Here is a 57,671-nt window from a genome sequence, read left to right as displayed (position 1 = left end):
TGACCTGACAAAAGGACAGTATTTATATCTTGTACGAATTTGTGAAAATCCAGGTATTATACAAGAAAAGCTAGCAGAGATGATTAAAGTAGATCGAACAACAGTGGCTCGTGCGATAAAAAAACTAGAGATGAATCACTTTATTGAAAAGAAAGAGGACGACTATAACAAAAAAATAAAAAAACTCTTTCCAACAGAAAAAGGCAAAGCGATTTTTCCAATTATTAAAAGAGAAAATGATCATTCTAATCGAGTGGCATTAGCAGGATTTTCAGAAAATGAAGCGGCAACAATTTTGTTGCTTCTACAACGAGTTCGGAAAAATGTAGAAGTAGATTGGGAGTTTGTGAAAAAGGGCAATAAGAGAGAGTATTAATAGAAGGGGTTGTAATAAAATGTCTGTAAAAATCATCAAGTGTAAAATGGAAGATGTTCATGTACTCCAAGAAATAAGTATTGAAACGTTCAATGATACATTTAGCAATCAAAATTCACCTGAAAATATGAAGACCTATTTGGATCGAGCATTTACTATTGAACAACTAGAGTCTGAATTAGCGAATCGTTCTTCACAATTTTATTTTATTTTGTATGATAAAGAAGTTGCGGGCTATTTAAAAGTAAATGTAGACGATTCTCAATCAGAAACAATGGGGGATGACTTCCTTGAAATTGAGCGAATTTATATAAGAAATAAGTTTCAAAGAAAAGGGCTTGGAAAATACTTAATTGATAAAGCGATAGACATTGCCGGAGAACAAAACAAGAAAAACATTTGGCTAGGCGTTTGGGAGAAGAATGACAATGCCATTTGTTTTTATGAAAAAATAGGTTTTGTCCAAACGGGCGCGCATTCATTTTATATGGGTGATGAAGAACAAATGGATATCATTATGACAAAAAAACTTAAGTAAAGGAGGGCTATAATGTATATTCCTAAATACTATAAAGTTACGAATGTTCGTGAAATTGAAGATTTTATTCAAGCAAATTCTTTCGCTACACTTGTGACAACAAAACAAGGAACACCTATTGCTACACACCTACCAGTAATGTTGCATAAAAAAGGTGATGATGCATACTTAACTGGACATATGGCATATGGCAATCCGCAATGGAGAACTTTTGAAACTTGTGGAGATGTACTCGTTATGTTTCAGGGAGCGCATGCGTATATTTCTTCATCCTGGTATACACACGAAAATGTGCCAACTTGGAATTATCAGGCTGTTCATATTTATGGACAAGCAACTATTTTAGAAAAAGACGTATTAGTCGACGATTTAACAATGCTATTAGAAAAGTATGAAAAGCATAGAGAGAAACCTGTACTCTGGGATACAATTTCTCCAGAGCTGTTAGAAACTGAAATGAAAGGTATCGTTGGGTTTAAAATAAAGGTAGATAAGATACAGGCCGCCTATAAATTAAGCCAGAATCGAAATGAAGTAGATTATGGACACATTGTGTCCCAATTAAAAAATGAAGAAACCCCCAATTCACAACAAATGGCACAACTAATGGAACAGAGATGTAAAAAGCAATAATAGTGAATGCTTTATTTGCCCAGATGGTGATAAATATATGTTATTATTAGAAAAATAAAATAGTTTTAAAGGAGATTTATAGGTGGAAAATTTACAAACGATTGAGCAATTTGAAGAACTAAAAAAAGGGGAGCGTACACTATTTGTTTTTTCAGCAGATTGGTGTGGGGATTGCCGATTCATCGATCCGATAATGCCTGAAATAGAAGAAAAATATAGTCATTATCATTTTGTTAAGATTGACCGTGATCAATTTATCGACCAATGTATCGAATTAAATGTATTTGGCATTCCGAGCTTTGTAGCTTTCAATCAAGGCAATGAAGTGGGCCGCTTTGTTAGTAAGGACCGTAAAACAAAGCAAGAGATTGAAGCTTTTATTGAGGGCTTATCTGTATAATAAGAGCACTCCGACTTAATGTACCAAATAGTATGTCTGCAATAATTGTGTTCGTGATTACATTATTATTTTTTATCTAAAAACACTCCTCACAGAGTTCTCTAGTCATGCAGATTACTACGCAGGAACGTGGTAAATTAATTTTTACTTCAGGCGTTTTTAGCACATTGGTATAGGCTTTACTAGTTGATTGTAGTGAAGGGTTGCTCGACTCCTGCGGGACAAGCGTGAGACTTAAGACCCCGCACGCAGCGCAGCGGAGGAGGCTTAAGCCACGCCCGCGGAAAGCGAGCAACTCGTAACGGAAATCAACATGCACATAGTATAAGGCATAACCCACTATCTTTTTGAATGTAAGAAATCATTTGATTACAGTAAAACACCTCCTAAACGTTAGGAGGTGTTTATTTTGTGCCTATTTAAGATTGTCGTACCAAGGGTTTAAGTGAATCAGTACTTCTTCTACATTTTGATGCTGCGCCATTATCGTTTTCTTAATTTTGCGGATAATATCATGACCTTCTTGAATAGTTAGTTCGCCAGGTACACTGACACGAAGATCTACCAATACATAATGACCATGCTCTCGAGCACGGAGACGATCAATACGTTTTACCTCTGGTATTGTTCGTATTAACATTTCGAAATTATCCAGTGTTTCTCGGCTGACACTTTTCTCCATTAGGGTGTCGATTGCCTCTAATAACATACCATATGCCAGTTTAAACACTAAAATCGTTACTATGATACCAGCGATTGGATCCCCATATGTAAGGATGGAAATATGGAAATGTTCCCCAACAAGTGCCAGCCCAATACCCAGAACAGCAGCAATTGAAGCGTAGACATCTGCCAAATGGTCATAGGCAGTCGCAATTAAACCTTTACTGTTTGTTCTTTTGCCAATTTTAATCGTATAGAAGTATAAAATAAGCTTCCAAACGAGTGAAATAATGGCGGTAATAAAAGCAATTAAGCTTGCTTTTTCTGGTTCCTGAAAAAAAGCTTTGATTGATTCATACGCAATATAAAATGCAGCGATGATTAAAATAATCCCGACAATTGCTGAACTGATGACTTCCGCTTTACCATGTCCGTACGGATGATCTTCGTCAGCAGGGCGTTTGGAAATACGCATCGATGTTAAAGCGGCACCACTTGCGATAACATCACCTGCATTATGATAGCCATCTGCTAGCAACACAGGACTATGGAAAAGCGTACCCACTACAATTTTTAAAATGGTTAACACGATGTTGCTTATTAAACTTATCCAACCCGCTACAATTGAAGCGTTGGAATTTGTGCTTTGATTCATAAATGTATACCTCCGATAAAAATCTTTCCTAGAAGCAACAAAAACCTTTGACTTGTTTTAAGTCAAAGGTTTCTTATAAAAAAATATTTGCTTTTGTGGATTAGAAAATTGAATCATATTGCTCACTCCTATATAGGCGTTCACTGAGTGTACCACATTCTATTCACCGGTTCAATAATCGTATGAATCTTTACAGGTTTTTTTGATAGCCCACACTAGAAAGTCAAATTATTTCGATTTCCGGTACCATAAAATAACGGGAATAAGCATAAATGCTATAAGTCCACCTGTTAAAGATAATACTGCGTAATTAGAATTAGCTACTATAACTCCAGAAAGAGCGCCACCAGTAGCTCCTGCTAGTGCAACAAACACGTCAATCGTTCCTTGAGTTTTAGCGCGTGTCGAAGGTTCAGTAGCATCAACAATTTGAGCAGTCCCACTAATTAAGCCGAAATTCCATCCTAATCCTAATAGTGAAAGTGCTAGTATAAGCATTACCATCGAATCACTTGGTGCAAAGGCGGCGACTAACCCAGCAAGCAATAAAGTCACGCCAGCAGCGATACTCATAGCTGTTCGGCCAATCTTATCAACAAGAATACCTGTTACAAGCGAAGGTAGATACATGGAGCCAACATGAAAGCCTATCACGATGCCTACAGCACTTAAATGATGTCCATGATGTTGCATATGAATGGGCGTCATGGTCATAACTGCGACCATCACGATTTGCGTAAGAATCATAACAACTGCGCCTACTATAACCCCATTTTTATTTATGACAGAATTAACCTGACTGATAGCTCCATCAGCTTCTTGATGTTTATGTACTTCTATTGATTTGGCCAGCAGTAATGGATCCGGACGAAGCATAATAAAAAGTATGAAACCAGCCGTTATAAATGCAACGGCAGATAATAAAAAAGGACCAGCTAATGAAGGTATGCCAATTGAAAGGGCAAATTTCCCCATGACTTCTACTAAATTCGGTCCTGCTACGGCACCAAATGTTGTCATAACCATCGTAGTACTAATAGCTTTTGCTCGTTGTTTTTTGTCAGCTAGATCAGTCCCTGCATAACGAGCCTGTAAATTTGTAGCAGTTCCTGCACCGTAGACGAGTAGGGACGCGAACAATAAGATAACACTATTGAGTAAAGCAGCTACAACAACCCCAATTGCTCCTAGACCACCGGTAAGAAAACCTACAGTTAAACCGATTCGACGTCCATAGCGTTGTGAAAGCTTGCCAACAAAATATGCGGCAATAGCAGAACCTAATGTAAAGAGGGCGGAAGGTAAACCCGCAATGGCCTCTGTCCCAAGCATCTGTTGAGCTAACAGGGCACCTACTGTAATCCCCGCTGCAAGCCCTGCACCACCAAAAATTTGTGATAAACTCACCACAAGTAACACTCTTTTATAGATCATTTTTAGTTTTTCGGGAGAATGAATATAATGTCCGATTGAATTATTTGTATTATCCAATTATATGTAGCACCATCTTTCTTGCATTTTGATAAGACTATTTACCAAGCTTAACATAATCATGCAATTGTAGAAATATTACAAGTTGTAAAGTATTCGTTGTGTCGCCCTAGGTTATGTAAGAAGAATAAGAATCATATTGCTCTTCAATACTTTTTTGGGGATGGCTTTTACATATATGTGTTTATTGGGATATAATCAATATATTCAATTGTGGTAGTATTATCCATATGCCACGGCGTACTTTACTAAAATAAATAACATCTAGTACCTATCTAAAAAAAACTAACTCAAGCTGAAAGGACGAAGCATTATGAAACAAATTATTGCGCTTGGGGGAGGCGGATTTTCGATGGAGCCTGAAAATCCATTATTGGATCAATACATTTTAAAACAAGCTAGAAAAACAACGCCAAAAATTTGTTTTCTAGCAACGGCAAGTGGTGATTCGGAAAATTATATTGCTCGTTTTTATCAATTCTTTGAAAAACAGAATTGTCAGCCATCCCATTTATCATTATTTAACCCTCCTACAAGAGATTTAGAAAGTTTCTTATTAGAAAAAGATATTATTTATGTTGGTGGAGGGAATACAAAGAATTTAATGATTTTATGGCAAGAGTGGGGGATCGATACGATATTGAAAAAAGCTTGGGAACAAGGAATCATATTAGCTGGTATCAGTGCGGGTTCCATTTGTTGGTTCGAAGAAGGGGTTACAGACTCTTATGGAGATGGATTAGAACCATTAAAATGTTTAGGTTTACTCAAAGGGAGTAATTGCCCCCATTACGATGGTGAATCAGACAGAAGACCTGCCTATCAACAACTGATTGCCACTAATCGAATTACACCTGGTGTTGCAACCGATGACGGTGTTGCTCTTCATTTTATTGACCAAAAAATTAGTCATATTGTTAGTTCAAGAGCAAATGCTAAAGCTTATAAAGTTGATTATGATAAGAACATAAAGGAAATAGAATTAGCGACGAAATATTTAGGTTCTTAAATAGGAGAAAAAGATGAAAAGTAAGAAACGACTCGTATTGATAGTAATTCTACTATTAATAATTGTTATAACGAATTTACTTACGCAAAAAGAGGAAGGTGAAATAACAAAACTTCCGATAGAAAAAATAGCAAAGCTTCCTATTATTAATTCTAACGGCAACTATATTCGTTACGAAAATTTTGATACGTTAAAGCAACATTCAGAACTGATCATTATTGCCAAAGCGACAGCGGAATTTGAACATCGCGAACATATGAATACATTTCATGAAACGCCTGAAGATAAATATCAACCTAATTTTTTAATTGATGGCATCACTAAAACGAACATACATATTAAAAAAATCCTTCAACAACCCGAAGATGCGCATTTTAATGAAGGTGATATGCTAAGTGTAATTGAACCAATCACCATTTTAGAAGATGTCGATAACGTAAAGAAAATCAAGACGATAAGTAATTATCAAGCCATTGGCATGGAGGATACCATACTTTTCTTAACAAAGAATTCATTTGGTGATTACGGTGTCATCAATATGAATAATGGTCATTATAGTGTAACGACATCTGAGGAGCTTGCTACAACAAGAAAGCTATCTGCAAGCGAGGCAAGAGAACAAACTGAAGATTTTAAGCTACATCAAAAAATAAAAGAGACGATTTTAAAAACATATCATACGGAAATCAATGAGGTACAAAATCCATCATAATTTTGCAATAGGAATTTCATGGTATAGATAAAAGGATGTGGCACATGCTTAAAAAATTAATCAAAGTAATTTTTGTAGTCATTTTATTATTGTTTTTCTATTACGAGTATAAATATTTTACATTTGATTTTATGTATAAAGGAGACTTGAAGGACGGCAAGCCGGTTGTCTCACCAAATGGGGATTATTCAGCGCAAATCTATTATGAAAATTACGGTGGTGCTGCAGGAGGCGTTAATTTGATTGTCAATATAATCAATCAAAAATCGAATAAAGAACAAACGATTTACTTTAGTGATGCAAAAGGCAATGTTATTTTAAACTGGAAAGACCCCAATGTCCTGTCTGTTACGAACTATGACCAATTTGAAAATCGCAATGTGGATTTAATCGTTGGCAAAGAAATATACGATGAAAACGGCGGCGCATGTCAACATTATAAGATTAAAAAACAATATGTTTGTAAAGACAAAGACTCTATATAATTTGCAGTTATGGAAAGGGAGATGCTAATGTAAGCATCTCTTTATTAATTGGCGCATGTGAATATGTGTAGTTAGACGGGGGATATGGAAATGCCACTAATAGAAATCACTGAAATACCAATTGAAATCAAAGAGTATCTTCACACAATAAATGCAATAAAGTATCCTCGACAAGGCCACAGCTCTGATGTGGCAATTATTGAAAGTAATCAGGGCGTTTTTGCATTGAAAAGAACAAAGGGAAAATTATTTTGCTCTTGGTTAGAGAGAGAAGTAACGGTATTAAACTGTTTAGCAAAGCAAACAACACTACCCGTTCCAACAGTGAAGAAATTTGTTGAACAACAAAACCAAAATTGGGCACTGCTTGAATGTGTAGAAGGGGAAACATTAAGGACGGCTTTATGTACGGAAACAAATAAAGAGAAGCGGCAAGAAATGCTCTTTCATTTTGGTGCAATCCTGTTCCAAATCCATGCTACCCCTTGTCCGAAAGAGCTACAATATGAACGAAAATGGCTCGACCATATGTTAGATCAAGCTGAATACAACTTCAAAAATTATAAAGTAGACGGCAATCAGCGATTATTAGAAAAGATTAAACTAACGCAACCTGAAGACTATCAACAAACATTGATTCATGGGGATTTTACAATTGATAATGTGCTAGTCTCAAACGGAGTCATTACCGGTGTGATTGATTGGGGAAGTGGAGCTTGTGGCGATCCAAGATATGACGTATCACTGGCAATACGCCCAAAACCGAATGCTTTTGAAAATACTATCGATAAAGAAATTTTCTTTGAAGGATACGGCGCACAGACTATAGATGAAAACGTCTATAATTATTATGTAAAGGGCTTATATGAATTTTTTTAATAGCAAGCTTTGGCTATCGAATTCGTTTTGCAGTTTTGGATAGTAGGGAGCATTTTAAACTAAATAATGTTTTAGAAAGTTTATTAAATGTAATCTACGCAAGAAAGTTCAATCCTTTTTTTAGAAGGTTCCTAGAAACCTATTATTGTTCTGAATAGAAGAATACATTAGTATAAACTACTTTTGGAATAGTCGAGGTGAAAAAAATGGAACAAGATTCTTCTTTTTTAAAAGGGCTAACTGGTGAGGTTATAACAATCAAAGAACTACTTTACGAGGAGGCAAGACAAGAATGGAATCGTGCTATTGATAAATATCCATTGGTAATTGTCTATTGCGAAATGAAACAGGATGTTATAAATGCTATACGGTGGGCACGAAAACATTGTATAAGCATTCGCATTCGATCAGGTGGGCATCATTACGAAGGATATTCTATAGGTGATTTCGTTTTAGTTATTGATATTAGTCGATTAAAAGCATTGAATATTAATAAAAGGAATCATATTTTAAAAATCGAAGCAGGGGCAAAAAATACGGAAGTATATGATTTTATTGGTACGCAGGGCTATAGTTTTCCAGGTGGAACATGCCCCACTGTTGGTGTATCGGGATTTACGCTTGGTGGTGGTTGGGGATTTTCTAGCCGACTTTACGGATTAGGCTGTGATAGTTTATTAGAATTAGAGTTAGTTAATTACGAAGGAAAATTGATAAAAGCCAATAAACATTATAACGCAGACCTTTTTTGGGCGTGTCGAGGTGCAGGCGGTGGCAATTTTGGTGTAGTAGTGAACATGACATTTCAATTACCCCAGCCAGTGCAGACTACTATCACGTACTTTAAGTTCTTTTATATTGACACAACACAGGAAAAACAAGTAAATGTGATGGATATATGGCAAAAATGGTTGCCAGATTTAGATAAACGGATGACGTTAGTCGCTAGTTTTTATAATGCAGAGGGAGAAGGATTAGGTATATTTGCAACAGGATTTTTTTATGGTCCATCGGAAAAGGCTGAAAAAATCTTACAACCTTTTTCGGAGATAGTGGGGTACCGGCTAGAGATAGAAGAACTATCTTTTCTTGAAGCGATTAAAAAGGTAGAAGAAACGTATCCTTCATATGAAAAATTCAAGTCAACAGGTAGGTTTGTTCAAAGGCATTATTCACAAGATGAGCTTAATGCCGCTGCAGCTCTCCTCGAAAGACCGCCAAAAGGTTCGATTTATGTAGCACTTTCTTTGTATGCATTAGGGGGAGAAATTAGTCATATTGACCAAAAAGAAACCGCCTTTTTCTATAGGCAGGCTAAATATATCATGGGTATTCAGTCTGTGTGGTTAGAAGATGCCTATGCCAAAGAAAATGATTTATGGATTCGTAAACATTTCGCATTTATTAAAACAATTACAGAAGGTTCTTATATAAATTTTCCTATAAGTAATCTTGCTAATTATGAAAAAGAATACTTTGGAGGTAATGCGCAAAGGCTGTTGCGTGTAAATAAAAAGTATGATCCGTTGAATATATTTACTTTTCCTCAAGGATTGGAATAACAAATTTAAGTAATCTAATATTTTAAAGGAGTATATACGACGACGCTATCACATAGGGTAACGATTTACCAGGTAGTGGAGTGATTGACAAAAGACGTTGACATTATTTACTTGTCATCGTTTTTTTTTTTTTTGCACGTTAACAAAAAAGTTTTAGTCGTCCCTAACACGGGTATAGACATTTTGTTGTTTGACAAAAGTAACAACCTGTTGTTAAAATCAAGTTGTTACTTTTGGTAATGCAGTATAATTCTATAAATAAAGTATTTTATTTGAAAATGCGAAGAGACGTAAATAGGTCTCTATTAATTAAGGGGGAAGGGAAAATGAACAACTTGAAAACGATCGGTCTCACTGCCGGTTTAGCCGTTTCATTACTATTAACGGGATGTGGAAGTGACGACAGCAAACAAAACAATGGAGATTCTACAGGCAATAAAACGAACATTGGCGAACAAGTGGATTATCAGATTATAGGGATTGAACCAGGAGCTGGGTTAACTGATTTATCGGAAAAAACTTTAGCAGAATATGAAAACTTGAAAGGTTGGGAACTTGTTGAAAGTTCTACCCCAGGGATGTTAGGTTCATTAGAGCAAGCTATTCGAAATGAAGAACCGATTATTATTACTGGTTGGACACCTCATTGGATGTTTTCATCGTATGATTTAAAATTTCTAGATGATCCTCAAGGAACATTAGGTGGAACGGAAAATATTAATACACTTGTGCGTAAAGATTTAGAAAAAGATATGCCGGATGCGTATACCATTCTCGATCGTTTTTATTGGGAACCAGAAGATATGGAAGCTGTCATGTATGAGGCACAGACTACTTCTTTTGAAGATGCCGCAGACAAATGGATAAAAGAAAATGAAGACAAAGTTAGCGAATGGACAAAAGGTGTGAAAGAAGTAAAAGGAACGGACATTGAACTTGCTTCTACGCCATGGGATTCAGAGCGAGCTTCAAGTAGTGTATTAAAGGCAGTATTTGAACAAATGGGATATACGGTGACAATTACACCCGTAGACCCTGCTATAATGTTTCAGGCAATCGCGACAGGGGTAGCAGATGCAACTGTTGCTGCTTGGATGCCATCCACACATGGTTCTTTTTATGAAAAATATAAGAACGATTTAGTTGATTTAGGGGAAAATTTAAAAGGTACAAAAAATGGATTTGTTGTTCCTGAATATATGGATATCGATTCAATTGAGGATTTACAGCCTAAGAAATAACCTATTAGCAAAAAGGAATTTCCTTCATTTAGAGGGGAATTCCTTTTATTTTAGTGCTTACAGAATTAGCATTACCAATCAATAATCTGATATAATGGAAAAAATATGGTATTTTATTATTTGTACTACGAATAGTTTTTAAAAATATTTGCGCATCAATGCTTTGAAAATAATAAACTTAGGTGGAGAGCAATGGATAAATGGAAAAGATTGAAATCTGACTATATTCATAAAAGTCCATTCGGCAATATTCGAAAAGATTGTTGCCAGCTTCCGAATGGTCTATTCATTGATGATTACGTTGTCCATGAATATGCGAATTGGGTAAATGCAATTGTTATTACCCAAGACAATCAGCTAGTGCTTGTCGAACAATATCGTTATGCTGGAGAATGTTTTTTCTTAGAAGTACCCGCGGGTAAAATAGAAGATAATGAATCGGCTGAAGAAGGGTTACTGAGAGAAGTAAAAGAAGAGACGGGGTACACATCGTTAAAAAAACCTATTTTTTTAGGTGAATTGATGGTAAACCCTGCAACACAAACGAATAAAATAAAAACATTTCTCATTTTGGAAGCATTTCAAGCATATGAACAAAGCCTAGATGATACTGAAGAGATAACCGTTAAATTATATGATTTTAATGATTTTGGGAAACAGATTATGAGCAAGACAATTCAAACACAGCTATTTACAGCTCATGCATATTTTATGGCAAAATATTATATTGAAGAAAATGTAAGGAGCTAACAAATGACATTATATTCTGTACTAGTAGCAGATAGTGAATTACAAACAATTGATTGTACAGGAATTAAAGAAATGACAATTAGGGAATTGAAAATATTATATCCCATTACTAATGATACACCCATACAACATTGGCATTCGATGGATGATGATGTACGTATTATTCATGCGCCAGATGAAGCCGCTTTTGCACAGTTGGTTATATTCGAATGGCAAGAGCCACCTTATGATTTAGAGCTTTATCATAAAAAACCATATGTATATGGCATTGGCGGTAATTGGGGTCCCCAATTTTTAGATGATTTTTTAATCTATTTGAAGCAACATATTAAACCAGAGCACAACGTTGAGTTAATACGTTTTTGGGCTGGAGAAGCCGAGCGAAGACTAAAAAGACGAAGTATACATATTGAAGAAATTGAATTGCATCACCTTGAAAAGTTAGAGAAAGAACAATATATACGTGTCGCTTTGATTTAGAAATTATGCACAAGTAAATAACGTTCATTGGAAAATAGGGATCAGAAAGCGTAGTGATTTAAATGATACGAACGGCTGTCGGAGCCATTGTCTTTCATGGAAATAAATTTTTAATTGTCCAAAAAACCTCAATCAATACTTTAAAAGGTAGACAGAATATTAATGGAGAGTGGGATTTTATAAAAGGAGGGGTAGAAGAAAGAGATATGGATATAAACGCTGCCCTCTTACGTGAATTACAAGAAGAAACGGGTTCGAAAATGTATGAAATTGTCCAAGCATTCCCAAATAAGATTTGCTTTGATTTTTCTGCTGAAAGAAAAGTACAGATCGGCTACACGTCACAAGAGACAACGATGTTCCTTGTAGAGTTTTTAGGTGATATCCAATCACTTAGTCCAAATGATAGTGAAATAAGTACAATCAAATGGGTTGATAAAGACGATGTAGTTGGAAGACTGACACATCAAGATACGAAGGATTATTTTATAAAGTATATTATGTGAAGAAAAGAAATAATCCCTGCTTTCAATCGAAAGGAGGGATTTGCTCGTAGGCAGATGTGCCAAAATCACTTTACAGTTAATTTGTTGGTTCTGCTGTTTCAATTTTAATCGTAGTACTTGGAGTAGCATCTTCATGAGAAAAAGTTATTGTATAATCAATTTTTTTATTCGTATCGATTTTGCGTATAGATGTTGTTACGGCACCATTACCAACATAGGTTAAATTGCTGCTATCGTCGATTTCATATGTTTTTACACCTTCTATGTCATTGACAGCAAAGCAAATTTCTCGACTGATGTTATCGTAAATAAAAGCCAAATTGCTACTATTATTATTTTCTTTATCGTAAAAAGAAATAACCGCCTTTAGCTTAGGTAGGGCATTATCTTTAACGAGGACAACATCAGAAATTTCATAGTTGAGGTAGCCGTTGTCTTTTCGGAACGTTGCAATGGCAAGTTCTTTCGTATAGTCATTGTCAAGAGCTGGTTGATGCTTTAATAAGGGCTCTGGATATGGAAAATTATTTTGTTCTTCTTCTGAACAGCCAGCTAAGCATATAATAACTAATAACAAGAACGTAAAAAATAAAGAATGTTTCACACGCTTCTTCCCTTCTGCTCAAGTTTTAGGACAGCGATGTGGAGAGAAAATGGACATGAAAAGTGAGCTACACGTCGCGTCGTTTGAAAATATCGTTCAATCCATTATTTGTATTTTGCTAAGTCGTCTTATCATTGTAATTAAAGTTTGCAAAGGTTTCCTAAAAAATGAAGTTCTGCATTTGCATTGTACCATAAATAGGAAGATTTTTTAATTACTATATAAAAGGCTATGTTAGTTTTACTGACAAGTTTGGGCTAAAATATGAGCTGAAGAATATCGGTCATCCGAAAGCACTTCGTACAGTAGGTAGGATATTTAGGGAAATGGTAGAGAAGCGTGACAAGTTACTAAAAGAAGAATTAGAGGTTTATGGGCAAAAAGAACAGGGAAATGTTTGCTCATTATGTAACGGTAATTTAAAATACTGTGATAATTTTGATACGTATTTTTGCCCTCCATGTAATTGTTGGACTGAACCAAAATACCATGATCCTCATTGCCCATATTGTCGGAATCGACCAGAAACACCAATGCCTCGTTAATGTAAATAAGAACAAGAATAATTGTTATATGGAATGTCAATCAAAAGGGGAAGATAGATTTGGTTTTTTTTAATAAAGAAGATGTTTATATTGGATACTCAATGGAGGAATTATCAAAAGTTAGAGCAGCCTTAATTAGAGAAGGAATCAAATATAGCTATAAAGTAGTGGACCCTTCAGGACAAGGGCTGGGATTTGGTACGAAAAGAGGAAACTATGGCAGTTTCGGCCTGAATAGCAATTACGAAAAGCAATATATTGTTTCGGTTAAGAAAAAAGATGCGGAGAGCGCAAAATATTTTGTTGATAATGCTTTGCGTTCATAATTTTATATGTTACTAAGGTGTAGTGGAAGAACTAAGTGTTATATGGAAGAAACGGAGTAGAATCAATTGGGCTATTATGAATATAAGGTTAAATGGTGTGTAGTTTGTGATCAAGGCTGGGTAGAAATAGTGAAAGAGGAATTGAATAGTAAATTGTTACTGCAATGTTCTGAATGCTTCTCACAATGGGAGGGCATGAATGAATTATTAAATGGCCTTTTTAAGGAAGAGGAAGTTATCGTCATAGAGCCTAATTATGATGATATAGAAAAACAAGGTTGGCAAATGTACATTATGGAATCTTAAACACAAGGTTCCTTTCTATAACTGTGACATAAAAATAGTTATAAGAAGTAAAATATTAATTATCAATAAAAGTAAAACTGTAAATACCACAGCAGGTAAGCCTTAAGAGCCAATTTTTCTTAAGGCTTTTACTGTACCATTTTCCATTTATTTTTAACTAGCAATTGCTTTTATCCAAGATTTCCTATGTTCAAAATATCTTCGAAAAGCTTCTTCTGCGGTAATTAGCCCCATTTCAAATTGTAATAAATCTTTTTTTAAATCAATTTCTATGTGCTCTAATTTTAGTTGTTGTTGAGGTAAGGTGATACGTTGTTGGAAATAGGGTAATGTGTCAAAAAGCATGTCCGCAATTTGTGCGAAAATTAGGATTAGTGCCCATATTTGTCCATTACCATTTGCTCTTAGCCAAGCTCCAATCGCTGAAATGGAGGCAAAAGCTACGATAACTTTTAACCAGAGAGTAATGCGCATGGCTCTTTTACTTTTCGTTTTAACTTCCTCAATTAACTTTTTCATTTCATCCCAAGTTTCTTGATACATTTTAATAATGTCTATATTGGTTAGCTTTTTCTCCGACACGAAAAATACCCCTTTTTAGCTAAGATGTGCTAAATGAAAGTAATTATGCATTTCGAGCAGAAAAATTTTAAAATACTTTTTTGCTATATTATAAATAAATTTTTTAAAGCATGTCCCCCTAAATGACAGACCGACGTATATATTGTGCAGAAAGGGGGTGTTACAATGGCAAAGACACAATTTTTAGGTGCAACACTACGCTTAAAGTATAAGGCAGGACATAATGAAAAAAATGAGCCGAAGTTTGCAATCAAAACTTACCGTCATGTAAACGATACGCATACGGCAACGGCATTACTAACGGTAGCAAGAGCGATTGCGAGTCTTTCATCACAGCCACTGGACAGTATAATGAAGCAAGAGACAACAGAATTATCATAATTACAGAAAAAGAAAGGGGTCGATAAAGATGGCAAAAGTATTGGAATTACTATTTGAAACTGAGACAGGAAAAACGGCTTCCATTGCAATTGATGCACCGAAGCCAAATGTTACATCTTCTGATATTCAACAAGCGATGCAAACCATTATTACGAGTAATGTATTTGGTGGACAAGCTGGCGCTTTCGTAGGCATAAAGGGTGCACGAATTATTGATCGTCAAGTTTCACACTTTGAAGTGGGTATGAATTAATGTATGTAATGGTCTTTGCGCAAAATCGCAAAGACCATTTAAATGTTGAAAGGAGGGGCAAGTATGGAGCAATGGCTAATGATGTTATCCGATATAGGCTTTCCTATCCTTATCTCATTTTATTTATTGCATAGAGTGGAAGAAAAATTAGATGCGATTCATGATGTCCTCGTCTCACTTAAATGAAAATGATTTCACAAAGATGTACGAAAGCTGTCACGACAAGTAGTTGTCAACGCTTACATCATTGGATAAGATGAGGGTAATGTTGGTAGGGAGTGTGTTGAGATGAAAAATAAAGGTTTTGTGTTGTTGATATTATTGGCGTTAGTGACAGTACTGAGTGCATGTGGTAATGTGAAATTTAAAGCGGATTATAATTATGGAATTCAGGATTTTGAGCATGTTAATCAACGCGGGGAAAATGTTTCACTTGAAAGTTTAAAAGGTAAGCCGTGGTTAGGCATGTATATTTTCACCAATTGTACGTCCGTTTGTCCGCCAATGACCTTTAATATGGCTCAAGTCCAAGAAAAATTAAAGAACAAAGGGATAGAGGATTATAACATCGTTGCATTTTCAGTGGATCCTGAAGTTGATACACCGGAAGTGCTAGCGGATTATTTAGCACGATACACAGTGCCTGATGAATCAAAATGGAATCTCCTGACGGGCTATTCCCAATCATATATTGAGGACTTTGCTGTTAAATCAACAAAACTACTCGTTAAAGATGATCCGAATTCCAATCAAGTCATCCATGGTGTTCAATTTTTCTTAGTCGATAAAGATGGTATCCTAGTCAAACAATATGATGGTTATGCGCAGGATGCAACTGACGTACCAATTGATACAATTGTTGCGGATTTAGAAACCTATATCGATGAAAACTTATAAGGATAAAGCTAGTGCTCTACTAATAGAACACTAGCTTTTTTGTTTAGATAAGGTTTAAAGGGGAATTTGCATTTTAATGACTGTACCCCAGCCTTTTTTACTTAAAATAGTGAGACCTCCATGATCACCAAAGGCAACGAGCAATCGTTTATGGGTGTTACTTAAACCAATATGGTTGTATTGTTCGTTTTGTTGAAGTTGATTTCGTACCTTTTGCAGCTGTTGACGTTCCATTCCTTGTCCATTATCGATGACCACTAATGTCATTAAATTGCCGTGAACAGTCATTTTTATTTTAATGAGACAAAGTTGCTTATTTTGTTTTCCATGCTGCAGGGCATTTTCAATTAATGGTTGAATGGTCAGCTTCTTCACGTTGAACGGCATAATATTATCGTCATATTCCCAAATGACCTCAAATTGATTTTGATGACGGGCTTTCAGAATATCAATATAGTGCTTCGTATATTTTATTTCCTCCATTATCGGTACCATACTCGATTCATCATCTAATGAATAGCGTAGTATAGTCGCTAAATTTTCAATCATATCATTTAATTCATTTGGTTTCCCAGTTAACGAAATAGCGCGCCAGTTTAATGTTTCCAATGTGTTAAATAAGAAATGCGGATTCAGTTGGGATTGCAGAGCGGCTAACTCTAGTGTTTGCTCTTTATATTTTTTCTCAGCTAATTTTCTTTTTAATGTATTTTGTTCGGTAAAATTTAGTAACACGTTATGTGTAATGAAACTATAGACGTCATTCACTGGAATCGAGATTTCTGGTAAGACACCACCCTGTTCAGCCGATTGAAAAATGGCTAGTATTTTTCGCATATGAACCGTTGCTTTTCTCGTTACCCAGTAGGCATAAATCACACTACCAATAATGCAAATCGCAGAAAGAAATAAGACAAGTTGCAGCAGTTTTTTTGGTACTTGGTAAAGACTCGTTTTCGGATTGATAGATAAAAATGTCCAATCATATTTGGCTGACTCCATTTTCGAAATAACATAAGGTTTATCGTCGATGGTCATATTAAAAAATGTATTTGGATTAGATGTCAGTCTTTGAATGGTACGGTTAGCGAGCGCATAATTTTGTTCATTAAAAATGATATTATTTTTATTGTCCACAATGACTAAATTACGTCCAACTGTCGTCGATAAAGAAGCAAGTTGCTGCTGGATATAGTCGGCTTTAATATTTAACACAAGCACACCATTATTTTTAGGAATTGTTCGATACATCGTAATAATATTTAAAGGCGTATCCAATTGATTATTCGTCATACGTTTAATTGTTCTTGATTCAGCCCAAGTCTCCTCATAACCGAGATGTGTGACAAAGCTATGATACCAATTAAAATCGAGCGTATTTCTTAGCTCCAGTAATCCTGTAGTGGTGGTCGATAAATATTTACCGGAGTCATTGTTAACGTAAATGTATATCGATTGGATATACTCTCTCGCTTCTTTTGGCGCATCAATAAAATTTTTAAATGTTACAAGGTCCTTATAATCCTGATGGCTAAGGGTTGGTTTATCCATGAGTTGTTGCAAGTTGTCAAATTGGTTTGTACTAGAAATAATATAGCTGTTTAACGAATCGAGCTCATAAAAAATAAGCTCGATATTTTCTTTTGTTTGTGTTAAAAGATCCGTATTGCGATCAATGATGTCCTGTAGTACATATTGTTGAATTAAAAAAATGGATAATGCGCCTAAGACAATTAGTGGTATAAGCATGGGAATTAATAAACTAATGACGTTTTTAAAAAAATAGGTGCGTATATAATGATTAGTCAATGTGCAAGCCACACTCCTCGTTGCGATATTCACGAGGTGTTTTACCGTAATATTTACGGAATGTTCGCGTGAAATTTTTAGCATTGCTATAACCAGTTAATTCACTGATTTCGTAAATTTTATAGTCAGGGTTTTTTAATAATAATGCGGCTTTTTCCATTTTGACTTCAACAACAAAATCAGAAAAGTTGCGTCCTGTTTTTTCTTTGAAATATTTACTAATGTAGACCGGGTTTAAATGAACGAGCTGGGATGCACCTTCTAGAGAAGCTTGCTGATAATGCTCGTTAACATAACTAAATATCGTGTCAATGACTTTATCATGATTAAAGTCCGATTTATAGGTTACATATTTTTCATCAAGCTGTTTTTTAATCTTTGTAAAAACTGTGACAAGCTCACTGTATTTTGTTGGTTTAGTTATATAGTTTTTCACGCCATATTGAATGGCTTGCTGTGCATAGTCAAAATCTTTATGGCCACTTAAAAATACGACCTGGACCGGTGATTTTTGTTCATCGAGCTGTTTGGCAATTTCAATTCCTGTTAGCTCAGGCATCCGAATATCGGTAAGTAACACGTCAACATGATGAAGATGAATAAAAGCTAAAGCCTCTATACCATTTTCAACAACTCCAACGTTTTCAAAGCCAATCTCTTCCCATGGAAAGTAGCTACTTAAGCCATTACGAATTTCAAACTCATCGTCAGCAATTAATAATTTATACACGTCTATCATCACCTTTGAATAATTAGAAATATTATAATAATTACTTTTCATCATACTCCATTTACAAAGTTTATGAAGGCTAAATGTTGAAATTTGATACTTTAAATAAAGGGAAGTACCTAACATATTAAATAAAGATACTTTTTTGTCTAATTAAAGCCCTTTTTTCAACAATAGTATTACTGTTTAATTAATAGTGTATTAATTATTTATTAATTTAGTAATTTCAGATAATTGATATGGTAATCAATGTGCAAGGGGATTATGGATTGAGGGGGAGTTTCTAAGTTAATAGAATATACGTCAACACATAAATGCAATAGTTTAAGATGAGAACAGATTTAAGTGGTTGTAGGAAGGATGACAGCAATGATTCAAGTGAATAATTTAAAAAAATCCTTTGGCTCCTTACAAGTTTTAAAAGGAGTAGATTTACAAGTACAGCAGGGGGACGTTGTTGTATTAGTCGGAGCTAGTGGTTCAGGAAAGAGCACTTTATTACGATGTTTAAACTTTTTAGAGTTCTATGATGAAGGTCAAATAATGATTGAAGGGTTGGCTGTAGACGCTAGTAACACAGATTTAAATAAAATTCGGGCTGAAGTAGGAATGGTGTTTCAGCATTTTAATCTTTTTCCTCACCGGACAGTACTAGAAAATATTATCGAAGCACCAATCTTTGTGAAAAAACAGTCAAAAGATCAAGCAACTGCCTATGCTTATGATTTACTTGAAAAAGTAGGACTTCGTGATAAAGCAGCCATGTTTCCTGATAGTTTATCGGGCGGTCAAAAGCAACGAGTAGCGATTGCCCGTGCATTAGCAATGGAGCCGAAAGTCATGTTATTTGATGAACCAACCTCTGCACTAGATCCAGAGTTAGTGGGGGAAGTATTACAAGTGATGAAGCAGCTTGCCAATGATGGTATGACGATGGTTATTGTCACGCATGAAATGGGTTTTGCACGTGAAGTAGGGAATCATATCGTCTTTTTGGAAGGTGGACAAATTTTAGAGGAAGGTCATCCGGACACGTTCTTTGAGCATCCTCAAAATGAGCGAACAAAACAATTTCTAAACAGAATCTTACACATGGGAGGTAATAAACATGAAACGAATCAAGCTTAAGGCACTATTAGCAACTTTAACATTAGGGGTAGGATTATTAGTAGGCTGTAGCTCTAATGATAAGCCAACAAAAGCCTCCTCTTCAGACTCTGAACAACAGGAATTTGTCTATGCGATGAGTGGCATTTATAAGCCATTTAACTATAAGGAGAATGGTAAGTTAGTAGGATTTGACGTAGAGCTTGGCGAAGCGTTAGCAGAAAAAATGGACATGAAACCTGTGCCAATGACTTTCCCATTTGAATCCATTATTCAAGGTCTTTTAGATGATAAGTTTGATGCGATTTTAGGCAGTATGACAGTTACCGAAGAACGCTTAAAAGTAGTTAGTTTCACAGATACTTACTATCGTTCTGGTTCTCAATTATTTGTAGCAGAAAATAATACGGAAATTAAATCTGGTGAAGATGCGAAGGGCAAAATTATTGGTGCTGTACCTGCCACAAATTATGAATCCGATGCATTAAAATTAACAGCAAAAGAAAATGTTATTACGTATCCACAAGGAGATGTTGCAGCACTAATGGACATTAAAACAGGTCGTTTAGATGCTGTTGTGGCAGACAATATTTTTGCACAGCTTGCGATTGATGAAGCGAAAATACCTGTCAAAGCTGTTGGCGATTTATTAGCAGTGAATGAACAGGCTATTGCAGTGAATAAAGAGAATGTGGAATTAAAAGAAAAGTTAAATAAAGCGTTAGCACAACTTATTGAGGACGGAACATATGCAAAAATAAGTGAAAAATGGTTTGGCTTTAACTTAATGGACGAGAAAGTGAATAAATAAGTAATGGAGGAAATAAACCTCTGATACTTTACAACAACGATGACACAGAGTGGGTGAATAAATGATAGAGATTTTTCAATCAAATTATAAAATGCTTTTTGATGCACTATGGGTAACACTGTCAGTAACCGTTTGTTCATTAGTTTTAGGTAGTATTGTCGGGTTAGTCATTGCCTTTTTTAATATGTCAAAAATAAAAGTGCTTAATGCTTTTGCGGTAGTTTATTTAGCGATTATTCGGGGGACGCCAATGATCGTTCAAATATTTATTTTGTATTTTGGGATTTCTTCATTCCTAACACTTCCTTCTTTTTGGGCAGGTGTGCTAGCATTGGCTGTCCATAATGGTGCGTATATTTCAGAAATTTTCCGTGGTGCTATTCAGTCGATTGATCGTGGCCAGATGGAAGCAGCACGTTCGTTAGGGATGTCACAGTCGTTGGGGATGCGTCGCGTAGTTTTACCTCAAGCGTTAAGAAGAGCAATACCGCCGCTAGGCAATCAATTTATTATATTATTGAAAGAATCCGCGCTTGTTGCTTATATTGGCATGTCGGATTTATGGAGCACAACTTTAGCCATAGCTGGTGCAAATTATCGACCGTTAGAAACATATATGGTAACAGGTGCCTTTTATTTAGTCCTTGTTTTAGCATTTACGTTTATATTCAATAGAATGGAAAAGCGTTTAAATTTACAGACGCGTCATTAAGGGGAAACTGTAGCAACGTTTTGTTTGCTACAGTTTTCTTGAGCTTAAACATAATTATGTTAGAATTGTATGAGAATTGTGTGTGTGCCTGTCACTAACAAAATGAGGGGGTTGTACTATGAGTTTGGGTGAAATTTATTTGAACGTTGTACAAGAAAGATTTAAATTGGTTAAAGCTGATGGCGATAAAACGCTTGCGCAATTAGACATCGCACAATTGCATTGGGCTTTCAATGAGGAGTCGAATAGTATTGCCGTTATTGTCAAACACGTTAGTGGCAATATGCTTTCTAGATGGACTGACTTTTTAACATCGGACGGTGAGAAAGAGACAAGAAATCGTGATGATGAATTTAATGACAGTATTGCTTCCAAAGAAGAATTAATGGCCATATGGGAAAAGGGGTGGGGTGTATTTTTTAACACATTAAATGGTCTTACAGAAGTAGATTTATTAAAGAATGTAACAATAAGAGGGCAGCAACATTCTGTGATAGATGCCATTGAAAGACAGATGGCGCATTATTCCTCACATGTTGGGCAAATGGCCTATATAGGGAAGCAAATAAAAGGAGACGCCTGGAAAACTTTGAGTATTCCACGAGGGCAGTCACAAGCGTATACAGACGCAATGATAGAAAAAGGATAAAGACTTCACACTTCAGAAAGCATGCAGTGGAATGCAAGTACGCATATATCCGACCATTATTATCACAAAAATCCACTGCGCTTCCTACTCCGCACACCGTTAGTCGCAACTCGCGTTTAGCGCGAATAGTTGGACTAACATAATGTGCGATTAAGCAGAAGCTAAGTGGATTTTAGAAGATATTTAAAATGTAGTTAAATATCTGAATGTTTAAAATTGATTGCGTGCCAGGCACTCAGCGTTCATCGTCCCAGCAATCTGTATTTTTTAATCCTGGGATAGATTTTGCATAAAATACTGGGTTTTTTCCAGTTTTACGTTGCGCCGTAAAATCATCTAATACTCGGAAGGCTATTTTACCAAGTATCATAATAACTGTAATATTAATAAGCGCCATTAATCCCATAAATAGATCGGCTAAGTTCCATACAAGTTGCACTTGCGCTACTGAACCGAACATTACCATAGCAAGTACTAATAGTCGGTAAACCGTCATCCAGCTTTTGTGTGCATTGATAAATTCAATATTCGATTCACCGTAATAATAATTACCAATAACAGAACTGAAAGCGAAGAAGATAATACTAATCGCAATGAAATAAGGAGCCCAGTCGCCAACATGTACCGCTAATGAATTTTGCGTTAAGACGATACCATTACTTTCACCTGTTTCATATAAGCCAGCCAAAATAATGATAAAAGCCGTAGCTGAACAAATCAAAATAGTATCAAAAAATACGCCTAAACTTTGTACAAGGCCTTGTTTAGCAGGGTGCGACGTATTGGCTGTCGCAGCCGCATTTGGTACACTCCCCATGCCGGCTTCGTTTGAAAATAGACCTCGACGAACACCTTGCATAATAGCTATTCCAATTGCCCCACCAGCCGCTTCTCGTAGTCCAAGTGCTTGAGAGAAAATCAGCGAGAATACTGCCGGAATTTCTCCTAAATTCGTAACAATTACATAAAGTGCAACGAGTAAATAAAATACGGCCATTACAGGTACAATTACTTGTGTAAATTTAACAATTCTATGTACGCCACCGAAAATAATCATAGCCGTTAACACAACTAATAGAATACCGATTACATAAGGTTTAATATGAAATGCTTCACCTACAGAAGTTGCAATTGTATTGGATTGTACAGCATTAAAAATAAAACCAAAGCTTAGTGTTAATAAAATACTAAAAACGATTCCTAATTTGCGTTGTCCTAAAGCCTTTTCAATATAATAGGCAGGACCACCACGGAATGTATCACCGTCTTTAACTTTATAAACTTGAGCAAGTGTACTTTCGATAAATGCTGTAGCCATCCCAAGGATTGCTATAATCCACATCCAAAATACTGCGCCTGGTCCACCAACACCAATAGCAAGTGCAACACCTGTAATATTACCAGTGCCTACACGTGACGCTGCGCTAATCGTAAATGCTTGGAACGGAGAGACACCTGATTCGCCATCTCTTTTTTCAGCTATTAAACGGAACATTTCTGGGAAAAGACGTATTTGTACAAACTTAGAGCCGAATGAAAAATATAATCCAGCTGCTAGTAAAAGAATGATTAAAAGATACGTCCATAAAATATTATTTGTATTATCTACAATATTCGATATCCATTCCATTTCTATTCCTCCTTTTTTTCCATAAGTTTTAGTCTACACTTTTTTTAAAGTAAATATCAAATTTTTAAAAATTCATAATAATAAAATGATATTATCGTGGGGGATTTTTTTATTTTGCGAATATTCAAACGATGGTATGATAGCAAGGAATGGTGATGTTGTAAAACTACACCGTTACAACTTAGTATTGATGTTGGTTTTTCTTTTATACCTCTACATAGTAGAGATGAAACGATAATTTATAAAAATATTGTGGTCTTTTTACCTCTATTTTAATAGAAAATTAAGATAATTTCACGAAAGACCATTATATTTAATAAATAAACATTAAATGGGAAAGTGAGCTGATGATATGAAGACGATAGGATTTATTGGTGGTATGAGCTGGGAGTCTTCTGCCTTGTATTACCGACTTATCAATGAAAAAGTAAAGCAACAATTGGGAGGTCTCCATTCTGCAAAATGCATTCTATTTAGTGTTGATTTTCAAGAAATAGAACATTATCAAGCGAACGGACAATGGCAACATGCAGGGCAAATCTTAGGTGATGCGGCATTGTCTTTACAAAAAGCGGGAGCTGATTTCATTGTTATATGTACAAATACCATGCATAAAGTTATTGATTTAATTGAAGCAAAAATTTCAATTCCAGTTTTACATATTGCTGATGCAACAGCCACGCAAATTCAACAGGCTGGTATAGAAACGATTGCATTGCTAGGTACAAAATATACGATGGAGCAAGATTTTTATAAAAAGCGAATCGAACACTTAGGCATTGACGTCATCGTACCAAACGAGGAAGAACGAACAGCTGTCAATCGTATTATTTATGAGGAATTATGTTTAGGAAAGATAGAAGCGGCTTCCAAAGAACGCTATTTACAAGTCATTGAAAACCTTGTGAATGCTGGTGCCCAAGGTATTATTCTTGGCTGTACGGAGATTGGTTTATTAATCAAGCAAGAAGATGTGCCAATTCCTGTTTTCGACACAACCGTTATACATGCATTGGCGGCTGTAGAGAAGTCACTAGCATAATGAAGGGGCGATAATATGACAAAAAAAGTGCGGGATATGGGCATGACAATTGGCATGCTACCTGTCGGAGAAAAAAATTGTATTACTGATGTAAATGGAGTGCAGGTAGGACATGTTACGCTCGATGAAAAGATAAATGAAGATGGGGCATATGCCTGTACTGGGGTAACGGCCATTTTACCGCATGGTAATAATTTATTTCAAGAAAAAGTAACGGGTGCTAGTTATGTACTAAATGGTTTTGGCAAAACAACAGGCCTTGTGCAAGTAAATGAGCTAGGCATCATTGAATCCCCGATTATGCTTACAAATACGTTTGGCGTTCCTGCTGTAACACAAGGAACGTTGCAATATATGTTAGATAGCAATATCGAAATTGGGGATACGACAGGCACGATAAATCTTGTTGTTGGTGAATGTAATGATAGTTATTTAAATTCGATTCGAGCATGTCCTGTCACACCACAGCACGCCATAGAGGCGATTAGTAATGCCACTGATAATACTGCGCAAGAAGGAGCAGTAGGGGCAGGAAAAGGGATGGTTTGTTTTGGCTATAAAGGCGGGATTGGCTCATCGTCGCGCATCGTAACTATAGCGCATGCAGAAATCCACTATACTGTTGGCTGTCTAGTATTAACTAATTTTGGCCAGCGTACGGAGTTTTTTACGGAGCGTTTTCAAGTTGAAAGCTCCGAAAATGAATCTGTCGTCTCTCCTACCGACGGTTCTATTATCATTGTGCTGGCGACAGATGCGCCGCTCAGTAGTCGCCAACTTAGACGTGTAATTAAACGATGTGGTATAGGGCTAGGACGTTCTGGTAGTCATTTTTCTCATGGAAGTGGTGACATTGTAATTGGTTTTTCGACTGCACATCGTATTACACATCATTCAGACAGCTATATAGAGACACGTTACCAACTACGTGAGGATCATCCAATCATGAATCAACTTTTTACAGCGGCTGCGGAAGCAACTGAGGAAGCAATCCTCAATTCACTTTCACAAGCACGTACAACAACAGGTCGAGATGGCCATGTAGTAGAAGCCTATAATTTTCATAGATAAACGAAAAGCTATTGAGCATAATGGTGCTTCAATAGCTTTTTTTACTAATGTTTTACACTACTATTACCTCTTCCTTGCAATCTTCCATTGTGTTCATCCAACATTTTACAACCTTTAAAGTAAAATATCGGGAAATTCCTTTAAAAAAATAATTATTTCGACCGTATATATTAAATTTTGAGCTATCGAACTGTTATTTGTATGATTTTCAGATAATTACTATTATTTTGTAATTATTCTTGTTTTAACTAGTCAACATTGATATGGTGTGATACTATTCAATGAAAATACTGAATAATCTAATAATTAAGGACGTTCTTTCTAGTGAGGTGGGTTAAGGTGCGTGAAAAGTTATCTAAGCCGATTGATGTCGTCCAAACGCCAATCAATCAATTAACTCCGAACATTCAAAAAAGTACGGAGCCATTAATTAAAATTGACAACCAACATCCAAGAATTTTTACGCAGCCAGTCTATTACCAACAACAAATTGCACATAGCTTACAATCGATTTATGTGCGCCAAAACGTTTTGGCGCTGTTACTGGATGCTTTAGTTTTATTGCCAGATTCATATAGTTTGATTTTATATGACGGCTTTAGGCCAATTGAGGTGCAACAGTATTTATTTCGTCATTTTGCTGAACAAATAACAAGGCAACAACCTGGATTCACAAAGGATACTATTTTTAACGAAACATTAAAATATGTCGCTTTTCCAAAGATAGGTCAAGAGCATCTTCTACCACATCTAACAGGCGGTGCGGTTGATATAACATTAGGTGATGTTAACGGCAAGGCACTTGATCTCGGAACTGCCTTTGATGAAATGAGTGCAAAATCAGCGACGTGTTATTTTGAACAGCACCCAGATGAAAATAAAGCAGCTCTAAATCATCGACGGCTTTTGTATCATTGTTTGACGACCGTAGGTTTTACGAATTATGCGGAGGAATGGTGGCATTATGACTTTCACAATATTGCTTGGGCAAGAAGAGTTAACGCTAACGAAGCTAAATACGGTGCTATTGAGGCAAACGTTAAAAACCATTTGATAAAGGAGTATCGATATTTATGAAAGTGTATATTAGTGCAGACATTGAAGGTATTACAGGCACAACAGCATGGAGCGAGACAGAGCTGAATTCTCCTGAATATTCTTTTTTTCAAAAGCAGATGACACAAGAAGTTGAGGCGGCCATTGAAGGGGCTATGTTAGGTGGTGCAACGGAAATTTTACTAAAAGATGCGCATGACTCAGCGCGAAATCTAGATATTTCGAACTTGCCCATCAATTGTAAAGTGATTCGTGGCTGGACATATGACCCGATGTGTATGGTAGCGGGTCTTGATCATCGCTTTGATCGGGCTATTTTTATTGGCTATCACAGTAAAGGTGGAAGCGAACGCAATCCATTGGCACACACACTAAGTACTACTTCTGATATTAAAATAAACGGCGAATATGCAAGTGAATTTCTTATTAATACGTACGCTGCTGCATTACACGGTGTGCCAGTGTCATTTGTTAGTGGAGATGTAGGATTAACAGAAGAGATTCAAGCAATCAATCCTTTCATCGTAACATTTGCTACTAAGGAAGGAGTAGGCAATGCCACGATTAATGTCAGTCCTCAATTGGCTATTGCCGAAACAAAGCGACTTGTTGAAGCATCGATGAAAGTATCTCGCAACGATTTACAGGTGACATTGCCTGAGCGTTTTGTAGTAGAAATTATTTACCGAGACCATACTCGTGCCTACCGGAATTCATTTTATCCGAATGCAACATTTAAACCGCATAACACGGTTGAATTTGTTACCGATGATTATTTTGAAGTACTTCGTATATTACAGTTCTTAACATAAGAATAGACTATAGGTGAATGGATAACAGCTGAAGTGCAAGCCATTGTAACAATACCAAGTTTAAGTAAGGAACAGGCTATTGCAAGTGGTTCCCTCGGGACCGTTGCAATAGCATGTTTAAGATAATAAAAGCTTAGGGGGATGCTCAATATGAAAAAGAAGTGGTTTCTTTTAGTATGTCTAGTCGCCTTATTGTGTGCAGCCTGTAGTGATGATGCTTCGGATGACAAAAAATCCGAGTACCGTGTCGTTTATTCAGGGGAGATAAAAACATTAAATTATTTAAAAACATCTGAAACAAATGAATTTGCAGTAGCGGCAAATTTAGTGGACGGGCTCATCGAATATAATCAGTATGGTGTCGTTCAACCAGGTATTGCACAAGAATGGTCATCCAATGAGGACGCAACTGTATGGACTTTTAAGCTTCGGGATGATGTGAAATGGGTTACTCATGATGGCAAGGAATATGCAGATGTAGTGGCACAAGACTTTGTCGATGGCTTACAGTATGTGCTTGATGCAAAAAATGAATCTTCGACCGTTTGGAGTGCAACTGTTGTAAAAAATGGTGAGGCATTCTATAACGGGGAGATAACGGATTTTTCTAAGGTAGGCATTAAAGCGATTGATAAACAGACAGTGGAATATACGCTTGAGGCGCCAACACCTTATTTCCTGTCGATGTTGAACTATGTCTGCTTCTTCCCGGTAAATGGTAAGTTTTTAACTGAAACAGGTGAGAAGTTCGGCACAACACGTGAAAATTTCCTTTATAACGGTGCCTATATTTTAGATAAATTTGAGCCGCAAAATGAGCGCGTGCTAGTGAAAAATGACACGTATTGGGATAAAGATAACGTGCTGATTGAGCGAATTCGTTATAAATATAACAAAGAAGCGGCAACAGTCGCACCAGAGTTATTTTTACGTGGCGAAGTAGATACAGCGGAAATTCCAACTTCCATTATTGATGAATGGTTTAATGATGAGAAGAAAAAATCGCAAGTGCGTCAAACGCAAAATAATTTTTATTCCTATTTCTATGCGTTAAACTTTAATCCTCAATTTGACGCAGAATATGAACCAGATAATTGGAAGGTTGCTGTTAATAATAAAGATTTTAGGAAATCGCTATTCCATGCACTTGATCGTGTATCTGCGATGTTAACAGTCGAACCATATAATCCTCAAGATTTGCTAAGCAATACAATTACACCGAAAAACTTTGTCGATGTGGACGGGGTTGACTATACACAACTAGAGCCGCTAGCTGCCATGACAAACAATGATTCCTTTAATAAAGATTTAGCATTACAGTTCAAAGCCAAAGCTATGACTACACTGGAAGGGAAAGCGACCTTCCCGGTAAAGGTTTTAATGCCATACAACTCAGGTATGCCAGATTGGGCAAATCGTACACAAGTTATTGAACAACAAATTGAAAAATTATTAGGAGCGGACTATGTGGATATTATCGTAGAAGCAGGTCCATCCACAGGCTTTTTATCAGAAGTTCGACGTCCTGGTAAATTTGCAATGATTGAAGCAAACTGGGGTCCGGATTATGCAGATCCTTCCACGTATACAGAACCATTTAGTGTGGATGGCACATACAATAAGCCTGAATTAGCAGAAGGCTATACAGAAGCAAATGGCAAAACAACCTATTTGAATTTACTGGATAAGGCAAAGGCTACAATCGATACGGCACAACGCTATAATCTATTTGCACAAGCTGAAGCTTTTCTTATTGAAGAAGCATTTGTCATTCCATATTCAGTAGGTGGTAGCGGCTATGTTGCTTCAAAATTAAATCCATTTGAAGCGCAATATTCGCCATTTGGTGTCACAGCAGAGAAGTTTAAAGGGCAAAAAGTATTAGAAAAACCAATGAGTAATGACGAATTTAAGGCTGCTTTGGCACAGTGGGAGCAGGAACGAGCAGAGGCATTAACCAATGCCACAAAAAAATAAAGTGGAATAATCATTGCCAAGCTTCAATCAGTAGGCAACTAGTGGTGATTTTTCGATACGAGGAGATGACCGAAAATGCTGATTCGGCATCTCCTTTGTACTTATACAGCGATTTCATGAAGGGAGGACGCTTGTATGTTGTGGTATGTAGGGAAGCGTTTATTACAATCTGTTATTACATTGTTTATTATTATCACAATCGTGTTCTCGTTACTACGATTAATGCCTGAAGAAGGCTATTTAGGAGCAGCGGCAGAGAAAATGTCACCAACTCAAAAGGAAGTATATTTAACGAGTTTAGGGTTACGAGATCCATTGCCAGTGCAATTAGGGAATTTTTATGCGGATTTATTGCGTGGTGATTTGGGCAAATCCGTTACATATCGTACGGATGTGCCAGTTGTGACCATTATTGCTGATAAAATATCGTATTCTTTGTTATTTGGATTAGGTGCTGTAGTCTTATCGCTTTTAATTGGGGTGCCACTTGGTATTTTAATGGCGCATATGAAGGGGCGCTGGCTGGATCGACTGGGGACTGGCTACATTGTTTTTGTTGTAGCCGTACCAGCAGCAGTGTATTACTTAGTTATTCAAATGTATATTACTGATATTTTCCATCTACCAATGCTCTTTGATGAATATAGACCGATTACTTGGCTATTACCGCTTACTTCGATGGCGTTAGCACCGACTGCTTCTTATGCGATGTGGATGCGTCGCTATATGGTCGATGAACTAAACAAAGATTATATAAAACTTGCACGCGCAAAAGGAGTCAAAGAGCGTACATTGATGTTTAGTCATGTATTGCGTAATGCTTTTATTCCAATGGCGCAGTATTTGCCGGCCACCATCCTTTTTACCATTACGGGCTCTATTTATATTGAATCCTTGTATTCTATTCCTGGCATGGGTGGCTTACTTGTGGATGCGATTCAGCGACAGGATAATACCATTGTCCAAGGTTTAGTGCTGGTCTTTTCGTCACTTGGCATTATCGGATTGATTTTAGGGGATATCGCCATGGCGCTCGTTGATCCACGCATTAAATTAGGGAAAGGGGAAAGTGTGCGCTAATGAGTCTTTATACAGATGAAATCGATAATATTTCAGACAAGTCTCGTGCAGAGCTTTTTGAATTTTTTGAAGGGACGGATCGTCAAGCCGAAGCAATCGCATATTCTAATTATTCTTATTGGCGCTCTACTTGGCAATCTTTCTTGAAAAATCGCATGGCGGTGCTGTTGTTAGCGCTCGTTTTCATCATCGTAGCATTCACGATTTTCCAGCCCTATTTGCCTGCGCAAAAATCACCAAATGAAATTTATCTCGATGATCAAACGGGATTACAAGCCCGCAACATAGCCCCTAACGCTGAATTTTGGTTTGGTACAAACTCCATTGGTCAAGATTTATGGTCGCGTATTTGGGCTGGCACGAGAACATCATTAATGATTGGTTGTGTAGTCGCGTTAGTAGAAGCAGTTGTAGGAATCACGATCGGTACACTGTGGGGTTTTTCTCGTAAGTTAGAAATGCCGATTACTCAGCTTTATAATGTCGTAGATAATATCCCAACAACGATTGTTCTTATTCTCATGTCCTATATATTACGCCCTAGCATTTCGACCATTATTATCGCCATGTGTATTACGGGTTGGGTAGAAATGGCACGTTTTATTCGTAATCAAATTGTGATTTTACGGGATCGCGAATATAATTTAGCCTCTAAATGTTTGGGTACCCCAGACTACCGAATTATCCTAAAAAATCTTTTGCCATATTTAATATCTGTCATCATGCTTCGGATGTCTTTAGCGATTCCATTTGCCATTGGCGCAGAAGTGTTTTTAACATATATCGGCTTAGGGCTACCAATTAGTGAGCCATCCTTAGGGAATTTAATTAATGAAGGTCGAGTGCTGATGATGTCGCCGGATTTAAGGTATCAGTTAATTTTCCCAAGTATTGTACTAAGTGTTATTACAATCGCATTTTATATTATTGGTAATGCATTTGCAGATGCAGCAGATCCAAAAAATCATGTGTAAAGGGGGATGAAGATGGTCGTGAAAAAAGCTATATCCCGTATTTTGACAGTTCACAACTTGGTCATTCAATTTACACTACGGGGTCAAAAACTAACAGCAATTCGAGGCATCTCGCTTGAGCTTTACCAAGGTGAAAGCCTTGCCATTGTGGGAGAATCAGGGTCAGGGAAATCAGTGTTGATGAAATCCATTATGGGCTTGCTCGATAAAAACGGTACGATCAAGCAAGGACAAATAGTTTATAACGATATGGATTTAGCCCAGTTTACAACAGAACAACAATGGTTGAGTATCCGTGGGAAAGAGATTGCTATTGTTACGCAAGATCCGATGACTTCGTTGAATCCATTAAAAACAATCGGCAAGCAAATTGAGGAGTGTGTCGTGTTACATCAAGGGCTAAAGGGCAAAACCGCCTATCAAGAAACATTAAAATTATTAACGGATGTCGGTATTGATAATGTAGAGAAGCGCTATAAGCAATATCCTCATGAGTTTTCAGGAGGTATGCGTCAACGTATCGTTATTGCCATTGCCCTTGCTTGTAAACCGAAAATTTTAATTTGTGATGAGCCAACGACAGCACTTGATGTAACCATTCAAGCACAAATTTTACAACTCTTAAAAACACTTCAGCAAAAATATGGCTTAACAACCGTTTATATTACACATGATTTAGGGGTTGTTGCAAAAGTAGCAGATCGTGTCGCCGTCATGTATGCAGGGGATGTAATTGAAGTCGGCAGTACACATGAAGTATTTTTTAATGCGAAGCATCCGTATACATGGGCACTGCTGTCGTCCTTGCCACAGCTCGGGTCAAAAGGGCAACAGCTCTTTGCTATTAAAGGTACTCCGCCTAATCTTTTTAAAGAAATCAAAGGAGATGCGTTTGCCCCGCGCAATCAATTTGCTTTAAAGATAGATTATGAGTTACGCCCTCCCTTTTTTCAAGTCAGTGAGACACACTATGCACGGACATGGTTACTCGATCCACGTGCTCCAAAAGTAGAGCCACCTGCAGCACTGCAAACTTTTTTTGAAGAAGGGAGATTGTATGCCAATGAGCCATAAAGAAGTATTAGTAGAAGTAAAAAACTTGAACATTACTTTTGGCAAAGGGAAAAACAAATTTGTAGCGATTAACAATGTGAACTTCGAAATTTATAAAGGAGAAACTTTTGGCTTAGTTGGTGAATCAGGTTCGGGTAAAACGACCATAGGACGTGCTATCATGCGCATCAACGAAGTAACGGGTGGTCAAATTTTGTATCATGGCAAGAAAATCAACGGAAAAATTACTAAAGATTGGGACCGTGAAATTACGCAAAAAATTCAAATGATCTTTCAAGACCCTATGGCATCCTTAAATGAACGCGCTAAGGTTGACTATATTATTTCAGAAGGTCTTATTAATACAAAAAATTTCCATGATGAAGCAGACCGTCAGCGGAAAGTTCGCCATGCGCTGTTAAATGTTGGATTATTACCCGAGTTTGCTAGCCGTTTTCCACATGAATTTTCTGGCGGACAACGTCAGCGCATTGGCATTGCGCGTTCATTAGTAATGGAGCCTGAATTTATTATTGCGGATGAGCCGATTTCTGCGTTAGACGTGTCGATTCGAGCGCAAGTGTTAAATTTGCTATCCAATATACAAAAAAAAAATAACTTAACTTATTTATTTATTGCGCATGATTTATCGATTGTGCGATTTATTACAGATCGTACTGCAGTAATTTACAAAGGGCAAATTGTTGAATTAGCTGAAACGGAAACGCTTTTTAGCAATCCTATCCATCCTTATACAAGGGCGTTATTGTCGGCTGTCCCTGAACCAAATCCGTATAAGGAGCGCCAGAAGGTTGTGGAAATATATAACCCATTACAACATCGTTATGAAAGCGCACCCCCTGCATTTGTGGAAATAGAGCAAGGGCATTTTGTATTGGCTAATGAAGAGGAAGTTGCTAATTATCGGACAGCACAACAAGTGGAGGTGAACGAATGATTCGACCGAAAGCTTTGGCACAAGGAGATACTATCGGGCTTATAAGTGCGTCAGGTGCTATGCCACCAGAAAAGCTTAACGCTGCAATCGCCAGTATAGAAAAGCTCGGATTTAACGTTATGGTAGGCGAGACATGTCGTGCAAGGCATGGTTATTTAGCTGGTTCAGATGAACTGCGTGCGCAAGAGGTGAATGACATGTTCCGTAATCCACAAGTAGATGGAATCTTCTGTATACGAGGAGGCTACGGAGCAACGAAGATTTTGCCTAAACTTGATTTTGACATGATACAAGCGAATCCAAAGGTATTTGCAGGCTATAGCGATGTGACGGCATTACATATTGCCTTTAATCAAAAATGTAAGTTTGTCACATATCATACGCCAATGCCTTCCACCGAATTTATTACGCAAAACATGGATCAATATACGTGGGATTCCTTTTGCAAGCAGGTGATGGCAACAGATAACAACGACTTACTACTCAATCCTCCACAGCAACCTATGACAACACTCGTAACAGGTAAAGCAACAGGACAATTAATAGGAGGCAATTTAACATTAATCACAGCATCTCTTGGCACTCCATATGAAATTGACACGAAAGGTAAGATTTTATTTTTAGAAGATATTGATGAGAGCGAGCAACGTGTTGACCGCATGCTAACACAGTTAAAACTAGCAGGAAAGCTTGATGATGCTGCAGGGTTACTACTAGGGGCATGGACAAATTGCGGGCCAGAAAATCCACAGCATCCAGAACGTAGCCTTTCATTGAAGACAATTTTTGAGGAAATTTTAATACCATTGCAGAAACCAATTTTAATGGATCTTGCCTGTGGCCACTGTTTACCAACGATGTCTCTACCTTTAGGTCGAACAATAATCGTCCACGCAGAAACGAAAAAAATTAAAGTCGTAGGGTAGGTGCACTATGCAACAGACAATTCAACGAATCATCCAAAACGCTCCATACAAAGTGCATATGTTTGTGAAAGACTTTAAGACGAATCAGTTCATCGTAAAAGAACGCTTAGATGAGCCATTTTCTAGTGCAAGCCTCATTAAAGTACCTATACTAGTTGCTGTGTTAGATACTATTGAACATTGCAATACGTCATTACACCAAGAATTGACGATAAGACCTGAGGACTGGGTTGACTTTAGCGTACTTAGTGAACAACGAATCACAACAAGTACAATTTATGAGCTTTTAGTATGGATGATTACGACAAGTGACAATACAGCGACTAATGTCTTCATCGATATGATCGGGATGAAAGCGCTCAATAGTTGTTTTCGAAAAATGGGGCTGACAGGTACACTTATACAACGAAAAATGATGGATATTGAGCGACTAGGACAAGGTATAGATAATGTGACAACTGCACGAGATATGGCACACCTTTTCAGCCAAATTTATGAACAAACTATCCTAACACCGCCGCTAAGTCAGCTTGTTATTGAGATATTGTGCAGACAGCGCTTTCATGACTGCTTACGACGTTATATAGTCGACGATATAAAAATAGCCCATAAAACAGGTAGTCTTGATAGTGTTGACCATGATGTAGGGATACTTTACAATAACGTGCACGATTATGGTATAGGTGTATTTATTACAGAGGTTAACGAAAATGATAGCGCCCGCCAATTAATCGGCCATCTTTCAAAGATTGTTTATGACAATAGACTACAATTAAAAGGAGAGGTGACATGAATGCAATTGTAACCGCGATGATTGCCAATCTCCATGCAGCACCAAATCATACTTCTGAATTGATTGATGAAGTGCTTTACGGGATGCCTGTCCATCTATTACAAGAGCTTGATAATGATTGGGTGCGTGTTCGAACAGCCTATCGTTATGAAGGCTACTGTCAGAGAAAACAGTTGCTGATAGATGCAAGTACAACAAATGCTTGGGTATTAAATGCCCAACATGTTATTGGTCAGCGTTTTGCAGATATTTTACAGCAACCTAACATTCAAAGCTCAAAAATCATGACATTGGTGCAAGGTTCCATTGTACAAAACATTGTGCTGGATAACACAGTCAATACCCAATGGGCAGCTGTTCAATTAGCTTCGGGTGAGATTGGCTATTTACGTCAACAATGGCTTCACCAAAAAGTTACAGAAAATAGTCTTGCAGAAGCTTTGTTCCGAGAAAATGTTGTGAAAACCGCGCTTAGTTATTTGGCAACCCCATATCGTTGGGGAGGGAAGTCGCCATTAGGTATTGATTGCTCAGGCTTGTGTTCCATGGCCTATATGCTAAATGGTGTAACCATTTTCCGTGATGCAAAAATTGTAGCTGGTTTTCCAATAAAGAAAATAGCCTTTGAGCGTATGCAAAAAGGAGATTTATTATTTTTCCCTGGTCATGTTGCCATGTTTATAGGCCAAACACTTTATGTCCATTCATCACTCGATGGCAATGAGGTCAATATCAATAGCCTCGATGAACAACATCCTTTATATCGAAAAGATTTAGCAACGGCTATTTCAGCCATTGGAAGCATATTTTAAGCTAGCTTAAAATTAAAACGAGGTATTCAACGGCTAACCCGTCGAATACCTCGCTTGTTTGCATAGCTGTTACGCTTCCTTTATGTAGCGTTTGCATGTTTAATATTGATAAATATTTAACTGTTGACCCGCTTCAATGGCATCCGAACGTAGTTGGTTCCATTGCTTAATGGATGTGACCTTAACATTATGCAACTGGGCAATATGCGTTAGCGAATCACCATCTGCCACAGTAATCGTTTTTTTATTTTTCACAGGGTTGTCGTATTGTTGTAAGTCGTACTTGACTATTAATTGATTCAGCTTTTCATTGTATGTGGAATCCGTTGCGTAGGACCCTGTTAAAAATTTTGTCGCATCTACATAGGATTTTGTATTACTTTTGAAAACACCCGTATAGAAGTTTTTATTCCAAGATACACCGTTGCGCAGTAAATTGGCATAGTCCTTCATGGATTCCTCATAGGAGGGATATTTGCGGAATTCAGCCATCACCGTCGTCAAATTACCGGCGCCATCATCCTCAACTGTTTCAAGTGTGACAGAATCGTTTTGATATTTGCCTTTCATACCGAATAAATTGTTATTCGGAGCGGAACCAAGACCGCTCTGGCCCTGCTTGCTCTCTAAAATGGCTTGTGCAATCATGACAGAAGCGTATAAGTCATATTCAGCACCGAGCTGTCTCGCTGTTTCAGCTATAGAGCCAATAAATTCTTCTACACTTGGGCCTTCATCTACATATGGTTGTACCGCTGTGTCTGTAGGCTTAAATAACTGAACCAACATATACGAACAAATACAGAAAACAAAAGCTATGATAATCATTGCAATGAATAGTTGTTTTATTAATCTCATAGTATTTATCGATGTTGAGTCATTTGCAACACCTTCCTCCTTCCTTTAGCTTTCAAAATAGTGGTCACGCTAAAAATTGTAAAACAAGTAGATAAATAATGGCATCTTTTTTTCTTAAAAATCCTCATTAATAGAACGAATATCATAAGAAAAAGTTTCATTATGGACGCTCACATCTATAAATATCATAAAGGGATAATTAAATAAATATAGAAATATATGTAATGGGAATTAGTTCTTTTTCTGCCATAGTAGTTTATCATCTTCAACTTGTGGAAAGATATAGTGGTGAGGTACAACAATAACATGACAATCGGCCAAAATTACTGAGAACTTTTCAACAATAAGGAGCTTAGACGATGATTGCATTTGAGAATGTTTCGAAAAGATATGATAACAACCAAGTGGCAGTGAATGCCATCAATCTGGAAATACAGCGAGGAGAATTTTTTGTCATCATAGGGCCTAGTGGGTGTGGAAAAACGACGTTACTAAAAATGATTAATCGCTTAATTCCTTTAACGGAAGGTACAATTCGCATTAATGGTCAACGGATTAGTGATTATAACATTCATGAACTACGATGGAATATTGGCTATGTGCTGCAACAAATTGCACTTTTTCCGCACATGACCATTGCAGAAAATATAGCAGTTGTGCCCGAAATGAAAAAATGGACTGCGTCGCAAATTCAGCAACGCGTTCAGGAATTATTAAAAATGGTAGGGCTGGAACCGGATACATATAGTCAGCGTAAACCAAAAGAATTGTCTGGTGGAGAACAGCAACGGGTGGGGGTTGTTCGTGCGTTAGCGGCAGATCCTGAAATTATTTTAATGGATGAACCTTTTAGTGCGCTCGATCCAATTAGTCGTACAAAATTACAAGATGACTTGCTGGAGCTACAACGAGCGATACAAAAAACCATTGTCTTTGTGTCGCATGATATGCAAGAAGCGTTGAAGTTAGGGGATCGCATTTGTGTGATGAAAGATGGGGAAATAGTACAAATCGGTACGCCGCAAGACATTACTCAACATCCAGTCAATGACTTTGTCCAACAATTTATTGGGTTAAAGGAGCATCCTACGAATGTTTTTAAAATTCAACAAGTTATAGAACCATTTGTTGAAGAACAGCATCAACATTTTATTCAATATAGTGTGACAGCGCATGCCTCCTTACCTTCTATTTTACAACAATTAGCTCACCATGAATGTGTTGTAGTCAAAGAAGAAACAAAGATCATCGGTATTATTACTAGGCAATCGATGTTACAGTTTTTAGCTGCTGAGCGAGGTGATGGACATGACTAATTTATTGGATGTTTTCATCGAACGCAAAGGCCAGCTTATGGCATCATTAATAGAGCATATGCAAATTTCTTTTATTGCGTTATTTTTTGCTGTGATCATTGCGATACCGCTTGGCATCTATTTGACGAATAAAAAGAACATAGCGGAAAGTATTATTGGAATTAGTGCAGTTTTACAAACAATTCCTTCACTTGCTTTATTAGGCTTGTTAATTCCGTTGCTTGGTATTGGGAAGATACCAGCCATTATTGCCCTTGTAGTCTATGCGTTACTGCCTATATTACGCAATACATATACAGGCATTAACGAAGTAGATCCATCATTAAAGGAAGCAGCGTTGGCAATGGGAATGAATACGACAAGAAGATTAGTGAAGGTGGAATTGCCACTTGCCATGCCTGTAATTATGGCGGGCATACGGACGGCAATGGTCTTAATCGTCGGCACAGCTACTTTAGCAGCATTAATTGGTGCAGGTGGATTAGGCGATATTATTCTACTTGGAATTGATCGCAATAATACAGCGCTGATTATTTTAGGTGCAGTCCCAGCCGCCATTTTAGCACTCGTTTTTGATTATCTATTGAAAAAACTAGAATCACTGTCCTTTAAAAAAACTGTTACCTTACTTAGTGCGATAAGTGTGGCGGCCATGTTGTTAATTACCATGCCATTTTTTACCTCCCATGACAAAAAGGACATCGTAATTGCTGGAAAACTCGGCTCTGAGCCCGAAATACTCATTAATATGTACAAATTATTGATTGAAAACGATACAGATTTACATGTGCAATTAAAACCAGGGCTAGGCAAGACATCCTTTGTCTTTAATGCACTAAAATCTGGTAGTATCGACATTTATCCGGAGTTTACAGGGACGGCAATCGCAGAGTTTTTAAAAGAACAAGCGGTGAATAATAACCAAGAAGATGTTTATCAACAGGCAAAAGATGGTATGTTAAAAAAATTCGATATGGTAATGCTTCAACCGATGCAATACAACAATACGTATGCAATAGCTGTTTCAAAGCAACTTGCTGAAACATATCATTTACAAACGATTTCAGATTTAAAAGCGATTCAGGATACAGTAAAAGCAGGGTTTACATTGGAATTTAACGATCGTGAAGATGGCTATGTAGGTATTCAAAAGCGGTATGGTCTAACTATTGCTTCCGTTATAACAATGGAACCGAAGTTAAGATATCAGGCGATTCAGTCCGGCGATATCGATTTATTAGATGCGTATTCAACAGATAGTGAGTTACGTCAATATGATTTGACTGTATTAGAAGATGATCAGCAACTATTCCCGCCTTATCAAGGCGCCCCATTGTTAAGAAAGGAAACACTTACTAAATACCCTGAACTTGAAAAGGTATTAGATAAGCTGGCCAATCAAATAACGGATGACGACATGCGTGAAATGAATTATCAAGTGAACGTGGAAGGCAAAAAAATAGAAGATGTAGCACGGTCATATTTAGAACAAGCAGGATTGCTGTAAAGAGGGAAGTAGCTGGAGGATCAATTTTTCCTTCAGCTTTTTTGTGTTATAAAAGATAGTTTATACTAATCAATAATTATTTAATGATAATCATTAAATAATTATTGAGAAGGGTGGAAACTGCTGTATAATAAATTTAGAGGAAGGAGATGGCATAAATGGAACATAATATTGAAAGTAAGGAATTTCAATTTTTAACAAAAGGGTTGCGAACGATTTTTTCAATTATCATGATTTTCTTTATTATTGTCCTTTTTGTAATGGGAGCATTAGTTATAGGGATGGCTTTTTTGTCTGAAAATACAGTCAATAATTTCCTAAATAACGCTAGTATTTCGACAGCCCTAACTATAGAAGGTATCGAAATTCAACTGACAAACATAGTAGCGAACAATATCATCTATGAAAAAATGCCCATGATATCTTTAATTGCCCTTGCTATGATTTATATAGGAATACTTTTATTTATCGTTTGGCAAATAAGAAATTTGTTAGGGAATTTAAGTATAGGTGTCATTTTTACGATGGCTAATAGTAAAAGAATAGAGCGAGTTGCTTATAGTGTAGTTGTGTTAAGCTTGACAATAGGGGCGTTTCGCACGTACATTGCCTATATAGTCATTCAACAACTGCAATTAAATACGCTTATCGCAGGTACAGAATGGATAACAGGGATTCAGTATCATTTTTCTAGTATTAATTGGACACTGCTATTTTGTGGTTTGGTAATTTGGGCGATAGCTAGAGTCTTCCGCTACGGTGGATTTTTACAAGAAGAATATGATGCGACAGCTTAGGGATGTGATGTAATGACAATTATTATACGGTTAGATCGAATGTTAGCTGACCGCAAAATGCAATTAAGTGAATTGGCAGAAAAGGTAGATGTATCGATTGTTAATCTATCCAATTTAAAAACAGGTAAAGTAAAAGCTGTACGCTTTTCTACCTTGAACGCTATATGTAAAGCATTAAATTGTCAGCCTGGCGATATTTTAGAGTACGTAGAAGAAGAACAAGAGGTAGCTGGGCAACACCTTAAATGAGGCAGCGTAAAATTTGTGTATATTACAATATTTTACAATTTTCTTAAATGAAGTTTTAGCTAATCACGCTTGTGCAATAATGATAAAGTAGAAGAAAATACTCCTTGTTGTTAGCAATTGTGCTGACTCCAGCTGGGACAGCACAAAGCTTAAGACGAGGGCATTGCACGCGTTGACGCGGGTTGCAGCTTACTGTGCTGAACGGAAAGAACTGTCGTGGACAGCAATGGCGTAGTAATAAAGTGTTAGATTGACGGTGACGCCAATCTAACACTTTTTCTATTTTGTTTTGTCCTTATTTGACCCTTGTTCATGGAGTTCGGTACAATAAAAAAGACCGTCCAGACGGTTTTTTTTATTGAGTTTCCTAAAGGAGAGGTACATTGTTATCGAAAACAGATTTAAAACGTGCTCATATTATTCAAACCGCCATTCATTATTTGAACGACCATGAGTTACATACATTAACGTTGGAAAAAGTTGCCCAGAAGGCAAGCATTAGTAAGGGCGGACTCCTCTATCATTTCAACACAAAGGATGAACTTTTTTTGGCCATTGCACAGACCATTATGGCTGAATTTATGGATTCTTTTGACGCATTATCGAAGTTGGAGCATGGTATTGGTAAACATACAAGGGGATTCATCTTAGCATCGCAGCAAGATTTTGAAGCAGGAGCTTGGATAAATATTGCGATTCAAATTAACCACCTTGACAATCATGCCATTTCAGTTGCCTACGAGCAATTACTAGAGAGTCTATTACATGATGGACTTGAGCCATCCATTGTCCATATGATTCGCTTAACAATTGATGGGTTATATTATTCAAAGTTGCTAAATATTGCACCAGTTTCTAAAGAAGTATCAGACAGCATTTTTCAACAATTATTGCAAATGACTAGAAAGGGTGAGGAAACTTGAAAGCTTTTGGTTTTTTATTGATTGCCATTGCTTCAGAAGTCTTTGCAAGTTCGATGTTGAAACAAACTGCTGGCTTTAAGCGACTTTTACCGACACTTGGTGTTGTTATAGGATATGGGTCAGCCTTTTACTTTTTATCGTTAACATTGCAGTCATTGCAGATTGGCACAGCCTATGCCATCTGGGCAGGTTTAGGGACAGCGTTAACGGCTGTTGTCGGTGTTGTATTTTATAAAGAAAATTTTAATGTTAAAAAGTTTGTCGGCATTTTATTGATAATTATCGGTGTAGTTGTTTTAAATCTAGCTGGCGGCAGTCATTAGGGGGGCGACACAATGAAAGGGTATTTATTTTTAGCGATTTCTATTGTCTTTGAAGTAATGGCGACAACAATGCTTAAGCTATCACAAGGCTTTACAGTTATCGGTCCATCCTTCGTCGTTGTATTTGGTTATGGCATTTCATTTTATAGCTTATCTATATGTTTAAAAACATTGCCATTAAGTTTAGCCTATGCTATTTGGTCAGGGGTAGGCACAGCTCTCACTGTTATTTTAGGCATTGTTATTTGGGGAGACATTTTTAATCTTTATACAGCCATTGGTATGTCATTGATTATTGGTGGTGTAGTAGTGCTCAATCAAGGCAATGAACATCAAGTACATGAGTAAAAATGCATTGTAGGGTAACGAAATAACGCTACTTCCCGGAAATTTCAATCTAATACTAAAAGGATGCTAGGTAGAGGCCTAACATCCTTTTTTTGTTAATTGTCAATATTTTTTAGAGGACCTTTTAAATGATGTCGTCATATTTCGATACTGTACATATTATAACAAGATAGGATAAATAAATAATGTACTATCGTCCGAGAAATAAATCATTGAGAAATGGAATAGGGAGGGGCTGGGGGACAATGGATGTTGAAAAAGGAAGGAAGCACTTTGTATGTGAAGCGCTAAGAGATATAAAAGCTGCTCAGGATGCGATTACAGAATTTCATTCAAAATATTATGGTCAGCTTCTTGTAAAAATAGTGGGTAGTGATACCATTCCCTTTTTTTTAATTACGCACAATGGCTCACATTTAAAATTAATAGACACGGTCAAACAATTTGAAACCGAGTATTTTCGGATAGAATCGGTTGATATAGCTCGCTGCCGAGGAACGATCTCATTATTACGCGCGTATGATTATGAGGGCAATGAAACGAATTCAATTGCTGATGTGGTGAGATTAGAAAGAACATCGACAGAAAAATCAATTGAGTTAGGCAGTATTTCGGCTATTCAACTTTTAAATCCCGATTTATTAAAAAAGAAATACATTATAGAGCCTAAATGGTAAGGAAGGAGTTTAGGGAAAACTACTAAAATAATTATAAAACTAGAGCATCTGTCCATATGCAAGTTGCGTTATCTGAATTTAATAGAAAGAATCTATAGAAAGGAAGATTAACGCATGACAATTATCGGAATGTTGCATCATCGTCTCGATCCTAAAACCGTTATTAAGTCATATGCATATGCAGCAGTTGCGAAAGCGGAAGGGATAGAGTTTTTTTACTTTACACCGAGAAAGGTTAATTTTGAAAACCGTACCATCAATGGGAAGGTATTAGAAGATGGACAATGGCAAGAAAGAGTGATGCCCTTTCCAGATGTCATTTATAATGCTGGAAGTCCTGAAAAATTAGCGGTATCAAAAGACATCATTGATAAATTAAAAAAAGAGATTCCGTTTACGACACATTCTATAGGGAATAAATGGAATGTTATGGAGCGTCTAAAAGAAGCGAAAGAGTTTGATAAATACATTATTCCTACAGAAATTGTAAAGAACATCGATGTTTTTCATAGTTATATTGCACATCATAAAAAAATCGTCTTTAAACCGATTGACGGTCGGAAGGGAAAAGGAATCTATTTTATCATAAAAGTAGGAGACAATTTTGAGGTAAAGCAAAATAGTGACGCACGTATGTATTCGAAGCCGCAGCTAAATGCATTAATACAAGAACTTCTTGCATCTGGAACATATATTATGCAACCTTATATTCAATCGAAAATGAAATCGGGCCAAGTGTATGACTTCCGTCTACACGTGCAAAAAGACGGGGAAGGCAAATGGGTAGTGACGACTGTCTATCCACGAATTGCGCCACATGGCTCGATTATTCCCAATATTAACAATGGCGGTTATACAAATTATTTAGATCCATTTTTAGAACAGGAATTTCAGGATGAAGCTTATAATATTCGACGGATGTTAGAACATTTCTCATTATCTTTAGCACGCCACTTAGATGACATTCAAATGACAAAGTTTGGAGAGGTCATTGATGAAATTGGCATAGACGTTGGGTTAGATGCTCAACAAAGAATTTGGATTTACGAAGTAAACTGGCGCCCTGGCTGTCCACCAGCCTTTTATTTAGAATTGGATGTCGTAATTCATTCGATTCGCTATGCTAAATACTTAGCCGAAAACAAACAATCTTTGAAAAAGGCAAAGCTTAAACAAAAAGCAAAACAGGTTGAGCCGCAAATGGAGCCAGCTGAAGTCAAAGCAAAACATGAACAGTCACAACCGAAGCCAGCTGAAATTAATGTGCAAGCGGTAGAACCACTAGCAAAGTATGTTGATAAGAAATTCAACATACCGATTATTGCGATTACTGGAAGTGCAGGAAAAACAACATCCAAAGCATTTTTAGGCTCTATTTTATCGAAAAAATGGAATGTTTTTGAGTCAAAAGATTATTGGAATACGACGGAACATACAAAAAAACATGCGGAAGAAATTAACGAATCACATCAAGCGGTCGTTCTTGAATATGGCATGGCCTATCCTGGAATTATTACAAATCACTGTAGCATCATCCAACCGAATATTAGTATTGTCACGAATATCGGTCTTGCCCATGTAGGGAACTTTGACGGGGATGTTCGACTCGTGGCGAAAGCTAAATCGGAATTAATTCAAGGTATGGACCAACAAGGGTTACTGATTTTAAATAAAGATGATGAAAATTCGAAATATTTATTAACCGACCAATTTAAAGGCACGATATTAACAACGGGTATTAAAACGGATGCCGATTACAGAGCATATGACATACAGTATAAAGAAACGGGCATGTCCTTTAAAATGAAACTCCAAGGACAAGAAATACAAATGTTTATTCCGATTTTAGGAGAACATCATGTATATAATGCCCTCAATGCGATTGCGGTTGCCGATACTTTAGGTTTTACACCACAAGAAATAAAAGCAGGATTACATTTTAAAAAACCACCACGAAGGCTGACAGTGTATAACTGTCGCGATCATATCACGGTCATAGATGATACAGTCCATTCCCATCCGCAAGGTGTAAGGGCGGCTCTTAATGTATTGACAAATGTTGCAAAGAAAAGGCGCGTAGCCATTATCGGTCAGATGCGAGAACTAGGCGATTTAAGAGAAGAAGAATATCGTAAATTGGGAGAATACATTGCTGAACAGGGGATTGATCTTTTAATTACTTACGGATTCCGTACAGAAGAAATAGGTGCTGCTGCAATTGCCAAAGGGATGAAACAAGCGAAAATACATCATTTTACGAACAAAGATCAACTACATGCCTTGCTAGAGAAAATTGTAGAGCCTGAGGATACGATTCTCGTAAAAGGTGCTAGTAAAACGAATATGTTTGAAACAGTGAAATTTTTAGATGAAACTTTCAAAGCCTAAATATGAAAAAACCGAGCAGCTGCCAATCTTAAAGGCGACTACTCGGTTTTTTGTAATAAATGATGTGTTCAATAGAGAAGCGGATGAAGCAGAAGAATGCGCATCCGCAAAAATTTACATTGTTTTTAATAAAAATTTAATTTCCTTAGCTGCCGTAATTGCATTATTTTTCGCTTGGGTTAATGATCTACCCTCGGCAATAACGTATGCATAACGATGTCCCATTGATAATGGCGGCGTTAAAAATGTCCCTTTTCTCGGTTTTACGTAAACATCTATAACACCAGGTGACCTTGTAGCCCTCGTTCTACCGACGACTCTTTCTAACACACCTTTACTTTCTACAATTACATATTTTGTGAAAATAAACTTTCGATGCCTTGGTGTAACATTTGGCTGTTCACCTAAAAATAATTTCAACGTTTCTTCTACTAAACTAAACCCGAACGCCGCCTGTAGCATATTATTCATTGCGCCGCCTGAAATTCTAGGATTGATTTCAATTAGCTTCCATCCGTTTGCTGTTAAACGAAGTTCAAGATGCAACGTGCCATTTTCAATATTAAACACATTGACGATTGAGTGAAGCACCTCTTCTATCCCTTTTTGAATATCTTGTGGTACTTCTGCAAGGACACCATAGCCTGTAATAATAAATCGCTTTCCTTGTGTTATCTCTTGTTCAATAATGCCGATTGTATGAACTTGTCGTCGATAGACCATTGCTTCAACTAAGTATTGTGGGCCATCAATATATTCCTCAATCATGATGGTTTCACCAGGATTTTTGTTTTGGAGAAATGTAAGATGTGCATCGAGTTGGTTTTTATCTGTCGCCATCAGTACGTCTTTTGAACCTGTAGATTTAGGAGATTTAACAATTAGCGGGAATAGCATATTATTTGTAAATGAATCATGCGGTCTTTTAAGAAAAAACTTAGGGGAATAAGGTTGATCTTTTAAGATATTCCTTGTTTTTTCTTTATCTTCCATCATTTCAATTGCTGTTGATGACGTATAGTTATGACAAAATTCATCACATAAAATAGAGGCAATATGAACAAATGGATCTACAAAACTAACAATTGATTTTATTTCTAAACCGGTATCAAGCAAATCATGAATTTCTTCTATCATATCTTCTATATTAGAAGTGTCAATGAGAATCATTTTATGAATATCAGGGTAGGCTTTTCTCTGTTGTAACTGTTTTTCATTGTGAGTAAACAGTATTGTAAAGTAACCCAATTTCTCTGCTGCTTTTATTGCTTCCCGACTAGACCCAGATTTGTTTGTACCGATAAATATAATTGCCTTCAGTATAATCACTCCTTCAATTGGCACTTGGATTATTAATATACATTTTATATATATGCTGTGAAATAGATTTCCTCTAGTTATGTATCATGTTTACATCCAAGCAACTTTTATGATGGTTCATATAATAGAAAAGAAAGGAGTGAGAAATGATATGAAGCCTCTATCGGTGAAGAATTTAACAGCGATTACTGCAGGTAAATTGGTGCAAGGGTCTGAGGAGGTGCTGATCCAGTATGGCGCATATCGACTAAAACAAGTGAAAAAACCGTATACGGCCCTTTTTACAAACAAGCGTATTGTAAACTGGAAAAGTCTTGAAGCGCTTTTGCCGTTAGTGCTTGTCACAGATTGGGTCTATAGTCAGCATGAAATTCCTCAAAATGTAATCATCATTCGAGTAGGGAATGCAGATGAGGCGTACTGGAAATTTGTTCATTATTATCGTAGCCAATTTGACATTCCCGTTATTGCCATTACCGGTACCTCTGGAAAAACTACCACAAAAGAAATGATTAAACACATTCTTTCCGCTGAAAAAGAAGTTGCTGCAACAATGTTAAGCAGTAATTCCAGAACAGCTTCATTGCAATATTTACTTAGTATTGACGATGAAACAGAAGTTGCTGTGTTTGAAACAGCAGTTGGGTCACCTGGAGATGTAAGTAAAGCCGGAGCGTATTTCAAGCCGACCATCGGCATTATTACCAATATAGGCGCACACCATTTAAATTACTGTAAAACGCTAGAAGGTTATATACAGGCAAAAGCTGAGATGGTTGAAATAGTAAAGCCAGATGGTGCTTTAATTCTTAATGCAGAAGATGCTAATATACAAAAAATTGATTTATCGAAATTTAAAGGACGTATTATATACATCGGCCAGCAAGCAACATGTGATTTTAAAGCAAGCCATATTCGTTATGTTGAAAATGGTATGCGCTTTAAAATGCATCATCAAAAGAAAAAATATGACGTCTTTGTCCCTGGATTTGGGGAGCATCAAGTATATAATGCACTTGCCGCTATGGCTGCCATTAGCGAGTTACATGTACCGATTTCCGTTGCGATTAAACAGTTAGCTTCCTTCAAAAAAGTGAAAAAGCAATTACAACTTTTTGAAGGAATTAATGACTCACTGTTAATAGATGATACTTGGAGTTTAACAACGACTTCATTAGAAGCTGCATTAAAAGTTCTAAATTCACTAGGCGAGGGCAAGAAAAAAGTAGCTGTTATTGGAACTATTACAGATTTAGGTTCCTGGGGTTATATCATCCATGAGCAAGCAGGAGAATTAATCCATCGTATTGGGGTAGATGTCCTCATTACCATTGGCGAGCATGCACGTATTATGGCGGATCAGGCAGTGAAGTTAGGATTTAGTAAACCTGTTTATACATTTAATAATAATATACTCGTCTATAAGTTATTACATGAAATAGTAGATGACGATACTATTGTGCTGATAAAAGGTGATATGTACAGTAAGCAAATTTCCCAACTGGCAGCGGATTTAAAAGTAAAATCAACGCTACCACCTGGAAAAGATACTAAGCAATAAAGGTCTTACTATTGCCATTGGATAAATACAGTGTCACAAGCAGTACTTTCATAATATTGTATAGTAATCTACTAGAAAGGAGCGCTCTGAATAAAAGATATAGCACGGCATCAAATACTAGTCATTACTAGATATGGGGTTAGATTGTACCTCTTAACCCAAACTTCTATAGAGCATATTTCATATTATATTGAGAGGGGGGAGGAATAAACGTGCAAAGTATAAGTGTAACTGTTATTCGAAAGTTACTACAGGCAGAGTTCGTAAGTGGTTCTGAGCAGTGGCTTGTCAAACACGCTATTTATTATAATCGACATGATTTGACCCAAAAAAATAGTCTTATGTTTGTCAATCGAAGTGAGATTATTAATTGGGAAGAAATCGATAAAAAGGGTCCATCCCTCGTTATTTCAGATAAGCCATTACATGAACTGAAACATGCACTAGCAAATACGACAGTCATTCGAGTAAAAAGTACATTACAAGCATACTGGAAGTTTATTGAGTACTACAGAGGACTATTTGACATACCGGTAGTTGCTTTAACTGGTACATGTGGAAAAACAACAACGAAAGAAATGATTAAACATATTGCGAGTAAAGACTGGAATGTGCAGGCATCTATTAGCAGTAAAAACGAACCTCGACAATCGTTACCTTATTTAACGGGCATCGATCATACAACAAAAGCAGCTGTATTTGAATTAGGTTTAGGAAATACAGGCAATATTAAACATCAATGTATGATCTACCAACCAACGATTGGTATCATTACAAATATCGGTGTGCATCATCTAGATGGATGTAAAAATCTCGAAGGTTATATTAAAGCGAAGTCCGAAATTTTAGAAGGCATTTCACCAGATGGCACGTTAATTATCAATGCAGATGATGAAAATACAAAAAAAGTTCCGTTGCATACGTTTAAAGGTAAAATGATTACCGTAGGGGTACATGGGAAAGCAGATTACAAAGCATCCAATATTCAATTTATCAACAATGGCATGAGGTTTACCCTTCAAGTATCTAATGATAAATATACAATATTTGTACCAGGGTATGGAGAACATCAAGTATATAATGCGTTAGCCGCTATTGCAGCTATAAAAGAAATGGGCCTGTCTATCCATCAAGCGATCGCTCGATTAAAAACGTTTAAACCGATGGCAAGGCATCTTGAATTTTCAACAGGTATCGGTGAAAGTACCATTGTAGATGATACGTGGACGAATAATCCAACATCGGTCGAAGCAGCCTTGAAAGTTTTAGATACTATAGGAAAAGATAAAAAAATAATCCTTATATTAGGTGATATAAAGCGATTGGGTCTTTTCGAAGAAAAGTATCATCGTGAGATTGGTTCGATGGTGGCTCAAAGGAATATTGATACGCTCATTACAATTGGAAAAAGGGCGGAAGATATCGCAGCCCAGGCAAAAAAAGATGGCACAAGCGCAGAGGTTCATATGTTTAAAGATGTAACAGGCATTCTGGAAATACTCCAACCGAAACTTGATAAAGATACGGTTGTTCTAATAAAGGGGCCAATGTCAAGTAAATCAATGATTGATTTCGCTAATAAATTAAAAGCCTTATAAAAGTTAATTATTATTGCAACCTACCATATATAACAAAACATAGCATACAAAGCGGTGAACGTCACTGCTCGTATGCTATGTTTTGCTTTATTAGATAACTTGTCTTAGTAATAATGAGGATTTGTGACCTTACACATTAAAAGACACGTTTTGCAGTTAAATAATGCTCTTTATAGTAATCTACAAATAGTACTCTAGTCGTAACGCCACTCGACATGGGAATAATGATGCGTTGATCGCCAGCATAGATGCCGACAAGAGAAGGATTTGCTGACCCTTTTACGCTATTAAAGAACACTAAGTCACCCTTTTTTAAATTAGCACGTGACACTGTTGTACCTTTAGCCATTAGTTGTTTTAAGTTAGTTGTACCAAGTTTTACACCGCTTTTACGGTAAACATATTCTACGAAACCTGGGGCAGTAAAACGTAAGCTTTGCTCATTAATCGTTGACCCTATCGTTGCTTTATTTTTATAAGTAAAGGCATTTTCTACAATTTTATCGCCTTTTGTTGCAGGATTAGCCGACAATAATGTTGGTAACACACGGCGTGCTCCTACATAGTTGTTTGTATAATAAGGCTTGCTACTCATATCTGAAATGACGATATTTTGCTTGGAATCCGCCATATGAATAATTTTGTTATTTCCAATGTACATACCTACATGATCAGGGTCAGTACCTGTTTTTTTACTTTTAAAGAAAACTAAATCGCCTTTTTGCAATTGGCTTTTCGCAACAGGTGTTCCTTGCTGAATCATATAGTTTTCATTATATGTCCCAAGATCTACACCATTCTTCTCAAAAATATACATAATGAATGAAGCACAAGAAAACTTGTATGGATATGTAGCCTTGTACACTGAATTACTATATGTCGCCTTACCAATTAAGCTTTTTCCTGTTTGAATTAGTTGATCTGCTTTTGCTGCAACCGCCGTGTCATTATGTTGGGCGTTTGTCGTTGCTGCCTCGACTTTGATTGGTTCAATGCTTGCTTGAACAATGCCGAATGAGCTAAAGCCTATCGTTAGTGCTAATGTAGTAGTTAAAAATTGTTTTTTCATGCTGTCTTTTACCTCCTGTCAGCGAGCAGTAAGTTTCTGTTTGCTTGCCACTGCGATAATCGTAGCATGAAAAAGTAGGGGTTCTGGGAGGTAATTGTTTCCACGGCTTGCGTTAACTTCAACTGAAACGTTGATATAACAGGCTTGAGCGCTTGAATTTACAGTTTCATTACAAATGTTTCAGTTTGTTAAATAATTGCTCTAAAGATTGAGCAATCAATGAATGATTTGCTATTGAAATAAAAATTATAGTGAAAAATAAATTATAGCGCATTGTAGAGAAAAAAACGTAGACATTATGCAAATAGAGAAATCAAAATAAGGATAAGTAATGATACAAAAATAACTTTATTAGTAGAACTGTACGGAGAAAAGCATGTATTGCCCACATTTTATTGCATTAAGGACAGCGATAAATACATAGTTCGAGTCATGGGTAATGTAGGAAATATATGTTATATTTAGGTGGAAATAAATTGTAGTTTACTCACAAATGGTGGCGAAAATTGTAGTTTATTTTAATAGTAGTACGATCGAAAGGGGAAAATGGTATGTTGCAAAAACTAGGGTTCAAAACAATTCGCGCAAAAATTTTAAGTGCATTTTTTATTGTAGTATTTTTCATAGCTTGTTTTAATACCTATAGCTTTTTCGCCAATAAACGTGTCATTGCTGCAGGAGAAGAAATTGTCAATAAAGAATTGCAGATTTTAACTGCCAGTGAAAAATTAGCATCAACTATCAGTGTTCGTACAACTGCTGCTAAAAGCTATGTACTCACTGGAGACCCAAAATATAAACAGGAATTCGATGAATATATTAAAATAGCAGAAGCTAATAATACAATAGTAAATAATTTATCGACGGATCAAAGCTTAACAGAAATAGTGGAAAAAGCAAGAGAGTGGCGGAGCTTTGTACAATCGAAAGTATTTGAGGAATATGATAAAGGAAACATCGAATTGGCCATTCAAAATTTAACTTCCGTCGATCGTCTCGCTGTAGAAATTAGAGAAGGATACGAGGAACTAGCAAATGCAAGAGAAGCTTCTATTAATCAGCTTGGGCAGCAAATGATTGTGCAATCCAAGCAAACGATGAATATAGGGTTATTAATCGGCATTATAACAACAGTTGTTGGAATTGTAACCGCATACATTTCGGCGCGATTGATTGCCGATCCAATTAAAGCCGTTATCGAAAAAATAGCGCATATGGCTAATGGCGATATTAGTCAACCGGCTTTGCCAGAAAGAATGAAAGATGAAATCGGTTTGCTTGTGCAATCCACGAATACATTAAATAAAAAGCTGCATGAAATTATTGGTTCTATCCATGTTGTGTCAGGTAATGTGGCTGCCAGCAGTGAACAATTGGCTCAGTCTTCATTAGAAGTTAAAACAGGTGCGCAACAAATTGCACTTACCATGCTTGAACTAGCAGGTGGCTCTGAATCGCAAGCGCATAATGCAAGTGATTTAGCGCAAATAATGGACGCATTTAAACTAAATGTTCAGCAAGCGAATGGGCAAGGGAAAGATTTACAGGGGTATTCGAGTGAAGTATTGCAACTAACAGCAAGTGGCCAACATTTAATGAATACTTCCACACAGCAAATGTTTGCGATTGATAAAATGGTCCAAGAGGCGGTTGCCAATGTAGAAGGTTTAAATAAACAATCGCAAGAAATTTCTAAATTAGTGTCGGTAATTGATGATATTGCGAATCAAACAAACTTATTAGCATTGAATGCTGCCATTGAAGCGGCGCGAGCAGGGGAGCAAGGCAAAGGTTTTGCGGTCGTCGCCGATGAAGTGCGTAAACTTGCTGAACAAGTTTCATATTCTGTGACGGATATTTCGTCTATTGTGACACGAATTCAAAATGAAACGGTCGGAGTCACTGCATCCCTTCGGACAGGTTATGAGGAAGTAAAAAAAGGCACAGAACAAATTACGACTACCAATACAACTTTTGAACAAATAGCAACTGCGGTCAACAGTATGTTTAACAATATACAAGGCATAACAGAAAATTTACAAGGCATTTCAACAACTACTGAGCAAATCAATCATTCTATCGATGAAATTGCCGCTATTTCGCAACAGTCAGCCGCAGGTGTCGAGGAAACGACCGCGACTATTGACCAAACCGTCGCAACGATGGATGAAATCTCAAAAAATACAGATCATTTAGCATCGAGGGCAGAGAATTTAAATCGAGAGGTTCAGCTTTTTAAATTGTAAAGAGAAAAGGGCCATGAGAGAAGTGAAAAAGTGTTAGATTGACTGCGATCAATCTAACACTTTTTGCATTTTCTAAGTAGGAGTCGGCACCTTCGCTAGTATCAACTTTACTCTATAGCAAAAAAATAGAATGGCTCCTGATTATGTCCTAGCAACTTTTTTAAAGTTTACATTGGTTGAATCATTTCTACCCGATTACCGAATGGGTCTCTAAATTCAAAGCGTTCAAATTGTGGAATGGGCACAGAATCAAGTATTTCGATCTGATGCGCTGTTAATACTTCTCTCCAATAGGCAACATCCTCTACTTGATAGGCAATATGCGCTTTCGTCGTAAGTCGATCAAAACCGTCCTCTGTCCCAACATGTACTTCTTGCTGACCAACTTGTAACCAAAAACCACCACGCCCTTGAAGGGATTTTGGTTTCTCGATTTCTTTTAAGCCGAGTACCTGACAATAAAATGCCTTGCCTTGCTCCTCAGTACCTTTTGGAATTGTCAGTTGTACGTGATGTAATCCGATAATCATAGATATCCTCCTCTGTAAAACTTGTGATAACTATATATTTCTATTAATTCCCTAAAATACCTTTTTATTTGTAGGATTTTGTTTGAAGATGCCTAACTTTGCCTTGCCGTCCCGAGTAAGAAAATGCTCAGTAGATTTTTTTTAGTAATTTTATTTTAATAAGTAAACTAATTTAATAAAAAATTATTATAAAACTAGTATTACAGCATTAAAAAAATAAAAATATCTGGGAAGTTTATTGTGTGGTAATGAAAATTTTTACTATTTATTTATGATAATTTCGCCAAAAATGAATAAAAAAATATTATTTTATTTTTTCTAAAAATTTAGTATTATGATGGCAATCAAATATATCTTTATTTTTATTAGCTGAAAATTAGCGAGCAAGAGATAAATTAATTGTCAGAATGGAGGGTAAGACATGTGTTAAAAAAGTGTTGTTTTTAATCGTTATATTCGTTTGTATTATGCCTAATGCGTATTTTTCTTTATGGCATCATGAAGAAAAATACGCTGTTAATCCACTAGATGCCATTATTGACGAAAATGATGAGAAAAAACGCTTGATAAAAATTGCGATTATCGACAGTGGCATCAATGATCATGTTGAACTTGATGGCAAAGTAGTAAAAAGCTTTAATGTCATCAATGATTCTAGTAAAACATTTGATGGATACAATCATGGAACACCAATTGCCGGTATTATTGCTGGAAATACTTTAGGTGTTAACCCGAACGTAGCGCTATACGATGTTCAATTTTTAAGCGAGGATGGCAATGGAGATGTAGAACATTTGGTAAAGGGGATTGAGTGGGCAATTGACGAAGATGTCGATATTTTAAATTTAAGTTTTGGTTTTCAGAAATCAAATGCAATTTTAGAAGAAGTGATAACAAGAGCAAACAGGGAAAATATTCTGGTTATCGCTGCGGCAGGTAATACATTTGGATTTGGGGTTGATTATCCTGCAAAGCTTCCGAATGTTATTTCTATCGGATCAGTCGATGAAAATTTATCCAAGGCCTATTTTTCTGGTGAAGGAAAAATAGATTTTGTAACGGTAGGTAGTAACTTAAAATCAATTACGAATAAAGGAGATGTCGATTATTTTGATGGGACATCTTTTTCAGCAGCTTATTTTACAGGTGTCGTCTCATTATTGATTTCTGAATTATCCGACAAAGAAGAAGCTTATAAGTTCATTAACAATCAATTAAAAAATTTTGCTCATGATTTAGGTGACAAAGGGTTTGATAACAAATATGGAAACGGTCTAATCCTTTTAACTGAATAATCCCCTCTAATTCTATTATTTATAAAGGAGTTAAGGGAATATGAGAAAAATAATTAGTTTGTACATTGCACTAGCGTTAATTGTTTCTAATCTATCTGTGCTACCAAGTAGCGTTGCGGCTGCTAACAAATATAATGCCGATGTAGAATATCCAGAATCGATTGAGCAATTACTTAGTGAATTTTTTACATCTGAAGAATATATAGAATCGATTACACAAACTTCAGACATATCAGCAGAAATTTTGGCTAATAGTGGTGTTGTAGAGGAACTAGTCGCCGAATCGGGACTTGTGCATGAACTATTAGCACAAGCCGTAGTTGTTAATTCAATCGCAGAACAATCGAGTTTAGTTAGTGAAATATTAAAAAACAAAGAAGTTTCCAATACAATTACTGAAGACAGTGCTTTAGTAAACAAAATAATTCAAAGTGACGGCGTAGCCCGTTTACTTGCGGAAGATTCTAGTTTAGTCAATGAACTTTTTGAAAATGACAGTATCGTCCATGCGATTGCCCAAGACAACATTTTAGTAAGCGAAATGTTGAACAGTGAAGCTCTTGTACGTGCAATTGCTGAAAATTCTACACTAGTAAAGAAACTATTTGAAAATGAAAATATTATCAAAACTATTGTAGAAGACCCTCTGCTAATAAACGAAATATTAGCCTATGATCATGTCGTGCAATCTTATTTACATGATGAGAAAATAGTTGATTTAATTTCTTTGAATGACCCGACTTTACATATTTTACTCCATGATGGTGAATTGCTAGATAGCTTGTTAACGGAACCTGAAATTGTAGAAGAAATTAAGTCCGATTTACTCACAAGTTTCAATGATGAAATGACAGCTATTTTTGGGGACGATGCACAAAAAATAAAGACGTCTATTGCAAACCTAGACAGTCATGGCATTGCGTTTCAATTAGATATTTCGACAGATGAATATACATCAACTTTAATCATTGCTTCAACCTTAGATGGTAATAGCATGACCGTTAGCTCTGAAATGGCTTATGGTGATAAAGTTGAAAAAGCTGATTACGAAGTTGAAATAGTAGAAAATACGACAGAGCAATTTAAAGTTATTTTAGTTGACAGAACTACTGGAAAACAAATAACGATATCAGAAAATGATGCCCACGCATCTGTAGTAAGTGTAGTTGTCCGTCTAATTGGCGGTGCAATTAAATTTATTTCCAAAAGATCAGGTAAAGAAATAACAAAATCTGCGGCAAAACATGCAAAAAAATCTTTTAGTAGTGGTACAGCTGGGGAGAAATATTTAGAAACTTTGGTGAAATTTAAGGATAGACAAGTTCCTAAAAGAACTGATTTAGGTAGAAGAATTATAGATGTCCTTGATACTTCTGGTATAGCCCACGAGTCAAAAGTAGGGTATGTAACACTAACCTCATTTGTCAAAAATCAGATTGATAAAGACTATCTTTTAGTTAATGGTACGACTGGCGATGCAAAGCATATTAAAGGAGCGAAATGGCATTTCTTTAGAAGTGATCAAACAGGTAAGGTAGGTGCAAGTAAAGCTGTGTTAAAGTATTTGAAATCGAAAGGAATTCCTTATAAAATTTATGATTAATTTTATATGCTTATATTAAACCGTGAATTTAAAAATCGTTCAAAAAAACTAAAGTTGGAGGGATACAGATGAGATTATCCGATAGTCGTCTATTAATGATAAAAGCATTAAAAAAACTAGTAGTACCTTACTTAAGAGAACATGGTTTCAAAGGCTCGTTTCCACATTTTAGAAGACAAAATGAAGAGCATATGGATGTCATTACTTTTCAATTCAATCGTTATGGTGGCTCTTTTGTGGTAGAAGTAGCTATATGTGGGAAAGATGGTTTCACAACGAGTTGGGGACAGAAAATTCCAGCAAACAAAGTAACTACATATGATCTAAATTTAAATGATCGTTGTAGACTGAGGGAAAATACAAAGAAAACTGGTTATAATGACCCTTGGTTTTATTATGAGGAAGCAAAGACAGACGAAGATTTTGAACAAGTAGCATCAAAAGTACAAATTCGTATACAAGGTGTTTCTGATTACAATTGGATAAAAAAACTAGTTTCATTAAACGAGGATTGGGAATAATCGCAAATGAAAAATCAACTATATCATTTATCGGTGCTTTCATAAATGAGTTCGGTGAGGCACCGGACTCATTTCTAATTTGGTTGGAGGGGTAGAGATTATGAGCTTATCCAATAGTCGTCTACTAATGATTAAGGCGTTAAAAAAACGAGTAGTGCCTTATTTAAGAGAACATGGTTTTAAAGGCACTTTTCCGCATTTCAGAAGGCAAAATGAAGAAAATACAGACTTAGTTACTTTTCAATTTAATCGTTATGGTGGCTTTT

Annotated in this window: 63 protein-coding genes (2 of these 63 only partly in view); 52 read left to right on the top strand and 11 right to left on the bottom strand. The window is 36.6% G+C overall.

The window, feature by feature from the left end:
• The 4 genes from ACIQXI_RS07455 to ACIQXI_RS07440 form a co-directional block, all read left to right on the top strand.
• Positions 1–376, top strand: the 3' portion of a protein-coding gene (locus tag ACIQXI_RS07455; protein ID WP_402923080.1) for a MarR family winged helix-turn-helix transcriptional regulator. 77 nt of this gene lie to the left of the window's left edge; only the last 376 of its 453 coding nucleotides appear in the window; its start codon lies beyond the left edge, outside the window; its stop codon occupies positions 374–376.
• A 19-nt stretch (positions 377–395) separates the two neighbouring features.
• A complete protein-coding gene (gene paiA, locus ACIQXI_RS07450) occupies positions 396–914 on the top strand; it encodes a spermidine/spermine N(1)-acetyltransferase (protein WP_402923078.1) in 519 nt (172 codons plus the stop codon).
• Between the two features lie 12 nt (positions 915–926).
• Complete coding sequence (locus tag ACIQXI_RS07445) at positions 927–1,547, top strand: FMN-binding negative transcriptional regulator (protein WP_402923076.1); 621 nt, start codon at positions 927–929, stop codon at positions 1,545–1,547.
• An 82-nt stretch (positions 1,548–1,629) separates the two neighbouring features.
• Positions 1,630–1,947: a thioredoxin family protein gene (locus ACIQXI_RS07440; protein WP_402923074.1), complete on the top strand. Its 318-nt coding sequence runs from the start codon at positions 1,630–1,632 to the stop codon at positions 1,945–1,947.
• Positions 1,948–2,362: 415 nt separating this feature from the next.
• On the opposite strand, the gene ACIQXI_RS07435 is transcribed toward ACIQXI_RS07440, so the two are convergent.
• Both ACIQXI_RS07435 and ACIQXI_RS07430 read right to left on the bottom strand, forming a co-directional pair.
• Positions 2,363–3,265 carry a cation diffusion facilitator family transporter gene (locus ACIQXI_RS07435; protein WP_402923072.1) on the bottom strand — a complete coding sequence of 301 codons (903 nt, stop codon included), beginning with the start codon at positions 3,263–3,265 and terminating at the stop codon, positions 2,363–2,365.
• Positions 3,266–3,493: 228 nt separating this feature from the next.
• Positions 3,494–4,699 carry an MFS transporter gene (locus tag ACIQXI_RS07430; RefSeq protein WP_402925704.1) on the bottom strand — a complete coding sequence of 402 codons (1,206 nt, stop codon included), beginning with the start codon at positions 4,697–4,699 and terminating at the stop codon, positions 3,494–3,496.
• A gap of 370 nt (positions 4,700–5,069) precedes the next feature.
• Between ACIQXI_RS07430 and ACIQXI_RS07425 the strand changes: the two genes are divergently transcribed.
• The 9 genes from ACIQXI_RS07425 (at position 5,070) to ACIQXI_RS07385 (ending at position 12,380) form a co-directional block, all read left to right on the top strand.
• Positions 5,070–5,765: a Type 1 glutamine amidotransferase-like domain-containing protein gene (locus ACIQXI_RS07425; protein WP_402923070.1), complete on the top strand. Its 696-nt coding sequence runs from the start codon at positions 5,070–5,072 to the stop codon at positions 5,763–5,765.
• A gap of 13 nt (positions 5,766–5,778) precedes the next feature.
• Positions 5,779–6,477: a hypothetical protein gene (locus ACIQXI_RS07420; RefSeq protein WP_402923068.1), complete on the top strand. Its 699-nt coding sequence runs from the start codon at positions 5,779–5,781 to the stop codon at positions 6,475–6,477.
• 44 nt (positions 6,478–6,521) lie between these two features.
• Entirely contained in the window at positions 6,522–6,962 is a 441-nt protein-coding gene (locus ACIQXI_RS07415; RefSeq protein WP_402923066.1) for a DUF5412 family protein, read from the top strand.
• Between the two features lie 90 nt (positions 6,963–7,052).
• Entirely contained in the window at positions 7,053–7,841 is a 789-nt protein-coding gene (locus ACIQXI_RS07410; protein ID WP_402923064.1) for a phosphotransferase, read from the top strand.
• Positions 7,842–8,047: 206 nt separating this feature from the next.
• Entirely contained in the window at positions 8,048–9,403 is a 1,356-nt protein-coding gene (locus ACIQXI_RS07405) for an FAD-binding oxidoreductase (RefSeq protein ID WP_402923062.1), read from the top strand.
• Between the two features lie 326 nt (positions 9,404–9,729).
• A complete protein-coding gene (locus ACIQXI_RS07400) occupies positions 9,730–10,644 on the top strand; it encodes a glycine betaine ABC transporter substrate-binding protein (protein WP_402923060.1) in 915 nt (304 codons plus the stop codon).
• A gap of 192 nt (positions 10,645–10,836) precedes the next feature.
• Positions 10,837–11,394, top strand: coding sequence for an NUDIX hydrolase (locus tag ACIQXI_RS07395; protein ID WP_402923058.1), 558 nt, complete (start codon positions 10,837–10,839; stop codon positions 11,392–11,394).
• Positions 11,395–11,397: 3 nt separating this feature from the next.
• The gene (locus ACIQXI_RS07390; RefSeq protein ID WP_402923056.1) at positions 11,398–11,874 is read left to right on the top strand and encodes a hypothetical protein; all 477 of its coding nucleotides are present in this window, start codon (positions 11,398–11,400) and stop codon (positions 11,872–11,874) included.
• A gap of 62 nt (positions 11,875–11,936) precedes the next feature.
• Positions 11,937–12,380, top strand: a complete 444-nt coding sequence (locus ACIQXI_RS07385) for an NUDIX domain-containing protein (RefSeq protein ID WP_402923054.1) — start codon at positions 11,937–11,939, stop codon at positions 12,378–12,380.
• A 76-nt stretch (positions 12,381–12,456) separates the two neighbouring features.
• Here the strand turns inward: ACIQXI_RS07385 and ACIQXI_RS07380 are convergent, their stop codons facing one another.
• Complete coding sequence (locus ACIQXI_RS07380; protein WP_402923052.1) at positions 12,457–12,984, bottom strand: hypothetical protein; 528 nt, start codon at positions 12,982–12,984, stop codon at positions 12,457–12,459.
• 326 nt (positions 12,985–13,310) lie between these two features.
• Here ACIQXI_RS07380 and ACIQXI_RS07375 point away from each other — a divergent pair, with 326 nt between their 5' ends.
• From ACIQXI_RS07375 to ACIQXI_RS07365, 3 genes are all read left to right on the top strand, one after another.
• The gene (locus ACIQXI_RS07375; protein ID WP_402923050.1) at positions 13,311–13,529 is read left to right on the top strand and encodes a hypothetical protein; all 219 of its coding nucleotides are present in this window, start codon (positions 13,311–13,313) and stop codon (positions 13,527–13,529) included.
• Positions 13,530–13,588: 59 nt separating this feature from the next.
• Positions 13,589–13,855, top strand: coding sequence for a hypothetical protein (locus tag ACIQXI_RS07370; RefSeq protein ID WP_402923048.1), 267 nt, complete (start codon positions 13,589–13,591; stop codon positions 13,853–13,855).
• A 66-nt stretch (positions 13,856–13,921) separates the two neighbouring features.
• Positions 13,922–14,161 carry a hypothetical protein gene (locus tag ACIQXI_RS07365; RefSeq protein ID WP_402923046.1) on the top strand — a complete coding sequence of 80 codons (240 nt, stop codon included), beginning with the start codon at positions 13,922–13,924 and terminating at the stop codon, positions 14,159–14,161.
• Between the two features lie 153 nt (positions 14,162–14,314).
• Here the strand turns inward: ACIQXI_RS07365 and ACIQXI_RS07360 are convergent, their stop codons facing one another.
• Positions 14,315–14,743: a hypothetical protein gene (locus ACIQXI_RS07360; protein WP_402923044.1), complete on the bottom strand. Its 429-nt coding sequence runs from the start codon at positions 14,741–14,743 to the stop codon at positions 14,315–14,317.
• A gap of 165 nt (positions 14,744–14,908) precedes the next feature.
• Here ACIQXI_RS07360 and ACIQXI_RS07355 point away from each other — a divergent pair, with 165 nt between their 5' ends.
• The 4 genes from ACIQXI_RS07355 (at position 14,909) to ACIQXI_RS07340 (ending at position 16,274) form a co-directional block, all read left to right on the top strand.
• On the top strand, positions 14,909–15,124 hold the full coding sequence (locus ACIQXI_RS07355) for a DUF1659 domain-containing protein (protein WP_402923042.1): 216 nt from the start codon (positions 14,909–14,911) through the stop codon (positions 15,122–15,124).
• Between the two features lie 28 nt (positions 15,125–15,152).
• On the top strand, positions 15,153–15,377 hold the full coding sequence (locus ACIQXI_RS07350; protein WP_402923040.1) for a DUF2922 domain-containing protein: 225 nt from the start codon (positions 15,153–15,155) through the stop codon (positions 15,375–15,377).
• Positions 15,378–15,440: 63 nt separating this feature from the next.
• Positions 15,441–15,563 (top strand): YvrJ family protein, encoded by a 123-nt coding sequence (locus tag ACIQXI_RS07345; protein ID WP_402923038.1) that lies wholly within the window; start codon positions 15,441–15,443, stop codon positions 15,561–15,563.
• A gap of 102 nt (positions 15,564–15,665) precedes the next feature.
• Entirely contained in the window at positions 15,666–16,274 is a 609-nt protein-coding gene (locus ACIQXI_RS07340; RefSeq protein ID WP_402923036.1) for an SCO family protein, read from the top strand.
• A 54-nt stretch (positions 16,275–16,328) separates the two neighbouring features.
• Here the strand turns inward: ACIQXI_RS07340 and ACIQXI_RS07335 are convergent, their stop codons facing one another.
• Positions 16,329–18,083 (bottom strand): sensor histidine kinase, encoded by a 1,755-nt coding sequence (locus ACIQXI_RS07335; RefSeq protein WP_402923034.1) that lies wholly within the window; start codon positions 18,081–18,083, stop codon positions 16,329–16,331.
• Positions 18,076–18,813, bottom strand: coding sequence for a response regulator transcription factor (locus ACIQXI_RS07330; protein ID WP_402923032.1), 738 nt, complete (start codon positions 18,811–18,813; stop codon positions 18,076–18,078). The genes ACIQXI_RS07335 and ACIQXI_RS07330 overlap by 8 nt, the downstream gene beginning before the upstream one ends.
• Positions 18,814–19,182: 369 nt before the next feature.
• Here ACIQXI_RS07330 and ACIQXI_RS07325 point away from each other — a divergent pair, with 369 nt between their 5' ends.
• From ACIQXI_RS07325 to ACIQXI_RS07310, 4 genes are all read left to right on the top strand, one after another.
• Positions 19,183–19,941, top strand: coding sequence for an amino acid ABC transporter ATP-binding protein (locus tag ACIQXI_RS07325; protein ID WP_402925701.1), 759 nt, complete (start codon positions 19,183–19,185; stop codon positions 19,939–19,941).
• Entirely contained in the window at positions 19,922–20,731 is an 810-nt protein-coding gene (locus tag ACIQXI_RS07320; RefSeq protein WP_402923030.1) for a transporter substrate-binding domain-containing protein, read from the top strand. Before ACIQXI_RS07325 ends, ACIQXI_RS07320 begins: the two co-directional genes overlap by 20 nt.
• Before the next feature lie 61 nt (positions 20,732–20,792).
• Positions 20,793–21,443, top strand: a complete 651-nt coding sequence (locus ACIQXI_RS07315; RefSeq protein ID WP_402923029.1) for an amino acid ABC transporter permease — start codon at positions 20,793–20,795, stop codon at positions 21,441–21,443.
• A 118-nt stretch (positions 21,444–21,561) separates the two neighbouring features.
• Positions 21,562–22,092 carry a DUF1572 family protein gene (locus tag ACIQXI_RS07310; protein ID WP_402923027.1) on the top strand — a complete coding sequence of 177 codons (531 nt, stop codon included), beginning with the start codon at positions 21,562–21,564 and terminating at the stop codon, positions 22,090–22,092.
• 235 nt (positions 22,093–22,327) lie between these two features.
• On the opposite strand, the gene ACIQXI_RS07305 is transcribed toward ACIQXI_RS07310, so the two are convergent.
• Positions 22,328–23,722 carry an alanine/glycine:cation symporter family protein gene (locus ACIQXI_RS07305; RefSeq protein ID WP_402923025.1) on the bottom strand — a complete coding sequence of 465 codons (1,395 nt, stop codon included), beginning with the start codon at positions 23,720–23,722 and terminating at the stop codon, positions 22,328–22,330.
• 352 nt (positions 23,723–24,074) lie between these two features.
• Here ACIQXI_RS07305 and ACIQXI_RS07300 point away from each other — a divergent pair, with 352 nt between their 5' ends.
• From ACIQXI_RS07300 to ACIQXI_RS07245, 12 genes are all read left to right on the top strand, one after another.
• A complete protein-coding gene (locus ACIQXI_RS07300) occupies positions 24,075–24,764 on the top strand; it encodes an aspartate/glutamate racemase family protein (RefSeq protein ID WP_402923023.1) in 690 nt (229 codons plus the stop codon).
• Positions 24,765–24,779: 15 nt separating this feature from the next.
• The gene (locus tag ACIQXI_RS07295; RefSeq protein WP_402923021.1) at positions 24,780–25,835 is read left to right on the top strand and encodes a DmpA family aminopeptidase; all 1,056 of its coding nucleotides are present in this window, start codon (positions 24,780–24,782) and stop codon (positions 25,833–25,835) included.
• 339 nt (positions 25,836–26,174) lie between these two features.
• Complete coding sequence (locus ACIQXI_RS07290; protein WP_402923019.1) at positions 26,175–26,912, top strand: M15 family metallopeptidase; 738 nt, start codon at positions 26,175–26,177, stop codon at positions 26,910–26,912.
• Positions 26,909–27,703 (top strand): M55 family metallopeptidase, encoded by a 795-nt coding sequence (locus ACIQXI_RS07285; RefSeq protein ID WP_402923017.1) that lies wholly within the window; start codon positions 26,909–26,911, stop codon positions 27,701–27,703. The genes ACIQXI_RS07290 and ACIQXI_RS07285 overlap by 4 nt, the downstream gene beginning before the upstream one ends.
• 150 nt (positions 27,704–27,853) lie before the next feature.
• A complete protein-coding gene (locus ACIQXI_RS07280; RefSeq protein WP_402923015.1) occupies positions 27,854–29,680 on the top strand; it encodes a peptide ABC transporter substrate-binding protein in 1,827 nt (608 codons plus the stop codon).
• Between the two features lie 135 nt (positions 29,681–29,815).
• The gene (locus ACIQXI_RS07275; protein ID WP_402923013.1) at positions 29,816–30,760 is read left to right on the top strand and encodes an ABC transporter permease; all 945 of its coding nucleotides are present in this window, start codon (positions 29,816–29,818) and stop codon (positions 30,758–30,760) included.
• Complete coding sequence (locus tag ACIQXI_RS07270; RefSeq protein ID WP_402923011.1) at positions 30,760–31,734, top strand: ABC transporter permease; 975 nt, start codon at positions 30,760–30,762, stop codon at positions 31,732–31,734. Before ACIQXI_RS07275 ends, ACIQXI_RS07270 begins: the two co-directional genes overlap by 1 nt.
• Before the next feature lie 12 nt (positions 31,735–31,746).
• The gene (locus tag ACIQXI_RS07265; protein WP_402923010.1) at positions 31,747–32,808 is read left to right on the top strand and encodes an ABC transporter ATP-binding protein; all 1,062 of its coding nucleotides are present in this window, start codon (positions 31,747–31,749) and stop codon (positions 32,806–32,808) included.
• A complete protein-coding gene (locus ACIQXI_RS07260; protein ID WP_402925698.1) occupies positions 32,798–33,745 on the top strand; it encodes an ATP-binding cassette domain-containing protein in 948 nt (315 codons plus the stop codon). The genes ACIQXI_RS07265 and ACIQXI_RS07260 overlap by 11 nt, the downstream gene beginning before the upstream one ends.
• Positions 33,742–34,671 carry a S66 peptidase family protein gene (locus ACIQXI_RS07255; RefSeq protein WP_402923008.1) on the top strand — a complete coding sequence of 310 codons (930 nt, stop codon included), beginning with the start codon at positions 33,742–33,744 and terminating at the stop codon, positions 34,669–34,671. Before ACIQXI_RS07260 ends, ACIQXI_RS07255 begins: the two co-directional genes overlap by 4 nt.
• Before the next feature lie 7 nt (positions 34,672–34,678).
• The gene (locus ACIQXI_RS07250) at positions 34,679–35,464 is read left to right on the top strand and encodes a serine hydrolase (protein WP_402923007.1); all 786 of its coding nucleotides are present in this window, start codon (positions 34,679–34,681) and stop codon (positions 35,462–35,464) included.
• Complete coding sequence (locus tag ACIQXI_RS07245) at positions 35,461–36,276, top strand: NlpC/P60 family protein (protein ID WP_402923005.1); 816 nt, start codon at positions 35,461–35,463, stop codon at positions 36,274–36,276. Before ACIQXI_RS07250 ends, ACIQXI_RS07245 begins: the two co-directional genes overlap by 4 nt.
• Positions 36,277–36,375: 99 nt before the next feature.
• Here the strand turns inward: ACIQXI_RS07245 and ACIQXI_RS07240 are convergent, their stop codons facing one another.
• The gene (locus ACIQXI_RS07240; RefSeq protein WP_402923004.1) at positions 36,376–37,134 is read right to left on the bottom strand and encodes a glucosaminidase domain-containing protein; all 759 of its coding nucleotides are present in this window, start codon (positions 37,132–37,134) and stop codon (positions 36,376–36,378) included.
• 359 nt (positions 37,135–37,493) lie between these two features.
• On the opposite strand from ACIQXI_RS07240, the gene ACIQXI_RS07235 reads away from it, so the two are divergent.
• The 9 genes from ACIQXI_RS07235 (at position 37,494) to ACIQXI_RS07195 (ending at position 45,662) form a co-directional block, all read left to right on the top strand.
• Positions 37,494–38,450 carry an ABC transporter ATP-binding protein gene (locus ACIQXI_RS07235; RefSeq protein ID WP_402923002.1) on the top strand — a complete coding sequence of 319 codons (957 nt, stop codon included), beginning with the start codon at positions 37,494–37,496 and terminating at the stop codon, positions 38,448–38,450.
• Positions 38,443–39,957 (top strand): ABC transporter permease/substrate-binding protein, encoded by a 1,515-nt coding sequence (locus ACIQXI_RS07230; protein WP_402923000.1) that lies wholly within the window; start codon positions 38,443–38,445, stop codon positions 39,955–39,957. The genes ACIQXI_RS07235 and ACIQXI_RS07230 overlap by 8 nt, the downstream gene beginning before the upstream one ends.
• A gap of 158 nt (positions 39,958–40,115) precedes the next feature.
• Positions 40,116–40,754 carry a DUF2975 domain-containing protein gene (locus ACIQXI_RS07225; protein WP_402922998.1) on the top strand — a complete coding sequence of 213 codons (639 nt, stop codon included), beginning with the start codon at positions 40,116–40,118 and terminating at the stop codon, positions 40,752–40,754.
• Between the two features lie 12 nt (positions 40,755–40,766).
• On the top strand, positions 40,767–41,003 hold the full coding sequence (locus tag ACIQXI_RS07220) for a helix-turn-helix domain-containing protein (protein ID WP_402922996.1): 237 nt from the start codon (positions 40,767–40,769) through the stop codon (positions 41,001–41,003).
• A 383-nt stretch (positions 41,004–41,386) separates the two neighbouring features.
• Positions 41,387–41,926, top strand: a complete 540-nt coding sequence (locus tag ACIQXI_RS07215) for a TetR/AcrR family transcriptional regulator (protein WP_402922994.1) — start codon at positions 41,387–41,389, stop codon at positions 41,924–41,926.
• Complete coding sequence (locus tag ACIQXI_RS07210; RefSeq protein WP_402922992.1) at positions 41,923–42,249, top strand: DMT family transporter; 327 nt, start codon at positions 41,923–41,925, stop codon at positions 42,247–42,249. Before ACIQXI_RS07215 ends, ACIQXI_RS07210 begins: the two co-directional genes overlap by 4 nt.
• Before the next feature lie 12 nt (positions 42,250–42,261).
• Complete coding sequence (locus tag ACIQXI_RS07205; protein ID WP_402922990.1) at positions 42,262–42,597, top strand: DMT family transporter; 336 nt, start codon at positions 42,262–42,264, stop codon at positions 42,595–42,597.
• Between the two features lie 245 nt (positions 42,598–42,842).
• Complete coding sequence (locus tag ACIQXI_RS07200) at positions 42,843–43,274, top strand: hypothetical protein (RefSeq protein ID WP_402922988.1); 432 nt, start codon at positions 42,843–42,845, stop codon at positions 43,272–43,274.
• 114 nt (positions 43,275–43,388) lie between these two features.
• Positions 43,389–45,662 carry a YheC/YheD family protein gene (locus ACIQXI_RS07195; protein ID WP_402922986.1) on the top strand — a complete coding sequence of 758 codons (2,274 nt, stop codon included), beginning with the start codon at positions 43,389–43,391 and terminating at the stop codon, positions 45,660–45,662.
• Positions 45,663–45,776: 114 nt separating this feature from the next.
• On the opposite strand, the gene ACIQXI_RS07190 is transcribed toward ACIQXI_RS07195, so the two are convergent.
• Positions 45,777–46,982, bottom strand: a complete 1,206-nt coding sequence (locus ACIQXI_RS07190; protein WP_402925695.1) for an ATP-grasp domain-containing protein — start codon at positions 46,980–46,982, stop codon at positions 45,777–45,779.
• Positions 46,983–47,133: 151 nt separating this feature from the next.
• Here ACIQXI_RS07190 and ACIQXI_RS07185 point away from each other — a divergent pair, with 151 nt between their 5' ends.
• Positions 47,134–48,543 carry a Mur ligase family protein gene (locus ACIQXI_RS07185; RefSeq protein ID WP_402922984.1) on the top strand — a complete coding sequence of 470 codons (1,410 nt, stop codon included), beginning with the start codon at positions 47,134–47,136 and terminating at the stop codon, positions 48,541–48,543.
• A gap of 212 nt (positions 48,544–48,755) precedes the next feature.
• A complete protein-coding gene (locus ACIQXI_RS07180) occupies positions 48,756–50,141 on the top strand; it encodes a UDP-N-acetylmuramoyl-tripeptide--D-alanyl-D-alanine ligase (RefSeq protein ID WP_402922982.1) in 1,386 nt (461 codons plus the stop codon).
• A 136-nt stretch (positions 50,142–50,277) separates the two neighbouring features.
• Here ACIQXI_RS07180 and ACIQXI_RS07175 read toward each other — a convergent pair whose 3' ends face one another.
• A complete protein-coding gene (locus ACIQXI_RS07175) occupies positions 50,278–51,210 on the bottom strand; it encodes a C40 family peptidase (RefSeq protein WP_402922980.1) in 933 nt (310 codons plus the stop codon).
• A 551-nt stretch (positions 51,211–51,761) separates the two neighbouring features.
• On the opposite strand from ACIQXI_RS07175, the gene ACIQXI_RS07170 reads away from it, so the two are divergent.
• Complete coding sequence (locus tag ACIQXI_RS07170; protein WP_402922978.1) at positions 51,762–53,456, top strand: methyl-accepting chemotaxis protein; 1,695 nt, start codon at positions 51,762–51,764, stop codon at positions 53,454–53,456.
• A 167-nt stretch (positions 53,457–53,623) separates the two neighbouring features.
• Here the strand turns inward: ACIQXI_RS07170 and ACIQXI_RS07165 are convergent, their stop codons facing one another.
• Positions 53,624–53,986, bottom strand: a complete 363-nt coding sequence (locus ACIQXI_RS07165; protein ID WP_402922976.1) for a VOC family protein — start codon at positions 53,984–53,986, stop codon at positions 53,624–53,626.
• 434 nt (positions 53,987–54,420) lie between these two features.
• Between ACIQXI_RS07165 and ACIQXI_RS07160 the strand changes: the two genes are divergently transcribed.
• From ACIQXI_RS07160 to ACIQXI_RS07145, 4 genes are all read left to right on the top strand, one after another.
• Positions 54,421–55,281: a S8 family peptidase gene (locus ACIQXI_RS07160; protein WP_402922974.1), complete on the top strand. Its 861-nt coding sequence runs from the start codon at positions 54,421–54,423 to the stop codon at positions 55,279–55,281.
• Between the two features lie 40 nt (positions 55,282–55,321).
• Complete coding sequence (locus ACIQXI_RS07155) at positions 55,322–56,884, top strand: hypothetical protein (protein WP_402922972.1); 1,563 nt, start codon at positions 55,322–55,324, stop codon at positions 56,882–56,884.
• Positions 56,885–56,952: 68 nt separating this feature from the next.
• Positions 56,953–57,405 (top strand): DUF4304 domain-containing protein, encoded by a 453-nt coding sequence (locus tag ACIQXI_RS07150; RefSeq protein WP_402922970.1) that lies wholly within the window; start codon positions 56,953–56,955, stop codon positions 57,403–57,405.
• A gap of 100 nt (positions 57,406–57,505) precedes the next feature.
• Positions 57,506–57,671, top strand: the 5' portion of a protein-coding gene (locus ACIQXI_RS07145) for a DUF4304 domain-containing protein (protein WP_402922968.1). It continues 278 nt past the right edge of the window; the window shows 166 of its 444 coding nt (coding positions 1–166); the start codon lies at positions 57,506–57,508; its stop codon lies off the right edge, out of view.

It is taken from the genome of Lysinibacillus sp. NPDC097195 (genome assembly GCF_044762075.1).
Lineage (GTDB): Bacteria > Bacillota > Bacilli > Bacillales_A > Planococcaceae > Lysinibacillus.
Note: the sequence above shows the minus strand (reverse complement) of the source record. Positions and strands in the feature narration are given on the sequence as shown.

Coding starts and splice junctions, on each gene's coding strand:
- ACIQXI_RS07265 (WP_402923010.1), top strand. CDS start 31,747: ATGGTCGTGAAAAAAGCTATATCCCGTATTTTGACAGTTCACAACTTG.
- ACIQXI_RS07150 (WP_402922970.1), top strand. CDS start 56,953: ATGAGATTATCCGATAGTCGTCTATTAATGATAAAAGCATTAAAAAAA.
- ACIQXI_RS07260 (WP_402925698.1), top strand. CDS start 32,798: ATGAGCCATAAAGAAGTATTAGTAGAAGTAAAAAACTTGAACATTACT.
- ACIQXI_RS07390 (WP_402923056.1), top strand. CDS start 11,398: ATGACATTATATTCTGTACTAGTAGCAGATAGTGAATTACAAACAATT.
- ACIQXI_RS07325 (WP_402925701.1), top strand. CDS start 19,183: ATGATTCAAGTGAATAATTTAAAAAAATCCTTTGGCTCCTTACAAGTT.
- ACIQXI_RS07375 (WP_402923050.1), top strand. CDS start 13,311: ATGGTAGAGAAGCGTGACAAGTTACTAAAAGAAGAATTAGAGGTTTAT.
- ACIQXI_RS07280 (WP_402923015.1), top strand. CDS start 27,854: ATGAAAAAGAAGTGGTTTCTTTTAGTATGTCTAGTCGCCTTATTGTGT.
- ACIQXI_RS07245 (WP_402923005.1), top strand. CDS start 35,461: ATGAATGCAATTGTAACCGCGATGATTGCCAATCTCCATGCAGCACCA.
- ACIQXI_RS07195 (WP_402922986.1), top strand. CDS start 43,389: ATGACAATTATCGGAATGTTGCATCATCGTCTCGATCCTAAAACCGTT.
- ACIQXI_RS07220 (WP_402922996.1), top strand. CDS start 40,767: ATGACAATTATTATACGGTTAGATCGAATGTTAGCTGACCGCAAAATG.
- ACIQXI_RS07430 (WP_402925704.1), bottom strand. CDS start 4,699: ATGATCTATAAAAGAGTGTTACTTGTGGTGAGTTTATCACAAATTTTT.
- paiA (WP_402923078.1), top strand. CDS start 396: ATGTCTGTAAAAATCATCAAGTGTAAAATGGAAGATGTTCATGTACTC.
- ACIQXI_RS07420 (WP_402923068.1), top strand. CDS start 5,779: ATGAAAAGTAAGAAACGACTCGTATTGATAGTAATTCTACTATTAATA.
- ACIQXI_RS07270 (WP_402923011.1), top strand. CDS start 30,760: ATGAGTCTTTATACAGATGAAATCGATAATATTTCAGACAAGTCTCGT.
- ACIQXI_RS07285 (WP_402923017.1), top strand. CDS start 26,909: ATGAAAGTGTATATTAGTGCAGACATTGAAGGTATTACAGGCACAACA.
- ACIQXI_RS07410 (WP_402923064.1), top strand. CDS start 7,053: ATGCCACTAATAGAAATCACTGAAATACCAATTGAAATCAAAGAGTAT.
- ACIQXI_RS07315 (WP_402923029.1), top strand. CDS start 20,793: ATGATAGAGATTTTTCAATCAAATTATAAAATGCTTTTTGATGCACTA.
- ACIQXI_RS07295 (WP_402923021.1), top strand. CDS start 24,780: ATGACAAAAAAAGTGCGGGATATGGGCATGACAATTGGCATGCTACCT.
- ACIQXI_RS07230 (WP_402923000.1), top strand. CDS start 38,443: ATGACTAATTTATTGGATGTTTTCATCGAACGCAAAGGCCAGCTTATG.
- ACIQXI_RS07165 (WP_402922976.1), bottom strand. CDS start 53,986: ATGATTATCGGATTACATCACGTACAACTGACAATTCCAAAAGGTACT.
- ACIQXI_RS07425 (WP_402923070.1), top strand. CDS start 5,070: ATGAAACAAATTATTGCGCTTGGGGGAGGCGGATTTTCGATGGAGCCT.
- ACIQXI_RS07225 (WP_402922998.1), top strand. CDS start 40,116: ATGGAACATAATATTGAAAGTAAGGAATTTCAATTTTTAACAAAAGGG.
- ACIQXI_RS07175 (WP_402922980.1), bottom strand. CDS start 51,210: ATGAAAAAACAATTTTTAACTACTACATTAGCACTAACGATAGGCTTT.
- ACIQXI_RS07310 (WP_402923027.1), top strand. CDS start 21,562: ATGAGTTTGGGTGAAATTTATTTGAACGTTGTACAAGAAAGATTTAAA.
- ACIQXI_RS07345 (WP_402923038.1), top strand. CDS start 15,441: ATGGAGCAATGGCTAATGATGTTATCCGATATAGGCTTTCCTATCCTT.
- ACIQXI_RS07185 (WP_402922984.1), top strand. CDS start 47,134: ATGAAGCCTCTATCGGTGAAGAATTTAACAGCGATTACTGCAGGTAAA.
- ACIQXI_RS07400 (WP_402923060.1), top strand. CDS start 9,730: ATGAACAACTTGAAAACGATCGGTCTCACTGCCGGTTTAGCCGTTTCA.
- ACIQXI_RS07320 (WP_402923030.1), top strand. CDS start 19,922: ATGAAACGAATCAAGCTTAAGGCACTATTAGCAACTTTAACATTAGGG.
- ACIQXI_RS07240 (WP_402923004.1), bottom strand. CDS start 37,134: ATGAGATTAATAAAACAACTATTCATTGCAATGATTATCATAGCTTTT.
- ACIQXI_RS07445 (WP_402923076.1), top strand. CDS start 927: ATGTATATTCCTAAATACTATAAAGTTACGAATGTTCGTGAAATTGAA.
- ACIQXI_RS07395 (WP_402923058.1), top strand. CDS start 10,837: ATGGATAAATGGAAAAGATTGAAATCTGACTATATTCATAAAAGTCCA.
- ACIQXI_RS07355 (WP_402923042.1), top strand. CDS start 14,909: ATGGCAAAGACACAATTTTTAGGTGCAACACTACGCTTAAAGTATAAG.
- ACIQXI_RS07385 (WP_402923054.1), top strand. CDS start 11,937: ATGATACGAACGGCTGTCGGAGCCATTGTCTTTCATGGAAATAAATTT.
- ACIQXI_RS07340 (WP_402923036.1), top strand. CDS start 15,666: ATGAAAAATAAAGGTTTTGTGTTGTTGATATTATTGGCGTTAGTGACA.
- ACIQXI_RS07255 (WP_402923008.1), top strand. CDS start 33,742: ATGATTCGACCGAAAGCTTTGGCACAAGGAGATACTATCGGGCTTATA.
- ACIQXI_RS07275 (WP_402923013.1), top strand. CDS start 29,816: ATGTTGTGGTATGTAGGGAAGCGTTTATTACAATCTGTTATTACATTG.
- ACIQXI_RS07170 (WP_402922978.1), top strand. CDS start 51,762: ATGTTGCAAAAACTAGGGTTCAAAACAATTCGCGCAAAAATTTTAAGT.
- ACIQXI_RS07305 (WP_402923025.1), bottom strand. CDS start 23,722: ATGGAATGGATATCGAATATTGTAGATAATACAAATAATATTTTATGG.
- ACIQXI_RS07235 (WP_402923002.1), top strand. CDS start 37,494: ATGATTGCATTTGAGAATGTTTCGAAAAGATATGATAACAACCAAGTG.
- ACIQXI_RS07155 (WP_402922972.1), top strand. CDS start 55,322: ATGAGAAAAATAATTAGTTTGTACATTGCACTAGCGTTAATTGTTTCT.
- ACIQXI_RS07415 (WP_402923066.1), top strand. CDS start 6,522: ATGCTTAAAAAATTAATCAAAGTAATTTTTGTAGTCATTTTATTATTG.
- ACIQXI_RS07205 (WP_402922990.1), top strand. CDS start 42,262: ATGAAAGGGTATTTATTTTTAGCGATTTCTATTGTCTTTGAAGTAATG.
- ACIQXI_RS07300 (WP_402923023.1), top strand. CDS start 24,075: ATGAAGACGATAGGATTTATTGGTGGTATGAGCTGGGAGTCTTCTGCC.
- ACIQXI_RS07250 (WP_402923007.1), top strand. CDS start 34,679: ATGCAACAGACAATTCAACGAATCATCCAAAACGCTCCATACAAAGTG.
- ACIQXI_RS07200 (WP_402922988.1), top strand. CDS start 42,843: ATGGATGTTGAAAAAGGAAGGAAGCACTTTGTATGTGAAGCGCTAAGA.
- ACIQXI_RS07350 (WP_402923040.1), top strand. CDS start 15,153: ATGGCAAAAGTATTGGAATTACTATTTGAAACTGAGACAGGAAAAACG.
- ACIQXI_RS07435 (WP_402923072.1), bottom strand. CDS start 3,265: ATGAATCAAAGCACAAATTCCAACGCTTCAATTGTAGCGGGTTGGATA.
- ACIQXI_RS07405 (WP_402923062.1), top strand. CDS start 8,048: ATGGAACAAGATTCTTCTTTTTTAAAAGGGCTAACTGGTGAGGTTATA.